At 66.2% G+C, this 55,871-nt stretch carries 56 protein-coding genes and 1 tRNA gene (1 of these 57 cut by a window edge); 17 read left to right on the top strand and 40 right to left on the bottom strand.

The genetic code is table 11. The features are described from left to right. From HHL27_RS03860 to HHL27_RS03845, 4 genes are all read right to left on the bottom strand, one after another. A protein-coding gene (locus HHL27_RS03860; RefSeq protein ID WP_169492010.1) for a YbjN domain-containing protein crosses the window boundary here: on the bottom strand, positions 1-67 show its 5' end (the start). It extends 491 nt beyond the left edge of the window; only the first 67 of its 558 coding nucleotides appear in the window; its start codon is at positions 65-67; the stop codon falls past the left edge of the window. A 115-nt stretch (positions 68-182) separates the two neighbouring features. Next, entirely contained in the window at positions 183-2,030 is a 1,848-nt protein-coding gene (locus HHL27_RS03855; protein ID WP_169492009.1) for a M2 family metallopeptidase, read from the bottom strand. Positions 2,031-2,118: 88 nt separating this feature from the next. Continuing rightward, positions 2,119-2,883 (bottom strand): alpha/beta fold hydrolase, encoded by a 765-nt coding sequence (locus HHL27_RS03850; RefSeq protein ID WP_206069334.1) that lies wholly within the window; start codon positions 2,881-2,883, stop codon positions 2,119-2,121. Continuing rightward, positions 2,883-3,662, bottom strand: a complete 780-nt coding sequence (locus HHL27_RS03845) for a sulfite exporter TauE/SafE family protein (protein ID WP_169492008.1) — start codon at positions 3,660-3,662, stop codon at positions 2,883-2,885. Before HHL27_RS03845 ends, HHL27_RS03850 begins: the two co-directional genes overlap by 1 nt. A 249-nt stretch (positions 3,663-3,911) precedes the next feature. Here HHL27_RS03845 and HHL27_RS03840 point away from each other — a divergent pair, with 249 nt between their 5' ends. Then, complete coding sequence (locus HHL27_RS03840) at positions 3,912-4,577, top strand: hypothetical protein (protein WP_169492007.1); 666 nt, start codon at positions 3,912-3,914, stop codon at positions 4,575-4,577. A gap of 85 nt (positions 4,578-4,662) precedes the next feature. On the opposite strand, the gene HHL27_RS03835 is transcribed toward HHL27_RS03840, so the two are convergent. The 10 genes from HHL27_RS03835 to ffh form a co-directional block, all read right to left on the bottom strand. Then, on the bottom strand, positions 4,663-5,688 hold the full coding sequence (locus HHL27_RS03835) for an aspartate-semialdehyde dehydrogenase (RefSeq protein ID WP_169492006.1): 1,026 nt from the start codon (positions 5,686-5,688) through the stop codon (positions 4,663-4,665). A 250-nt stretch (positions 5,689-5,938) separates the two neighbouring features. After that, on the bottom strand, positions 5,939-6,319 hold the full coding sequence (gene rplS, locus HHL27_RS03830; RefSeq protein ID WP_169492005.1) for a 50S ribosomal protein L19: 381 nt from the start codon (positions 6,317-6,319) through the stop codon (positions 5,939-5,941). 3 nt (positions 6,320-6,322) lie between these two features. After that, positions 6,323-7,183 (bottom strand): tRNA (guanosine(37)-N1)-methyltransferase TrmD, encoded by an 861-nt coding sequence (trmD, locus tag HHL27_RS03825; protein ID WP_169492004.1) that lies wholly within the window; start codon positions 7,181-7,183, stop codon positions 6,323-6,325. Between the two features lie 340 nt (positions 7,184-7,523). Further along, positions 7,524-7,949 carry a type II toxin-antitoxin system VapC family toxin gene (locus HHL27_RS03820; protein ID WP_240959288.1) on the bottom strand — a complete coding sequence of 142 codons (426 nt, stop codon included), beginning with the start codon at positions 7,947-7,949 and terminating at the stop codon, positions 7,524-7,526. Beyond that, entirely contained in the window at positions 7,895-8,212 is a 318-nt protein-coding gene (locus HHL27_RS03815) for an AbrB/MazE/SpoVT family DNA-binding domain-containing protein (protein WP_206069333.1), read from the bottom strand. The genes HHL27_RS03820 and HHL27_RS03815 overlap by 55 nt, the downstream gene beginning before the upstream one ends. Positions 8,213-8,259: 47 nt before the next feature. Then, entirely contained in the window at positions 8,260-9,768 is a 1,509-nt protein-coding gene (locus tag HHL27_RS03810) for a serine hydrolase domain-containing protein (RefSeq protein ID WP_169492003.1), read from the bottom strand. 75 nt (positions 9,769-9,843) lie between these two features. After that, the gene (locus HHL27_RS03805; RefSeq protein ID WP_169492002.1) at positions 9,844-10,134 is read right to left on the bottom strand and encodes a hypothetical protein; all 291 of its coding nucleotides are present in this window, start codon (positions 10,132-10,134) and stop codon (positions 9,844-9,846) included. Between the two features lie 4 nt (positions 10,135-10,138). Next, positions 10,139-10,645, bottom strand: a complete 507-nt coding sequence (gene rimM / locus HHL27_RS03800; RefSeq protein WP_420874026.1) for a ribosome maturation factor RimM — start codon at positions 10,643-10,645, stop codon at positions 10,139-10,141. A 2-nt stretch (positions 10,646-10,647) separates the two neighbouring features. Then, entirely contained in the window at positions 10,648-11,073 is a 426-nt protein-coding gene (rpsP, locus tag HHL27_RS03795; RefSeq protein ID WP_169492001.1) for a 30S ribosomal protein S16, read from the bottom strand. 32 nt (positions 11,074-11,105) lie between these two features. Then, on the bottom strand, positions 11,106-12,608 hold the full coding sequence (gene ffh / locus HHL27_RS03790; protein WP_169492000.1) for a signal recognition particle protein: 1,503 nt from the start codon (positions 12,606-12,608) through the stop codon (positions 11,106-11,108). A gap of 277 nt (positions 12,609-12,885) precedes the next feature. On the opposite strand from ffh, the gene HHL27_RS03785 reads away from it, so the two are divergent. The 7 genes from HHL27_RS03785 (at position 12,886) to HHL27_RS03755 (ending at position 19,576) form a co-directional block, all read left to right on the top strand. Beyond that, on the top strand, positions 12,886-14,553 hold the full coding sequence (locus tag HHL27_RS03785; protein WP_240959287.1) for a putative bifunctional diguanylate cyclase/phosphodiesterase: 1,668 nt from the start codon (positions 12,886-12,888) through the stop codon (positions 14,551-14,553). Between the two features lie 82 nt (positions 14,554-14,635). Next, positions 14,636-15,445 (top strand): diaminopimelate epimerase, encoded by an 810-nt coding sequence (gene dapF, locus HHL27_RS03780; protein WP_169491998.1) that lies wholly within the window; start codon positions 14,636-14,638, stop codon positions 15,443-15,445. Between the two features lie 10 nt (positions 15,446-15,455). Next, the gene (locus HHL27_RS03775; protein WP_169491997.1) at positions 15,456-16,670 is read left to right on the top strand and encodes a MiaB/RimO family radical SAM methylthiotransferase; all 1,215 of its coding nucleotides are present in this window, start codon (positions 15,456-15,458) and stop codon (positions 16,668-16,670) included. Beyond that, complete coding sequence (gene ftsY / locus HHL27_RS03770) at positions 16,667-17,593, top strand: signal recognition particle-docking protein FtsY (protein ID WP_169491996.1); 927 nt, start codon at positions 16,667-16,669, stop codon at positions 17,591-17,593. The genes HHL27_RS03775 and ftsY overlap by 4 nt, the downstream gene beginning before the upstream one ends. A gap of 138 nt (positions 17,594-17,731) precedes the next feature. Next, positions 17,732-18,388 (top strand): inner membrane-spanning protein YciB, encoded by a 657-nt coding sequence (locus tag HHL27_RS03765; RefSeq protein WP_169491995.1) that lies wholly within the window; start codon positions 17,732-17,734, stop codon positions 18,386-18,388. A 119-nt stretch (positions 18,389-18,507) separates the two neighbouring features. Then, positions 18,508-19,080 carry a urate hydroxylase PuuD gene (locus tag HHL27_RS03760; RefSeq protein WP_169491994.1) on the top strand — a complete coding sequence of 191 codons (573 nt, stop codon included), beginning with the start codon at positions 18,508-18,510 and terminating at the stop codon, positions 19,078-19,080. A 163-nt stretch (positions 19,081-19,243) separates the two neighbouring features. Next, the gene (locus HHL27_RS03755; RefSeq protein WP_169491993.1) at positions 19,244-19,576 is read left to right on the top strand and encodes a hypothetical protein; all 333 of its coding nucleotides are present in this window, start codon (positions 19,244-19,246) and stop codon (positions 19,574-19,576) included. Positions 19,577-19,589: 13 nt separating this feature from the next. Here HHL27_RS03755 and HHL27_RS03750 read toward each other — a convergent pair whose 3' ends face one another. The 17 genes from HHL27_RS03750 to wrbA all read right to left on the bottom strand — a co-directional run bounded on the left by HHL27_RS03750 (position 19,590) and on the right by wrbA (position 31,983). Further along, positions 19,590-19,943 carry a response regulator gene (locus HHL27_RS03750; RefSeq protein WP_169491349.1) on the bottom strand — a complete coding sequence of 118 codons (354 nt, stop codon included), beginning with the start codon at positions 19,941-19,943 and terminating at the stop codon, positions 19,590-19,592. Then, a complete protein-coding gene (locus HHL27_RS03745) occupies positions 19,940-20,893 on the bottom strand; it encodes a sensor histidine kinase (protein WP_169491992.1) in 954 nt (317 codons plus the stop codon). The genes HHL27_RS03750 and HHL27_RS03745 overlap by 4 nt, the downstream gene beginning before the upstream one ends. A gap of 91 nt (positions 20,894-20,984) precedes the next feature. Further along, positions 20,985-22,952: a potassium transporter Kup gene (locus tag HHL27_RS03740; protein ID WP_206069332.1), complete on the bottom strand. Its 1,968-nt coding sequence runs from the start codon at positions 22,950-22,952 to the stop codon at positions 20,985-20,987. A 187-nt stretch (positions 22,953-23,139) separates the two neighbouring features. Further along, the gene (locus tag HHL27_RS03735; protein WP_169491991.1) at positions 23,140-23,820 is read right to left on the bottom strand and encodes a tetratricopeptide repeat protein; all 681 of its coding nucleotides are present in this window, start codon (positions 23,818-23,820) and stop codon (positions 23,140-23,142) included. Further along, on the bottom strand, positions 23,817-24,248 hold the full coding sequence (locus HHL27_RS03730; RefSeq protein ID WP_169491990.1) for a cytochrome c-type biogenesis protein: 432 nt from the start codon (positions 24,246-24,248) through the stop codon (positions 23,817-23,819). Before HHL27_RS03730 ends, HHL27_RS03735 begins: the two co-directional genes overlap by 4 nt. After that, the gene (locus tag HHL27_RS03725; RefSeq protein WP_169491989.1) at positions 24,248-24,802 is read right to left on the bottom strand and encodes a DsbE family thiol:disulfide interchange protein; all 555 of its coding nucleotides are present in this window, start codon (positions 24,800-24,802) and stop codon (positions 24,248-24,250) included. The genes HHL27_RS03730 and HHL27_RS03725 overlap by 1 nt, the downstream gene beginning before the upstream one ends. Next, positions 24,799-26,778 (bottom strand): heme lyase CcmF/NrfE family subunit, encoded by a 1,980-nt coding sequence (locus tag HHL27_RS03720; protein ID WP_169491988.1) that lies wholly within the window; start codon positions 26,776-26,778, stop codon positions 24,799-24,801. The genes HHL27_RS03725 and HHL27_RS03720 overlap by 4 nt, the downstream gene beginning before the upstream one ends. After that, positions 26,775-27,227 (bottom strand): cytochrome c maturation protein CcmE, encoded by a 453-nt coding sequence (gene ccmE, locus HHL27_RS03715; RefSeq protein WP_169491987.1) that lies wholly within the window; start codon positions 27,225-27,227, stop codon positions 26,775-26,777. Before ccmE ends, HHL27_RS03720 begins: the two co-directional genes overlap by 4 nt. Beyond that, positions 27,224-27,364 (bottom strand): hypothetical protein, encoded by a 141-nt coding sequence (locus HHL27_RS03710; protein WP_169491986.1) that lies wholly within the window; start codon positions 27,362-27,364, stop codon positions 27,224-27,226. The genes ccmE and HHL27_RS03710 overlap by 4 nt, the downstream gene beginning before the upstream one ends. Before the next feature lie 27 nt (positions 27,365-27,391). Beyond that, positions 27,392-28,120, bottom strand: a complete 729-nt coding sequence (ccmC, locus tag HHL27_RS03705) for a heme ABC transporter permease CcmC (RefSeq protein ID WP_169491985.1) — start codon at positions 28,118-28,120, stop codon at positions 27,392-27,394. A gap of 191 nt (positions 28,121-28,311) precedes the next feature. Further along, positions 28,312-28,388, bottom strand: a tRNA-His gene (locus tag HHL27_RS03700). A gap of 117 nt (positions 28,389-28,505) precedes the next feature. Continuing rightward, a complete protein-coding gene (gene gspK / locus HHL27_RS03695) occupies positions 28,506-29,510 on the bottom strand; it encodes a type II secretion system minor pseudopilin GspK (protein WP_169491984.1) in 1,005 nt (334 codons plus the stop codon). Then, on the bottom strand, positions 29,507-30,100 hold the full coding sequence (gspJ, locus tag HHL27_RS03690) for a type II secretion system minor pseudopilin GspJ (protein WP_169491983.1): 594 nt from the start codon (positions 30,098-30,100) through the stop codon (positions 29,507-29,509). Before gspJ ends, gspK begins: the two co-directional genes overlap by 4 nt. Next, complete coding sequence (gene gspI, locus HHL27_RS03685) at positions 30,097-30,477, bottom strand: type II secretion system minor pseudopilin GspI (protein ID WP_169491982.1); 381 nt, start codon at positions 30,475-30,477, stop codon at positions 30,097-30,099. Before gspI ends, gspJ begins: the two co-directional genes overlap by 4 nt. Next, the gene (locus HHL27_RS03680; protein ID WP_169491981.1) at positions 30,464-30,943 is read right to left on the bottom strand and encodes a GspH/FimT family pseudopilin; all 480 of its coding nucleotides are present in this window, start codon (positions 30,941-30,943) and stop codon (positions 30,464-30,466) included. The genes gspI and HHL27_RS03680 overlap by 14 nt, the downstream gene beginning before the upstream one ends. 92 nt (positions 30,944-31,035) lie before the next feature. Further along, the gene (gene rpmE, locus HHL27_RS03675) at positions 31,036-31,260 is read right to left on the bottom strand and encodes a 50S ribosomal protein L31 (protein WP_169491980.1); all 225 of its coding nucleotides are present in this window, start codon (positions 31,258-31,260) and stop codon (positions 31,036-31,038) included. Between the two features lie 123 nt (positions 31,261-31,383). After that, positions 31,384-31,983 carry an NAD(P)H:quinone oxidoreductase gene (gene wrbA, locus HHL27_RS03670; protein ID WP_169491979.1) on the bottom strand — a complete coding sequence of 200 codons (600 nt, stop codon included), beginning with the start codon at positions 31,981-31,983 and terminating at the stop codon, positions 31,384-31,386. A gap of 304 nt (positions 31,984-32,287) precedes the next feature. Between wrbA and purC the strand changes: the two genes are divergently transcribed. The 4 genes from purC to HHL27_RS03650 all read left to right on the top strand — a co-directional run bounded on the left by purC (position 32,288) and on the right by HHL27_RS03650 (position 40,460). Further along, positions 32,288-33,073: a phosphoribosylaminoimidazolesuccinocarboxamide synthase gene (purC, locus tag HHL27_RS03665; RefSeq protein WP_169491978.1), complete on the top strand. Its 786-nt coding sequence runs from the start codon at positions 32,288-32,290 to the stop codon at positions 33,071-33,073. 176 nt (positions 33,074-33,249) lie between these two features. Continuing rightward, on the top strand, positions 33,250-36,015 hold the full coding sequence (locus HHL27_RS03660; protein ID WP_169491977.1) for a PAS domain S-box protein: 2,766 nt from the start codon (positions 33,250-33,252) through the stop codon (positions 36,013-36,015). After that, a complete protein-coding gene (locus HHL27_RS03655; RefSeq protein WP_169491976.1) occupies positions 36,012-37,544 on the top strand; it encodes a chemotaxis protein CheW in 1,533 nt (510 codons plus the stop codon). Before HHL27_RS03660 ends, HHL27_RS03655 begins: the two co-directional genes overlap by 4 nt. A gap of 57 nt (positions 37,545-37,601) precedes the next feature. Then, positions 37,602-40,460 carry a M16 family metallopeptidase gene (locus HHL27_RS03650; protein WP_169491975.1) on the top strand — a complete coding sequence of 953 codons (2,859 nt, stop codon included), beginning with the start codon at positions 37,602-37,604 and terminating at the stop codon, positions 40,458-40,460. On the opposite strand, the gene HHL27_RS03645 is transcribed toward HHL27_RS03650, so the two are convergent. From HHL27_RS03645 to HHL27_RS03630, 4 genes are read right to left on the bottom strand one after another with little or no spacing between them, the layout of a single operon-like run. Further along, a complete protein-coding gene (locus tag HHL27_RS03645) occupies positions 40,457-41,605 on the bottom strand; it encodes an ABC transporter permease (protein WP_169491974.1) in 1,149 nt (382 codons plus the stop codon). The two genes, HHL27_RS03650 and HHL27_RS03645, sit on opposite strands and share 4 nt — an antisense overlap. 7 nt (positions 41,606-41,612) lie before the next feature. Next, complete coding sequence (locus HHL27_RS03640) at positions 41,613-42,578, bottom strand: ABC transporter ATP-binding protein (RefSeq protein WP_169491973.1); 966 nt, start codon at positions 42,576-42,578, stop codon at positions 41,613-41,615. Further along, positions 42,575-43,546 (bottom strand): HlyD family secretion protein, encoded by a 972-nt coding sequence (locus HHL27_RS03635; protein ID WP_169491972.1) that lies wholly within the window; start codon positions 43,544-43,546, stop codon positions 42,575-42,577. The genes HHL27_RS03640 and HHL27_RS03635 overlap by 4 nt, the downstream gene beginning before the upstream one ends. Next, positions 43,543-44,178, bottom strand: coding sequence for a TetR/AcrR family transcriptional regulator (locus tag HHL27_RS03630; protein ID WP_169491971.1), 636 nt, complete (start codon positions 44,176-44,178; stop codon positions 43,543-43,545). Before HHL27_RS03630 ends, HHL27_RS03635 begins: the two co-directional genes overlap by 4 nt. A 173-nt stretch (positions 44,179-44,351) precedes the next feature. Here HHL27_RS03630 and ettA point away from each other — a divergent pair, with 173 nt between their 5' ends. After that, positions 44,352-46,025, top strand: coding sequence for an energy-dependent translational throttle protein EttA (gene ettA / locus HHL27_RS03625; RefSeq protein ID WP_169491970.1), 1,674 nt, complete (start codon positions 44,352-44,354; stop codon positions 46,023-46,025). Positions 46,026-46,086: 61 nt separating this feature from the next. Here ettA and HHL27_RS03620 read toward each other — a convergent pair whose 3' ends face one another. Continuing rightward, positions 46,087-46,674: a PNPOx family protein gene (locus HHL27_RS03620; protein ID WP_169491969.1), complete on the bottom strand. Its 588-nt coding sequence runs from the start codon at positions 46,672-46,674 to the stop codon at positions 46,087-46,089. A 142-nt stretch (positions 46,675-46,816) separates the two neighbouring features. Between HHL27_RS03620 and HHL27_RS03615 the strand changes: the two genes are divergently transcribed. Continuing rightward, complete coding sequence (locus tag HHL27_RS03615) at positions 46,817-47,752, top strand: RcnB family protein (protein WP_169491968.1); 936 nt, start codon at positions 46,817-46,819, stop codon at positions 47,750-47,752. A 119-nt stretch (positions 47,753-47,871) separates the two neighbouring features. Here the strand turns inward: HHL27_RS03615 and HHL27_RS03610 are convergent, their stop codons facing one another. Further along, positions 47,872-48,234 (bottom strand): winged helix DNA-binding protein, encoded by a 363-nt coding sequence (locus HHL27_RS03610; RefSeq protein WP_169491967.1) that lies wholly within the window; start codon positions 48,232-48,234, stop codon positions 47,872-47,874. Positions 48,235-48,591: 357 nt separating this feature from the next. Between HHL27_RS03610 and HHL27_RS22175 the strand changes: the two genes are divergently transcribed. Both HHL27_RS22175 and HHL27_RS03605 read left to right on the top strand, forming a co-directional pair. Beyond that, positions 48,592-49,269 (top strand): prolyl hydroxylase family protein, encoded by a 678-nt coding sequence (locus HHL27_RS22175; RefSeq protein WP_206069331.1) that lies wholly within the window; start codon positions 48,592-48,594, stop codon positions 49,267-49,269. Further along, positions 49,260-51,131 (top strand): DUF885 domain-containing protein, encoded by a 1,872-nt coding sequence (locus HHL27_RS03605; RefSeq protein WP_338114812.1) that lies wholly within the window; start codon positions 49,260-49,262, stop codon positions 51,129-51,131. Before HHL27_RS22175 ends, HHL27_RS03605 begins: the two co-directional genes overlap by 10 nt. A gap of 7 nt (positions 51,132-51,138) precedes the next feature. On the opposite strand, the gene HHL27_RS03600 is transcribed toward HHL27_RS03605, so the two are convergent. From HHL27_RS03600 to HHL27_RS03590, 3 genes are read right to left on the bottom strand one after another with little or no spacing between them, the layout of a single operon-like run. After that, positions 51,139-51,690: a DUF1003 domain-containing protein gene (locus tag HHL27_RS03600; RefSeq protein ID WP_169491966.1), complete on the bottom strand. Its 552-nt coding sequence runs from the start codon at positions 51,688-51,690 to the stop codon at positions 51,139-51,141. Between the two features lie 33 nt (positions 51,691-51,723). After that, a complete protein-coding gene (locus HHL27_RS03595; protein WP_338114811.1) occupies positions 51,724-52,629 on the bottom strand; it encodes an SGNH/GDSL hydrolase family protein in 906 nt (301 codons plus the stop codon). Continuing rightward, complete coding sequence (locus HHL27_RS03590) at positions 52,626-54,248, bottom strand: lysine--tRNA ligase (protein WP_169491965.1); 1,623 nt, start codon at positions 54,246-54,248, stop codon at positions 52,626-52,628. The genes HHL27_RS03595 and HHL27_RS03590 overlap by 4 nt, the downstream gene beginning before the upstream one ends. Before the next feature lie 302 nt (positions 54,249-54,550). Between HHL27_RS03590 and HHL27_RS03585 the strand changes: the two genes are divergently transcribed. Next, entirely contained in the window at positions 54,551-55,846 is a 1,296-nt protein-coding gene (locus HHL27_RS03585) for an O-acetylhomoserine aminocarboxypropyltransferase/cysteine synthase family protein (protein ID WP_169491964.1), read from the top strand. The last annotated feature ends 25 nt before the right edge of the window (positions 55,847-55,871 follow it).

Below are 55,871 nucleotides of genomic sequence, written 5' to 3'. Positions count from 1 at the left end.
CAGCGAACGGCAGGACAAGCGCGCCGGTCGCAATAAGCCTGCAAAACGAGCCGATCTTCGACTTCATCAGGGGCATCCTCAGGTTTTTTTATTGTGCCATGAGCGTCTCACAAACAAAGGGGCGCGGCAAGCACCTTGATCGGCCTGCCGCGCCCCACCGGAACGTTGAATTTACGCGGGTTTTACCAACCGCAGTCCTTGCCCTTGTTCTGCGCGGCGAGCCACTTCTGCAGCGGGGCGAAATAGCGAATCATCGCCTTGCCGCTCATTTCGCGGCTGCCCGTGAAGACTTCGAGCGCATCGGGCCACGGCTTGGACGCGCCCATCGACAGCATCGCGTCGAGCTTCTTGCCCACCTCCTTGTTGCCATAAAAGCTGCAGCGGTGGAGCGGGCCCTTCCAGCCGGCCTGCTTGCACGCCGCTTCGAAGAACTGGAACTGCAGCACGCGGGCGAGGAAGTAGCGGGTATAGGGCACGTTGGCCGGGATGTGGAACTTGGCGCCCGGATCGAAGGCATCAGCGGGGCGATCGGCCGGTGGCACGATGCCCTGGTACTTGAGCCGCATATCGTTCCACGCGGATTCGTAGTTCGCCGGCTTGATCGAGCCGTCCATCACGCCCCAGCGCCAGCGATCGATCAGCAGGCCGAAGGGCAGGAAGGCCACCTTGTCCATCGCCTGGCGCAGCAGCAGGCCGGTGTCCTTGGCGGCCGGTGGCACCTTGTCGCGATCGAGCAGGCCGATCTGGACGAGGTATTCGGGCGTGATCGACAGCGCGATGAAATCGCCGATCGCTTCGTGGAAGCCATCGTTCGCGCCGTTGAGATAGAGCGTGTCCTGCTTGTTGTAGGCGCGCTGGTAGTAGTTGTGGCCGAGTTCGTGGTGGATCGTGGTGAAATCATCGCCATTCACCTTGATGCACATCTTGATGCGCAGATCGTCCTTGTTGTCGATATCCCAGGCCGAGGCGTGGCAGACGACTTCGCGATCCTGCGGCTTCACGAACTGCGAGCGCTTCCAGAACGTGTCGGGCAGCGGCGCGAAGCCGAGCGAGGAATAGAAGTTTTCGCCCGCCTTGACCATCTTGAGTGGATCGTAGCCCTTGGCCTGAAGCAGCGCGCCGACATCGTAACCGATGTCGCCCGCGCCCGCCGGGGCGACGATGTCATAGATGTTGCCCCATTCCTGCGCCCACATATTGCCGAGCAAGTCGGCGCGGATCGGGCCGGTCTTCGCCTGCACCGCATCGCCATACTTTTCGTTGAGCTTGGTGCGGGTGTAGCAGTGCAGCTGCTGGTAGAGCGGCTTGACCTCGTTCCAGATCTTCTCCGTCAGCGCGGCGAAGGCTTCGGGCGACATGTCGTAATTCGACCGCCACAGCGCGCCGGTATCGGCAAAGCCCAGCTCCGCCGCGCCGGCGTTGGAGATCTCCATCATCTTGACGTAGTCGGCCTTCATCGGCTTGCCGACGTTGTCGTGCCAGCTGAGCCACATCTCCTTGAGCTCGTCCGGGTTGCGGTTTTCGCCCATCGCCGCTTCGATGTCGCTGCCGTTGATCGGCTGCCCCTTCAGCGTGCCCTTGCCCTTGCCGTACATGCCCTGGATGCGGGCCTGGAGCGTGGCGAATTCCTCGGCCGCGCCGGGCGTGGTTGGCGCCGGCGAAGTGATCTGCGTGCGCATGATGGTGAGCTTGCGCGCGAGTTCGGGCGAGATGCCGCCGGCCTTGGCATAATCGGCGGCCTGCTTCGCCTGCAGCACCTGCAGCGAGTTGAACGAAGCATTGGATTCCGCCGCCAGCGCCTCGGTATCGTCGGTGATGTAAGTTTCGTAGATCCATTCGTTGCGGCCCGAACGGACGGTCGCGTCGTAGAGGTCCTTTTCGGCGGACTTCACCCAATCGGCGGCAGAGGCCGGAGCGGACGCAGCCGGTGCGGGCTGGGGCGTGGCGGGTGCGTTCTGGGCAGTCTGGGCTGCGGCCGGAACGGCAAGGCTCGCCGCGGCAAGCGCGAGCACGGAAACGAGCGACTTCATCGATGAACACTCCCCAAGGGCATTGTCTGGACGCCGGGCATTTGCGTGCGGCGCTGCAAGTCCTTGGTTAACCAGTGCCCATGCGAGGTCAAGTGGTGAGGAATGAAACCATTTCGCGGCCCATCTCGGGCATGGTGACGCTGCTCATGTGCGTGCCGGGAATGGTTGCGCGGGTCGCATGCGACAACGTTTCCGCCAGCCGATCCGCCGAGCCGTTGTCGTTGTCCTTGTCTCCGCACAAGACCAGCGTGGGCATCGAGATCGCCGCCAGCTGGTCGGGCGCTGTATCCTCCATCGTCTGCAACAGCAGGCGGGCGGCGACGCGGTCGACGTCCATCGTCTTGAGGAACTGCTGCGAGACATAGGCCGGATCGCCCGGCCGGATCGTGCCGAAGCGGTCGATCACATCGATGAAGAAATCCTGCCGCCTGGCCCAGCCGGCCAGCCCTTCCAGCCCCATGCCGGCCAAGATCAGCTTGCGCGGACGCAGGCCGCCGATCACCGCGCGGGCCGAGGTGCGCGAGCCCAGCGAGAAGCCGCCAAGGTCGAAATCATCGAGCCCAAGGTGCGCGACAAGCGCTTCGAGATCGCGGGCGAGCACATCGGGCGGATAATCGGCCGGATCGTGCGGGGCGGCGCTGTCGCCGTGGACGCGCAGGTCGGGCATCAGGCATTCGAACCCGGCCGCGACCAGCTGCGCGGCGGTGCCGAACTTGACCCAGTTGACGTGGGCCGAGGAAAACAGCCCGTGCAGCAGGATCAGCGGGCGCCCCTCGCCTCCGGTCGGCCCGGCGCGATGCAGCGCCAGGCGCGTGGCGCCGAAGCCTTCGTAATATTCGGTGGTGACGTCCATCAGCTGAGCAACTTGATCCCCGATGCCAGCAGGACAGCCGCCAGCGCAGGGCGCAGGATATGGTCGGGCGAGCGCGTGGACAACAGGCTTCCGGCCGCTACCCCCGGAATCGAGCCGATCAGCAGGTTGAGCAGCAGCGTGGGATCGACTCCGCCGATCAGCCAGTGCCCGAACCCCGCCACGAGCGTGAGCGGAACGGCGTGGGCGATGTCGGTGCCGACGATACGCGAGACGCGCAAGGCGGGATAGAGCATGAGCAGCGCGGTCACGCCGATCGCGCCTGCGCCTACCGAGGAGACCGAGACAGCCGCCCCAAGCACCGCACCAAGGACAATGGTGGGCAGGAGCGTGCGGGAATCGTCCTTGCGGTCATGCGTCTTGGCAAAGGTCGCCAGCTTCTTCTGGAACAAGGTGGCGATCGCGGTGACGATCAGCATGGTGCCGAGCACGGTCAGGATGACGTGGTTGGTATCCTTGCCGAACTTTCCGAACGTCGACACCGCCAGCAGCGTCAGCACCGCGGCGGGAACGCTGCCAATCGCGAGGCGGCGCATGATCTTCCAGTCGACGCTTTCGTGCCGGTTGTGGACGAACGAGCCGAAGATCTTGGTGATCGAGGCGAACAGCAGGTCGGTACCGACCGCCGTCCCCGGATTGATCCCGAAGATCAGCACCAGGATCGGCGTCATCAGCGATCCGCCGCCCACGCCGGTGAGGCCGACCAGCGTGCCGACCAGCAATCCGGCGACGGCATGGAGCACGTCCAGGTGTGCGAGCATCAATCCCCCTTGGTCCCGTGGACGGGTCCCTCAAAGTGAGGGCCGCCATACCGGGCAGGGACCGCAGGCCGCAATGGCCGGAGCGACAATCTCTGGTTTGGCGGTTGGGATGAGAGCTTTAGTCCGCGCCGCTTGGGTCGGACGAGCCGAGCAGTATCGCCGACGAGCCGGTCTTGGCCTCGGAACGGCGCCCGACAGCCTCCGTTGATCGAACCAAGGACGGGGCTAGCCCCTCGAGGAGAATTCGACATGACCCATAACCGTCTCATGACCACGCTGCTTTCGGCCAGCGCGCTGGCGCTGGCGCTGCCGAGCGCGGCCTATGCCGGCAAGGCTGACCGCGCCCGCGAGGCGATCGCTGCGGCACAGGCCAAGATAGACGCCGCCGCCACCGCCGGCGCGGGCGTGGAAACGCCGCACCAGCTGGCCGAGGCAAAGGCCGCACTGGCGCGGGCCCGCGAGAACCTTGCCTCCAGCCACAAGCCCGAGGCGATTGACGCCGCGATCCAGGCGCAGGCGCTGGCCGACGCGTCGCTGGGTGAATCCCAGAAGCGCAAGGAGCGCGCGATGGCTGCCACGCAGGTCGATGCCCAGGCACAGACCGCCGCGGCCCAGCAGGAAGCTGCCGAGGCCAACCTGCGCGCGGCGCAGGCCCAGCAGTCGGCCGCCGTTTCCGCCCAGCAAGCCGCCGATGCGCGCAATGCCGCGCTGACCGCTCAGGCGCAGGCCCAGGCGACCACCCCGCCTGCACAGGTCGAAACCACGGTAACCACGCAGGCCGCAACCCCGCGCAAGACCGCATCGCGTACAGTCGTGCGCAAGCGGGTGGTGAGCCGCGCCCCTGTTCGCACCACCACCACCGCCACGCCGAGCACTGCTGTAACGACGACGACAACGGTCAAGTCGCCGCTCTGACCTGATCGCGCTTTTTGAAAATGCGAAGAACCCGGCGCTCCCATGGAGAACGCCGGGTTCTTCTGCATCAGCGCTGTCGGACGCGTCAGCCCTTCTTGAGGTGACGGCGGCCGAGCAGTTCGGCGATCTGCACCGCGTTCAACGCCGCACCCTTGCGCAGGTTGTCCGACACGCACCAGATGTTGAGGCCGTTGTCGATCGTGCTGTCTTCACGCACGCGGCTGACGAAGGTGGCGAAATCGCCGACGCATTCGATCGGGGTGACGTATCCGCCGTTCTCGCGCTTGTCGATCAGCATGACGCCGGGCGCCTCGCGCAGGATGTTCTGCGCTTCTTCGGCCGAGATCTCGTTCTCGAATTCGATGTTGAGCGATTCCGAGTGGCCGACGAAGACCGGCACGCGCACGCACGTGGCCGTGACCTTGACCTTGGGATCAAGGATCTTCTTGGTTTCGGCGACCATCTTCCATTCTTCCTTGGTCGAACCATCATCCAGGAAGACGTCGATGTGCGGGATCACGTTGAAGGCGATCTGCTTGGTGAACTTCTTGGGCTCGACCGGATCGCCGACGAAGATGGCGCGGCTCTGTTCGAACAGTTCGTCCATGCCTTCCTTGCCCGCGCCCGACACCGACTGGTACGTCGAGACGACGACGCGCTTGATCTTGGCGGCATCGTGCAGCGGCTTCAACGCGACGACCATCTGCGCGGTCGAGCAGTTGGGGTTGGCGATGATGTTGCGCGCGGTGTAGCCGTCGATCGCGTCCGGGTTCACTTCGGGCACGATCAGCGGAACGTCCGGGTCCATGCGATAGAGCGAGGAGTTGTCGATCACCACGCAGCCCTGCGACGCGGCCTTCGGCGCATAGATCTTGGTCGGGGCAGAGCCTGCGGCGAACAGCGCGATGTCCCAGCCGGTGAAGTCGAAGTTTTCGACGTTCTGGACCTTGAGCATCTTGCCGGTGTCACCGAACTCGATCTCGATCCCCTGCGAGCGGGGCGAGGCGACCGCGGCGATCTCGTCGCAGGGAAACTCGCGCTCGGCGAGGATGTTCAGCATTTCGCGGCCCACGTTGCCCGTGGCGCCGACGACGACTACCCGATAACCCATTTCAAGCACTCCTATGGGGTCGTGGCCCCGCCCGTGCGCGTCGCCCGGGCGTCTTTGCGGCCGTCCCTTAGCGGCTGGATCCCCCCAGCCAAGCCAATTGGCCTTTCGGCCACGCAATGTCCCGTTTCATGAGAGCGGCCCCGGCGCTTAGTGCCAAGACGCGAAAAAGGCGCCCCGGCAGTTGTGCCAGGACGCCTTTTCTACGGGGTTCGATCCGTTAGGGCGTGGGTGGTTTTGCCACCCGTCCTGGTCAACCTTCCGCGTTGGTCTTGGTGACCTTGCGTTCGGCGATACGCGCCGATTTGCCGGTCCGACCGCGCAGATAGTAGAGCTTCGCACGGCGCACGACGCCCCGGCGAACGACGGTAATCGAATCGATGTTGGGCGAGTAGAGCGGGAACACGCGCTCCACGCCTTCGCCGAAGGATATCTTGCGAACGGTGAAGTTCGAGCCGAGACCACGGTTCGAACGCGCGATGCACACGCCTTCGTAGGCCTGGACGCGGGTACGCTCGCCTTCGACGACGCGCACGCCGACGCGCACGGTGTCGCCCGCGCGGAAGTCCGGGATTTCCTTCTTCGCCTTGAATTCGGCGATGGCTTCAGCTTCAAGCTGCTGAATCAGGTTCATTTTTCAATCGTCCTGCACTTCGTGCCGCGCACCAGAGGCAGACTGGACCCGAACGCCGGTGTGGCGCTCCCAAAGATCCGGCCTGCGTAGCCGTGTATCGATCTCGGACTGTGACTTGCGCCAAGCCGCGATCTTCGCATGATCCCCCGATCGCAGCACTTCAGGGATCGTGCGCCCTTCCCACTCAGCAGGTCGGGTGTAGTGCGGGTATTCAAGGAGGCCGTTCTCGAACGACTCCTCATGCCCGCTTGAAGGCGCGCCCATTACGCCGGGAAGCAGCCGAATGCAAGCATCGAGCAGCATCAGCGCAGCACATTCCCCGCCCGACAGGACGATGTCGCCAACCGACACTTCCTCGACATTGCGGCCCTCGAAGATGCGCTCGTCGAAACCCTCGAAGCGCCCGCAGACGAGGATGACGCCGGGCCCTTGGGCCAGTTCGCGCACACGGGCCTGGGTAAGCGGCTTGCCGCGGGGGGTGAGCGCGATGACCGGGCGGTCATTCCTCCCCGAGCTTGTCTCGGGGAGGGGGACCGCTGCCGAAGGCAGTGGTGGAGGGGAATGCGGTGCAAGCGCCCCTCCATTACCCTGCGGGTGGTCCCCCTCCCCGAGCAAGCTCGGGGAGGATCGGGCGCGCGCGTGGTCGATGGCCCTGGCGAGCACATCGACGCGCAGCACCATCCCTGCGCCGCCGCCGGCGGGCGTGTCGTCGACGGTCTTGTGCTTGTCGATGGAGAAGTCGCGGATCTGGACCGCGTGCATCGCCCACGTCCCTTCACGCAGCGCACGGCCCGCAAGGCTGACGCCGAGGGGGCCGGGGAACATCTCGGGATAGAGCGTGAGGACGGTGGCGGTGAAGGTCATGCTTTGTTGTCCGAGTTGGCCCGAGCTTTACCGCGATTGGCAACAATGATGGTTAAGGCCCCGCTTGCGACGGCAACTATGTAAGGGACTAGAGCAAGCACGAAGAACATAGCAGCGGTGGCAATCGGCATGAGGCACCGGTCAACACCGCATTCGATCGACGGACCTGCAATTGCTCTCGCCATCATGAATGCTGCTCCGCACCAACAAAATAGCAAGACTGGCAATCCAGAAACCAGCGCCGAGCGACTGTACCGCCAGTTTGGACGATGCCGAGCGATGAACAGGGCGGTTAAAATTGACGGACCAATCACCGCCACGAGGACTACGACCGTCGGCATCAATGCGACCAGTTCTCGACCTTGAGCCCCGGTACGTCGGCAAAGTCCTTGGCATTCGCCGTAACCAGAGTCAGCCCAAGCGAAATGGCATGAGCCGCAATCAGCCGGTCATAGCTGGCCCGCTTGAACGGAATCTTCGCGTAAGCCCTGGCCGCGTTCTCGTCAAAAGGCAGGACCGGCACTTCCTCGAGAAAGATATCCAAGATCCTGGCCGGAGGCGGCTTACCCTGCTCGGTGCCGAGGGCGACTTCCCCGAGCACGATCGACGAGATGACCATATCGCCCTCGTCGGCCTCAGCCATGCGCGCACGAAACGCGGGATCGTCGCCCTCTATGGCAATGATCACCGCATTGGTATCTAGCATGTATTTCAAGCGGAATCGCCATCGTCGGCGGGCTCGGGCCAGCCATGCTTCGCGCGCCATTCGGGATCGTCCCAAAGACGCGGACTAGGCTCGAACAAGCGATCTTCAGGCTCGATCCGCTTCAGGCCAGATCCCCGCCCGATGCCCCACACCTTGTCGATGTTGAACTTGCGCTTGGGCCTGTCCTTCGGGCGCAGGATCAGTTCGCCATCCTTTTCCTCGACGCTCCATTCGCGATCAGGCTCGACTCCCAAGGCCGCCGGGATGCGGATTGCGACCGAGTTTCCAGACTTGAAGCTCTTGGCAGTGTGCTCGATGCCCATCGCGGCCTCCGTATATACGCCCTGTATATACGGCAATGGCGGACGTTTCAATCCTTCGGCTCGAACGCGTATTTCAGCGATTGCAGGGTGATTGGCCTGGTCGGGGCGAGGATCAGGGTGCCGGTGATCTTTCCGTTGGCGCAGGGCCAGGTGAAGGTGCCGCTCATCGCGCCGTCGGGCTGGACGGGGGCAGCGATTTCGCAGGGGCCGGATCTGGCTTTGGTTTCGGCAAGCACCTTCGCCCAGTTGGCGGCGGTGCGGTCCATCGGGAAGTTCATCGACACACGGCCTTGCAGCGGATCGACGGTGCCGGCGGCCCAGACGGCCTGCGCGGAGGTGTAAAAGCTGGCGAGCTCGGGCGAGACGGGTTCTGTGCGCTTTGCGATCACGCCCTTTTCGCGCAGCAGGGCGGCGATGTCCCACACCGGCTGGCTGGGGCCGGAATAGGTCCTGTTGGTCAGCGCGAAGAAGGCGACGCCGTATTCGGGCAGGACCATGACGTGGCTGCCATAGCCGGGGAAGCCGCCTCCGTGGGCGAGCACCGTACCGTAGTCGCAATCGCCGATCACGCGCCAGCCCATGCCGTAGGACACCGTGCCGGGGCACTGCTTGTCGCCCCCCGTGGCGTAGCGGTGAAACACGGCCGCAAAGTTCAGCCCCTGCGCCATGCGCCGCACGGTCGCGCGACGCGCCGGACCGGTTTCGGGATCGTTGCGGGCCGGCCAGGCGGAGAGGAGGAAGCCGAGCCACTTGGCATAGTCGGTGGCGCTGACCTCCAGCCCGCCCATGGAATTGAAGGCGCCGTCCTTCATGGTCGGCTCCTGCACCCAGGCCTCGTTTTCCCAGCGATAGCCGATCGCGCGCTTGTCCCTGGGGTGGGCTAGGACGTCGAAGCCGCTCGCCGTCATGCCCAGAGGCGTGAGGAGGCGCTGTTCGACGTAATTGCGATAAGGTGCCTTGGTCACGTTGGCGATGACGCGGCCGAGGATGGCGTAGCCGAGGTTCGAATATTCGTGGCGCTGCTCTGGCGCGCGGGTGAAAGGCACGCCAGCGCGCAACAATGCGGTGAAGGCGGTTTGCGAGAGGGGCGTCTGTCGATCGCCCCACGGATCGTCCGTCACGAAGCCGGCGGTGTGGGTGAGGAGATCGCGGATCGTGATGCGCGGAGAATCGCTGGTGGGATAGGTCCAGCCGCGCAGTTCCGGAACGTAGCGATCGACCGGGTCATCGAGCCCGAGCCGGCCTTCGTCGCGCAGCTTGAGGATGGAGAGCGCGGTGAATGCCTTGGTCATCGATGCGATGCGGAACAGCGTATCGGGCGTGACCGGGCGCTTCTGGACGATGTCCTGCACGCCTTCGCTCTTCACGTAGGCGAGGCGGCCGTCCTTCACGATACCGAAGACGAGGCCGGGAACGTGGTTGCTCGCCATCCACTTCGTCAGGATGCCGTCGATCTGCGGATCGAGCGCGGCAATGTCGGGCTGGACCTGTTGCGCCTGAGCGCTGAACGGCTGCAACGCGAGCATTGCCGCGAAAAGTCCGGTTGCCGTTCTCATATTGCCCCCTCCCAACACCATCGCAGGAGAGTGCAGCGCGCTAGCGGGGATGCCAACGCCTTTTCGAATCTAAGATCAGGCCTTGGTCCGCGTCGCGTGCCAGGCGGCGGGCACGCCGACGACGAGCGCGACGATCAGGCCGAGCGTGAACACCGCACCGAGCGGCACCAGCGTCGTCAGGCGATAGGCGCGCCAGACGGAAATGAGGCCGGGGGTGACCGGGGCGAGCCCGGCGGGAACGGCGGCGAGCGCGATGCGCTGCCAGCGTGGCCTGGCCGGGAAGCGTGCGGCGATGCCCCACGAGAATACGGTCGCCAGAACGGCGGGCAGGCCGATCAGCACCAGTGCGGCGATGACGAAAGCCATGCCTTCAGTCTTCGGCGAAGGCGGCTTCGATCAGCAGCCGCTCGTCGTTCCAGTCGGGCACGGCTTCTGGCCGCATCGGCACCATGAAGCGCCGGGGCTTCTTGCCGTCCTCGGCCGGCGGACGCTCGATCTCGAGCACGTCGCCCGCGCCGTAGTTGTCGACCGCGATGCAGGTGCCGAGCGGTTCGCCGGCGGTGGAAACCGCAGGTAGGCCGATCAGGTCGGCGTGGTAGTATTCGCCATCGGCCAGCGGCGGCAATGCCGTGCGCGGAACGGTCAGCGCCGTGCCGCGCAAGCGTTCGGCCGCCGTGCGATCGGCGACTTCGGCGAAGCGGGCGATTGCCCCGCCCTTGCCATCGTCGCGCATCGCGCTGACCGTCAGCGTGGAATCGTTGAAGGCGCGGTAGCGCTTGAGCGCCGCCACGCCTTCACCGAACAGCTTCAAGCGGACCTCGCCCGTCACGCCGTGCGCACCGGTGATGGCGGCGAGCGTGACGGACCGGTCGCGCAAGATCAGGCCTCGGCCTGCTCTTCGGCAGCGGCTTCAGCCGGAGCTTCTTCGGCCGGAGCGGCAGCAGCAGCGGCGGCAGCTTCTTCGGCTTCACGCAGCTTCTCGGCCTTTTCCTCGGCGCGCTCCTTGGCCTTCTTGCCGGGCTCGGCCTTCTGCGGGTTGTTGGTGGCGGCGCGTTCCTTGATCCCGGCCTTGTCGAGCATGCGGGCGACGCGGTCGGTCGGCTGCGCGCCGACGCCCAGCCAGTAGCGGACGCGGTCTTCGACGATGCGAACGCGGTTCTCGTCATCCTTGGCGAGCAGCGGGTTGTAGGTGCCGACCTGCTCGAGATACTTGCCATCGCGCGGGGCGCGGCTGTTCGAGACGACGATCTTGTAGTAAGGGCGCTTCTTCGAACCGCCGCGCGAAAGACGCATGGAAACAGACATTTACTTCACCTTTCCGAGTAACTGGATCAAATTCACTTCTTCTTGAGCAGGTCGCCCAGATTGCCCGGCATACCGCCGCCCAATCCCGGAAGACCGCCAATTCCGTTGCCGCCGCCGAGGCCTCCCAGACCGCCGCCAAGGCCGCCCATTCCGCCGCCCATCTGCTGGTCGAGGCCGGGCATGGCAGCGCCCAGGCCGCCCTTGCCGAACAGCGCGCCGAGGCCCTTCAGACCGCCCATCTTCTTGATCTGCTTCATGGCCTTGGCCATTTCCATGTGCATCTTGATCAGCTTGTTGACGTCCTGCACCTGCGTGCCGGAGCCCTTGGCGATGCGGATCTTGCGCTTGGCGTTGAGCAGTTCGGGCTTTTCGCGCTCCTTGGGCGTCATCGAGCCGATGATCGCGTCCATGTGGAGCAGGACCTTGTCGTCCATGCCCGACTGGGCCATCGCCTGCTTGGCCTTCTTCATGCCGGGCAGCATGCCCGCCAGCATGCCGAGGCCGCCCATGTTCTGCATCTGGCGCAGCTGGGTGCGCAGGTCGTTCATGTCGAACTGACCCTTGGCCATGCGCGCGGCAAGCTTTTCGGCGTCTTCCTGCTGGATCGTCGCGGCCGCCTTTTCGACGATCGAGACGATGTCGCCCATGCCAAGGATGCGGCCGGCGACGCGTTCGGGATGGAAGGCCTCGATCGCGTCGAGCTTTTCGCCGGTGGCGGCGAACTTGATCGGCTTGCCGGTGACCGCGCGCATCGACAGCGCGGCGCCGCCACGGGCATCGCCGTCCATGCGGGTCAGCACCACGCCGGTGAGATCGACTTCGCCGGCGAAGTTCTGCGCGACGTTGACCGCGTCCTGGCCGGTCAGCGAATCGACGACGAGCAGCGTTTCCTTCGGAGCCGAGACGGCGGCGACCGCCTTCATCTCGTCCATCAGCGCCTGATCGACGTGGAGACGGCCGGCGGTGTCGAGCAGCAGGACGTCGACCGCCTGCAGCTTGGCCGCGTTGATCGCGCGGGTGGCGATTTCCACCGGCTGCTGGCCCACGATGATCGGCAGCGTGGCGACGCCCGCCTGTTCGCCGAGAACCTTGAGCTGCTCCTGCGCCGCCGGACGATTGACGTCGAGCGAGGCCATCAGGACCTTCTTGCCCTGCTTTTCCTTGAGCAGCTTGCCGATCTTGGCAGTGCTGGTGGTCTTGCCCGAGCCCTGCAGGCCGACCATCATGATCACGACCGGCGGCGCGGCGTTGAGATCGAGGTCGGCAGTGCCACCGCCGAGCATTTCGACCAGCGCATCGTTGACGATCTTGACGACCTGCTGGCCCGGCGTGACCGAGCGGAGCACCTGCTGGCCGACGGCCTGTTCGGTAACCTGATCGACGAAACGGCGGACGACGGGCAGCGCCACGTCGGCCTCGAGCAGCGCGATGCGCACTTCGCGCATGGCGGCGCGAACGTCTTCTTCCTGCAGCGCGCCGCGACCACGCAGGCGATCGAAAACGCCGCTGAGCCGGTCTGACAGACTATCGAACACGCGCCACACTCCTATCGGCCGCCAAACGCCAAAAACGCCGGTGTGCGAAACCTCGCAGACCAGCGTGTGGCATCATCGGCCATCGTCGAATCTGTCGCAGACACACCACGGGTGCAGCTGCGGACCCGCGCCCCCTATCCAACTGGCCCCGCCAACGCAAGCTTTTCCGCGCGCCACCCTGCCCCGTCAGGCCCACAGGAAAGGAGATTAACCGAAAATTGAGGACGTCATGCGTAGAGCTTCGGGGGGACTTGCGACGGGAACAAGGCAGTCGGGCATGGCGGGGAACGATGCAAACATGGCGGATGGGCAAGCACGCCCCGCGCCGCTCAAGCGTGCCGAACGCGATGTCGTGGCCTTGGGCATCCTCGTCGCGGCGATCCTGCTGTTTGTCGGCACCGGGTCGAGCGTGCTCGCCCCGATCGTGCGCAATATCGCCTATGGCGACGGGCACGCCGATGCCGCGCTGGGCAATGCGCTGATCCTCAACATCGCGCTGATCATCTTCGGCTGGCGCCGCTATGCCGAGCTGACGCGCGAAGTGCACGAACGCCGCAATGCCGAGGAAACCGCCCGGCAGCTGGCCGAGACAGACGCGTTGACCGGTTGCCTGAACCGCCGCAGCGTCGACCCTGCGATCGAGGCGTTGATTACCCGGGCCGCGCGCAGCGGCGACGACATCGTGCTGGCGGTGATCGACCTGGACCGGTTCAAGCGATCGAACGATCTCCACGGCCATCAGGCCGGCGATGCCGTGCTGGTCGAAACCGCCAAGCGCCTGCGCGCGCTGCTGCCCGATGCTTCGGTGCTGGCGCGGCTGGGCGGCGATGAATTCGTCTGTGCCGCCGCCTTCCCGCCCGGCCATGTAGCCGCGATCGAGGGCCTTGCCGCGCGGCTCAACCAGGCGATCGCGCTGCCGATCGCATGGAATGGCGCGACACTGGAAATCACCGGCTCGATCGGAATCGCCCGCAGCGACGTGCTGCCCGATGCAAGACCGAACGAGCTGTCACACCGACTGCAGCACCGCGCGGACCTTGCCATGTATCAGGCCAAGAAAGCCGGGCGCGACCGCTATTGCTGGTTCGATCCTTCGATGGAACGCGAGATCCAGTTCCGCTCCGAGCTGGAACGCGGCATCCGCGACGGCATCGAAGCGGGCGAATTCGTGCCATTCTACGAAAAGCAGGTCGATCTCGAGAGCGGCGAGTTGACCGGGTTCGAGATGCTGGCCCGCTGGAAAAGCCCGCGCTTCGGCCTGGTCAGCCCGGAAGTGTTCATTCCCATCGCCGAGGAAATGGGCGTGATCGCGCCGCTGTCCGAAGGGCTGATCCGGCAGGCGCTGGTCGATGCCCGCGACTGGGATCCGCGGCTGACGCTGTCGGTGAACATCTCGCCGATCCAGCTGCGCGATCCCTGGTTTGCGCAGAAGATCCTGAAGCTGCTGGTCGAGGCGAACTTTCCGCCCAGCCGGCTCGACATCGAGATCACCGAAACCTGCCTGCACGAAAACGTGGGCGTGGTGCGCTCGCTGATCACCAGCTTGCGCAACCAAGGCATCACGATCAGCCTGGACGATTTCGGCACCGGTTATTCAAGCCTGTCCCAGCTGCGCACCCTGCCGTTCGACAGGATCAAGATCGACCGCAGTTTCGTTTCGACGCTGGGCCGCAGCAAGGACAGCTCGACGATCGTCGAGGCGATCTCCTCTCTCGGGCGCGGCATGGACCTTCCGATCACCGCAGAGGGAATCGAGAGCGACGTCGTGCTGGAAGAACTGCGCAAGTACGGCCGGTTCAAGGGCCAGGGCTTCCTTTATGGCGAACCCGTGTGCGCCGAGGACGTCAGCGCCGCGCTGGCAGCGCAGGGGCTGATGGCGCCGAAGCCCGAGGCCCAACCCCGCGACAGCGAAAGCACGCCGCCTTCGCGTTTCGCGCAGGGCTGAGCCACCCCCGCCCGATCTTTCGCCCGGTCCTTTCCGGTCTGGCGCATTGCACCGCGCGGCAGACGCGCCTAGATCGCGCGCCATGCGCACGCCCTTTCGCAAGATGCACGGCCTTGGCAACGATTTCATCGTGATCGACGCGCGTGCGCGCGCCGTCGCCATGTCCAACGCCCGTGCCGCCGCGCTGGCAGACCGTCGGACCGGGATCGGCTGCGACCAGCTGATCGTGCTCGAACCGAGCGAGATCGCCGATGTGCGCATGCGCATCTTCAACGCCGACGGCGGCGAAGTGGAAGCCTGCGGCAATGCCAGCCGCGCAGTCGGCCTGCTGCTGGGCGGCGAGCAGCGGATCGAGACGCTTGGCGGAACGATCGCTTCGAGCACGGGAGCAGACGGCGTCAGCGTCGACATGGGCATGCCCCGGTTCGATTGGGACGCCATCCCGCTTGCCTACGCGATGGACACGCTGACTATGCCGGTCGGATGGGAAGACCTGAGCGACCCGACCGCCGTCAACGTCGGCAATCCACACGTGATCTTCTTCGTGCCCGACTGCGATGCGGTCGACCTTGCCCGGCTGGGGCCGGCGATCGAGACCGACCCGCTGTTTCCGGCGCGCGTCAACGTCAACGTAGCGAGTGTGGTCGGCTCCGACCACCTGCGCCTGCGCGTATGGGAGCGCGGGGTCGGCCTGACGCGAGCGTGCGGCACCGGCGCCTGCGCCACCGCGATCGGCGCGATGCGGCGCAAGCTGGTCGGCCGCACCACGCGGGTAGATCTGCCCGGCGGCACGCTGACCATCGCCTGGCGCGAGGATGGCTCGATCCTGATGACCGGGCCCGCGGCGACGAGCTTCGAAGGCACCTTCGAGGATTCGGACTTCCCGGCATGATCGGCCCGGCGTGACGGTAGAGGTCGTGACTCTCGGCTGCCGCCTGAACCTTGCCGAGAGCGAGGCGATCCGTGCCGTGCTGGCCGATGGCCCGCCGACGGTGGTGGTCAATTCATGCGCGGTGACCGCCGAAGCCGTGCGCCAGTCGCGCCGCACGGTGCGCCGCCTGCGCCGCGAACATCCCGACGCCCGCCTGCTGGTGACCGGCTGCGCCGCGACGATCGAGCCGGGCGCTTTCGCCGCGATGAGCGAAGTCGATGGCGTGGTGCCGAACGATGCCAAGAGCGATCCCGCCGCGTGGCGGGGCGAGCCGACCGCCCTTCCCGCCGCGCTTGATCCGGCCACGCCCGTTTCCGCCCCACTGCGGCCAAGCACGCATCACACCCGGGCCTTCGTGCCGGTGCAAAACGGCTGCGACCATGCCTGCACCTTCTGCATCATCCCGCAGGGCCGCGGGGCGAGCCGCTCCCTGCCGGTTGCCGACGTCTTGCGGCAGGTGGAGCGCCACCTTGCGCTGGGCGTCAACGAAGTGGTGCTGACCGGCGTGGATGTGACCAGCTGGGGTGCCGATCTTCTCGGCGCGCCCAGGCTCGGCGATCTGGTGGCCGGGATTCTGGCCGCCTGCCCCACCCTTCCCCGGCTGCGGCTGTCCTCGCTCGACGGCATCGAGATCGACGACCTGCTGTTCGAGCTGATCAGCGGCGAGGCGCGCGTGATGCCGCACGTCCACCTTTCGCTGCAATCGGGCAGCGACATGATCCTCAAGCGGATGAAGCGGCGCCATAGCCGCGCGCAGGCGATCGCGCTGGTCGAACGGCTGCAGTCCGCCCGGCCCGGAATCGCGATAGGGGCAGACCTGATCGCGGGCTTCCCCACCGAGGACGCCGGCATGCATGCCGACAACGTCTCGATCGTGGCCGCCTGCAATATCGTGCACGGCCACGTCTTCCCCTATTCGCCCCGTCCAGGCACGCCCGCCGCGCGGATGCCGCAGGTCGCCCCACCTCTGGTGCGCGAACGCGCGGCGCAAGTACGCGCCGCCGTGGCCGCGAACCGGGAACGCTGGCTGGCTTCGCGCGTCGGCGTTGCAGCGCAAGTGCTTGCCGAACGCGACGGCACCGGCCATGCCCCGGACTTCGCCCCCTATCGTCTGCCCGAAGGCACCCTGCCGGGCAGTCTCGTCACGTTGAAGCCTACAAGGATCGCCGAAGGAATGCTGGCATGAGTAGCGAAAGCTGGTCCGACCGTCTGCTCGGGGGCTTCCGCAAGACCTCGGAACGCCTGGTCGGCAACCTTGCCGGCTTTTCCGGCACGACCCGCCTGTCGGACGAGCAGCTCGACGATATCGAGGATGCGCTGATCCTGTCGGACCTTGGCCCGCGTGCCGCCTCGCGCATCCGCGAACGGCTCGCCGCCGCGCGGTTCGAGGCAGGGATCGACGATCGCGCCATTCGCGAGGCGGTGGCCGAGGAAATCGCCGCGATCCTGCGCCCGGTGGCCAAGCCGCTCGACATCGTCGCCTTTCCGCGACCGCAGGTGATCCTGGTCATCGGCGTCAACGGGTCGGGCAAGACCACGACCATCGCCAAGCTTGCGCACCTGTTCCAGGAACAGGACTATGGCGTGATGCTGGCCGCGGGCGATACGTTCCGCGCGGCGGCGATCGGCCAGCTCAAGGTGTGGGCGGACCGGCTGGGCGTGCCGATCACCACCGGCCCCGAAGGCGGCGATCCCGCCTCGATCGTGTTCGACGCGGTGAAGTCAGCCACCGAGACCGGGATCGACGCGCTCATCGTGGATACCGCCGGGCGCCTGCACAACAAGCGCGAGCTGATGGACGAACTCGCCAAGATCCGTCGCGTGCTCGGCCGGCTGAACCCCGAAGCGCCGCACGACGTGGTGCTGGTGCTCGATGCCACCAACGGCCAGAACGCGCTGCAGCAGATCGAGATCTTCAAGGAAGTGGCGGGCGTTTCGGGCCTGATCATGACCAAGCTCGACGGCACGGCGCGGGGCGGCGTGCTGGTCGCGGCGGCGGAGCAGTATGGCCTCCCCATCCATGCCATCGGCGTGGGCGAGAAGATCGACGACCTGCGCCCCTTCGATCCCGATCTCGTCGCCAAGGTCATCGCGGGGGTGTTCCAGTGAGCTTGCCCCCAAACCTCCGCCGCCCCGCCCCGCTCGCCCTGAGCTTGTCGAAGGGCTGCCTTTTCCCTTCAGCGACGATGCCGTCACAAGAAGGACGGTCCTTCGACAAGCTCAGGACGGACGGTTTTGAGATGAGCCATGGCTGAAGCACCCAGTCCAAAGCCCAAGTCCTCTTGGATCAACCTCGCGGTCGATTACGGGCCGCTGCTGGTGTTCTTCCTTGCCTATCGCATGTTCAGTCCCAAGGGCGATGCGCATGGCGGCGCGGACCTCGGCTCTGCGGTGGCGGTGACCAAGTCTACGCTGGCGTTCATGGGTGCGACGGTGGTGGCGCTGATCGTGTCGAAGTGGCGGCTGGGCAAGATCTCGCCGATGCTGTGGCTGTCGACGGCGCTGATCATGGGCTTCGGCACGCTGACAGTGCTGCTGGGCGATCCGTTCTGGATCCAGGTCAAACCGACCGCGATCTACCTGCTGTTCGCCGCCGTGTTGTTCGGTGGTCTGTGGCGCGGCAAGGCCGTGCTGCGCACGCTGCTGCAAAGTGCGTTCGACGGGCTTTCCGACGAAGGCTGGATGAAGCTGTCGCGCAACTGGGCATTCTTCTTCCTGTTCCTCGCCGCGCTGAACGAAGTGCTGCGGCATACACTCAGCTTCGATGGCTGGCTGCAGGCGAAACTGTGGGGGGTGACCGGTCTTTCGTTCCTGTTCACCTTCGCGCAGATACCGATGCTGATGCGCCATGGCCTTGGCGAAGAGCAGGCGGACACGGTCGAGCAGAACCCGCCGCACGATTGAAACGGCTTGTCGCACGGCCAAAAAGGTGTGACATTTTCCCCACGACGGCTAGTTTCGCCGCGAGCAGTGGCGCCGCCAGTCGCCCATCTGCTTCAAGATACTGGAATTAGGGGGAAATAATGGCCAAGCTCTTCGGAAATCTGCACCTTATTCTCGGCATCGGCCTTGTCGCGGCCATCGCCGTGATGCTCGGCTTTGCCGACAGCGCGCCGGTCGACGGGAATTCGATCTTCCGCTGGCTGCACGTCTTCTTCGGGATCGTCTGGATCGGCCTGCTCTACTACCTGAACTTCGTCCAGGTGCCGACGATGCCCAAGATCCCGGCCGAGCAGAAGGGCGCAATCACCGGCCACATCGCGCCGAAGGTGTTCTTCTTCTTCCGCTATGGCGCGCTGCTGACGCTGATCACCGGGCTCGGCATCTCGATCATCGACGGCTATGGCCACGCCGCGCTGACGTTCAGCGGCGAAGGCAACGTGAAGCTGATCGGCGTCGGCATGTGGCTCGCCATCATCATGGCGTTCAACGTGTGGTTCATCATCTGGCCGGCGCAGAAGAAGATCCTCGGCATCGTCGAAGCGACCGCCGAAGAGAAGGCCGCCGCCGCCCCGCGTGCCCTGATCGCCAGCCGCACCAACCTGCTGCTGTCGCTGCCGATGCTGTACTGCATGGTCAGCGCCAACCTCGGCTGATCGCAGCCACCGAGCGCTTCGAGCGGCGCGTCGTCCCGGGCGGACGGCGCGCCGTTCGCGTTTTGGCGGAACCGTTTGGCGCGAGCGGGCGTTGGCGGGCCATGTCCGGCGTCACAGCGACGTCGGACGGGACCCATGTTCAGGGATTGGAGCAAGACCCCTTATGCGCAAGCTTTCCATCGCAGCCATGTCGCTCGCCGCCGCCGGTGCCCTTTCGCTCGCCGCCTGCTCTGAAAAGACGCAGGACAATGCCGCCGCCACCGCCAGCTCGGCCGCCAACGACGTCGGCAACGCAGCGGACAAGGTGGGTGATGTTGCCAAGGACAGCGCAGACGCCGTGGGTGCCGCGGCCAGCGACGCCGTCGACAAGGCCGATGCGGCCGCCGACAAAGCCGCAGTGGCCGCCGACAAGATGGGCAATCACGTGAAGGAAGGCGCGGCCGAAGCCGAAGCCACCATGCAGAACGAGCCCGTGTCGAAGTCCAAGAAGGACTGAGACCCCCAGGGTTTCAAGCGGCCGTGAGCCGGGCGAGTTCCTCGACGAGCGCGCCCGGCCGGTACGGCTTGGACAGGACTGTCACTTCGGCGAATTCGTCCTGCACCATCCCGTAACCGGTGGCGATCACATAGGGGACGCCCTTGTCCCGCAGGGCACGCGCCACGGGCGCGCCAGGCTCCCCGCCCAGGTTCCAGTCGAGCACCGCGGCATCCAACCGCTCCCCCCCGGCGAGTTCGAGTCCCTCTGCCAGCGTTCCGGCGGGTCCGATCACCTGTGCGCCTTCATCCTCTAGGATGTCGGCAATCATCGCCGCGACGATGAATTCGTCCTCGACGACGAGAATGCGTTTTCCGGTCAGGTTCACTTCGATCCTCCCAGGGGAAAGGCAAACCGGCAGACGAGCCCGTGTGGCGCGTAGTCGACGCTTGATTCCCCACTCAACTGGCGCTGTACCGCGCCTTCTATCATCCGCGAGCCGAAGCCCTTGCGCGACGGTGGCGCGACGGATGGGCCACCCAGTTCGCGCCATACCATGGCAAGACGGCCAGCGGCGGCATCGAGCCCCCAATCGACTTCGACCCACCCGCCATCAACCGACAGCGCACCGTACTTCATCGCATTGGTCGACAGTTCGTGCAGCACCATGATCAGCGGGACCGTCGGCTCTGCGGGAATGATTACCTGTGGCCCGGCGGCGCGGACCGTGCCGCGGCGGCATATCGCGGTACCCTGGCGCACGATCTCGTCAAAGGTGTTGCCGCCCCAGTTGGCGCGGCTGAGCATGGTGTGCGCGCCAGCGAGAGCGGAGAGCCGTTCGTTGAAAGTCTCGATCGGCCCGGTTGGCAGTCGCACGTCGCGAAAGGTCTGCTGCGCCATGGCCTGGACCACCATCAAGGTGTTCTTCACGCGGTGGTTGAGTTCGCCGATCAGCAAATCGTTGCGCTCTTCGAGCACCCGACGCTCGGTGATGTCGATCCCGGTCGACTGGGCAACGAGCAGGCGGCCCGCATCGTCGAATTCCAGCGCATGGTTGCGCCACAGCGTCCAGCGCGGACCGGAACTGGTCTCGAAGCGGTTTTCTATGGTTGTCTCGACATTGTCGGGCGCAAGCTGACCAAGCTGCTCCTGCACTGCGTCGCGATCCTCGTCCGAGACGAAATCCCATAGCGAGCGGCCAAAAAGCGCCTTCGGCTGTTCGCCAAGGCTTTGCGCATAGGCGCGGTTCACGAACAGGATCGTTCCGTCCGCCTTGTACCGGCACACCATCTCGAGCTGCGCGTCGAGGATTTCCAGCAGCATTGCGGAATCCGACATGATTGCGAAGCTTTGTCCCCTGCGAAGAGGGTATAACTATCAGCTGTGCCCCCAAATCCAATGGGGTAGTGCATCGGAAATCGAATGGCTCTCAGATCTTGAGCTGGCTACCCAGTTCGACGACGCGGTTCGTCGGCAGGCGGAAGAATTCCATCGCGCTAGCTGCGTTGCGCAGCATCCAGGCAAACAGCTTTTCGCGCCACAGGGCCATGCCCGGCTTGTCCGACGGGATCAGCGTCTGGCGCGACAGGAAGAAGCTGGTCTTCATCATGTCGAACGCTTCGCCGCACATCGTCACGGTGCGAAGCGCCGCCGGCACGTCCGTTTCTTCCAGGAAGCCGAAGCGCAGGGTCAGGCGATAGAAGCCGTTGCCGAAGTCCTTGACCGTCGAACGCTCAGCCGGCTCGACATAGGGCACGTCCTCGATGTGGACGGTCAGGATCACCACGCGCTGGTGCAGCACCTTGTTGTGCTTGATGTTGTGCAGCAGCGCCGACGGCACGCCTGCCACGGTCGAGGCCATGAACACGGCCGTGCCGGGCACGCGCGTGGCGCTCGAATGCGCGGACTTGGTGAAGACTTCGAGCGGGATCGAGCCTTCCGCCATGCCTTGGCGCATCAGCGCACGGCCGCGCGACCATGTGGTCAGCAGGGTGAAGATCGCGATGCCCATCAGCAGCGGCACCCAGCCCCCGTCGGGGATCTTGGTCAGGTTGGCACCAAGGTAACCGCCGTCGATCAGGAAGAACATCGTCAGCAGGCCGATGGCCAGCGGCTTCTTCCAGTGCCACAGCTTGAACAGCACCACCGCGAGCAGGAAGTTGTCGATCAGCATCGCGCCGGTGACGGCGATGCCATAAGCCGCCGTCAGGTTCGACGAACGCTGGAAGACCAGCACCAGCAGGATCACCGCGATCATCAGCGCGAAATTGATCACCGGGATGTAGATCTGCCCGGCTGCGGTGGAGGTGTGCTTGATCGTCATGCGCGGGATGAAACCGAGCTGGATCGCCTGCTGCGTGACCGAGAACGCGCCCGAGATGACGGCCTGCGAGGCGATCACCGCAGCAAGGCTGGCGATGATCAGCAGCGGCCACTGGAACCAGTCGGGCGCGAGGAAATAGAACGGGCTTTCGAGCGCGGCCGGATTGCGCATCAGCAGCGAGGCCTGGCCCAGGTAATTGAGCACCAGCGCAGGCAGCACGAAGGCCAGCCACGACATGCGGATCGGGCTGCGACCAAAATGGCCCATGTCGGCATAAAGCGCCTCTGCCCCGGTCACCGCCAGCACGGCGGCGCCCATCGCCAGGAATCCGCGGAACGGATCGGCGAGGAACATTTCCACCGCGTGGTGCGGCGAAAGTGCGGAAATCACCTGCGGCATCTGCGCGATGCTGACGAGGCCGAGCACTGCGATCGTGGCGAAGTAGAACAGCATGATCGGACCGAAGAAGGTCGCAACCTTTTCGGTGCCGCGCGACTGGATCAGGAACAGGCCGATCAGGATCGTCACCACCATCGGCACGATCAACGGATGCATTTCGGGCTGGTAGACGGCCACGCCTTCGATCGCGCCCATCACCGAGACGGCCGGCGTGATCATCGAATCGCCATAGAAAAGCGCGGTTGCGAACACCCCCAGCAGGATGATGCCCTTGCCCCAGCGATTGCCGGTGGTGTGCTGGTTGATCAGTGCAAGCAGGGCAAGGCTGCCGCCTTCGCCCTTGTTGTCGGCGCGCATGATCACCGAGACGTACTTCAGCGTCACGATGATCATCATCGACCAGAACATGAGGCTGATGATGCCATAGACGTGGAGCTGATCGAGCGGGAGCGGATGGTGGCCGGCGAAGGTATCGCGCAGCGCGTAGAGCGGGCTGGTACCGATATCGCCGAACACGACGCCGATCGCCCCGACCGCCATCTTGAGCAGGCTGCCCTGATGATGACCGGCCTGATGACCCGCGTGCCCATCAGCATGCGCATGGCCGTGTCCGCCCGCCCCTTCTGCGGATAGAGGCGCGTCCGTGTTTTCGGACCCAACAACGGCGTCGTTCATGCCAAGCGATCCCCGGCCATTGCCCAGTCCATTACGGCCCAGTCCTGATTGACCATGTCCGCCCGAACCCACAACGGGCCCGGACCGGCGCGGCGCTTAGCACTGCCCCCAAGCCCCCGCAATGGGAGTGAAGACGAGCCGTCGCGAAGGTGCAACGCCCTTGATTCATCGGGGTTCCGTCCGGGTTTCAGCGAGCGGACGTGCTGGCTTCGGGCGCCGGGGCCGCAGGCGGCGGCATTGCCTGCCCGCTCGCCGCCAGCATCTGGTCGAGTCGCGCAAGGCGGCTTTCGAGATCGGCACGATAAGGCGCATCGGCGGGCGAGCGGCGCAGCAGCTCGGCCCAGATGGCGCGCGCATCGGCCAGCTTGCCCGACTGCGCGAGGGCGAGGCCCATGAAGAACGGCGGCCCGGGGTGATCGGGCGCGATCTGCGCCGCCTTCTGGAAGGCGAACTGCGCGGCCGGCGTGATCAGCCCGTCGCTATGGCCGACAAGCGCATTGCCATAGGCAACCCACAGGTCGGCATCCTCGGGGTTCTTCTCCACCGCGGTCTTGAGCACATCGGCCGCGGCACGGAACTGGCCCTGGCGCGAAAGCGCATCGGCCAGCGTCAGCCACGTCGCGCCCTTGCCGAAGGCATCGCCCATTTCCTGCCGCTGCTTGAGCAGTGCGGCATCGGCGGTCTTGTCGGTTTCAACGGCTTGCTTGGGCGAGCCGGCATAGCCCGGGTGCCCCTGAAGCGCGTAACCTGCAACGCCGAACAACAGCGCAGCACCGGCGATCTCCCATCCCGCACGCGGGATCCTGAGCACGAAGGCGAGGATCGCGAAGACCGCAGCGGCGATGAGCAGGATCAGCACCCAGGTCATGGCTTGTCGCCTTCGTTGTCGGCCTTGCGGCGGAAGCGTCCACGCAGGAGCAGCGCGGCGAGCGCCAGGATCACCAGCGGCGCGGCGAACAGCGGCCAGGTGATCGGCTTCACCTGCGGGGTGTAGCTGACGTAGTCGCCATAGCGTTCGATCAGCCACTGGCGGATTTCTTCAGGATCCTCGCCCGCAGCGATGCGGGTGCGGACCTGGTGGCGCATGTCGCCCGCCATCGGCGCATCGCTGTCGGCAATCGACTGGCTCTGGCACTTGAGGCAGCGCAGCGTTTCCATCAGCGCCTGCGCCTTGGCCTCCTTCGCCGGATCGTCGAGCTGGCGGTAGGCGTAGGGCGCGGGCGGCATCGAATCCTGCGCAGGCGCGAGCGTGGGGGCGAGGAACAACGCGCACAGCACAATGAGCAGGCGCCGCATCACTTGCCCGCCTCTTCGAGCTTGGACAGGATCATCGGCACGTCTTCGGGCCGGATGTCGCCGATGTGCTGGTAGCGGATCACGCCTTTGCCATCAACGACGAAAGTCTCGGGCACGCCCGACGAGCCGATCGCGAGCTGGACCTGGCTCAGATCGTCCTTGCCGATGCGGGCGAAGGGGTTGCCGTTCTGGGCCAGGAAGCGGGCGACGTCTTCCTTGCGGTCACGGATGGCGACGCCGTCGATTTCCACGCCCTGCCCGGCAAGCTGGGCGAGCTGCGGCGATTCGACCGCGCAAGGCACGCACCAGCTGGCAAAGACATTGAGCAGGCGGGGCTTGCCCGCCTTGAACACCGACGTAGCCAGGCCGGGCCGCTCGTCGATCGCGGGCGGCAGGTCGAACTGCGGCAGCGGCTTGCCGATGAAGGCGCTGGCCACTTCGCGGTCGGCCGGGCGGACGAGGCCCCAGATCACCAGCGCGAAGAAGCCGGCGAACAGGATCAGCGGCAGCCACAGTGCAAGGCCGGGCTTTTTCGCAGGCGTCCGGTCGTTCACTGGCCCACTCCCAGCTGCGCCTTGCGGCTACGGCGATAGGCGATCTTGCCGGTCGCGACCAAGCGGCGGACATCGGCGGCAACGCGGCCCAGCAGCGCGAGCAGGCCGCCGAACGCGATCAGCGCGCCGCCATACCAGATCATCGGCACGAAGGGCTTCCACCAGAAACGCATCTGCCAGCGGCTATCCTCGCCCTCTTCGCCGAGCACGGCGTAAAGCTGCCCGTTCCAGCGTGTTTTCAACGCGCTTTCGGTGCGGTTGCCCGGCGGGTTGGAGAACGTGCGCGCCTGCGGGTGCAGGATCGCCGGCGCGGCACCGGCATAGCTTGCCGAAACCGTCGCTTCGAGCGCGGTCCAGTTCGGCCCGGCAACGGGGCCGATGCCTTCGAGCTTGACCGTGTAGGGCCCGACCTGCTGCGTATCGCCCGGGCGCATCGCGGCAAGACGCTCGGTCGAGAAAGCGCTTTCGCTTGCCATGCCGAACAGCGCCACGGCAATGCCGAAGTGGCCGAAAACCATGCCCCATGTGGCCAGCGGCGTGCGGCGCAGGTTGCGGCCGCGCAAGGGCAGGAAGCTCGCCGGAGCAAGCCCAGCGGCGATGGCAAGGCCCAATGCCGGCAGCAGCTTGATCTGCGGGGCCATGAGCTCGACGCCGAGCAGCACCGCCGCCGACAGCAGCGCACAAACGCCCACCGGCAACGTGACGCGCCCGGCGCGCTTGCCGTCAAGGCTGTCCTGCCGCCAGCGCAGCAGCGGCCCCACGCCCATCACCAGCATCATCGGGATCGCGAACACGGCCGACACGGGGTTGAAGTAGGGCGGCCCCACCGACACCTTCACCCCCATCGCTTCGGTCAGCAGCGGATAGAGCGTACCGACCAGCACGATGCCGAGGATGCCGCACAGCATCACGTTGTTGAACACGAGGCTCGCCTCGCGGCTGACGAAGCTGAACCGTGCGCCTTCGGTCACCGTCGAGGCGCGCAAGCCGAACAGCGTCAGCGCCCCGCCGATGTAGATCGCCAGCAGCGCGAGGATGAACGAGCCGCGTTCCGGGTCCACCGCGAAGGCGTGGACCGAGGTGAGAATGCCCGAGCGCACGAGGAACGTGCCGACCATCGACATCGAGAACGCGATCACCCCCAGCATGACCGTCCACGCTTTCAGCGCATTACGGCTGGCGAGCACCGAGCACGAATGCAGCAGCGCCGTCGCGGCGAGCCAGGGCATCAGCGAGGCGTTCTCGACCGGGTCCCAGAACCACCAGCCGCCCCAGCCGAGCGTGTAGTAGGCCCAGTACGATCCGGCGGTGATGCCCAGCGTCAGGAAGATCCACGCCCCCAGCACCCAGGGGCGCATGGCGCGGGCAAAGGCCGGGCCAACATCGCGCGTGACCAGCGCACCCACGGCGAAGCTGAACGCGATCGAAAGGCCGACGTAGCCGACGTAGAGAGTGGGCGGATGGAACGCGAGGCCGATGTCCTGCAGCAGCGGGTTCAAACCGGCGCCTTCGGGCGCGGGCTCGGGCAGACGCTGGAACGGGTTCGACGACAGCAGTAGGAAGGCGTAGAAGCCCAGACTGACGAAAGACTGCCCGGCCAGCGTCGCAATCAGGGTGTTTTCCGGCAGGCGCTTTTCGATCAGCGCGACGAAGCCACCGGCGACCGCCATGATCGTGACCCACAGCAGCATCGAGCCTTCGTGGTTGCCCCAGGTCCCCGCCAGCTTGAAGATGAAGGGCTTCATCGAATGGCTGTTTTCCGCGACCAGCTTGACCGAGAGGTCCGTGGTCAGGAACAGCGTGATCAGCGCGGCGAGCGCGGCCGCGACAAGCACGCCCTGCATGACCGCAACGGGGCGGACAAGCCCAGCGATCTGCCGTCCTTCGGGACGCAGCGCGAGAACGCCCGCGACAAGCTGCAGCACCGCCAGCGCGGCGGCCATCCACAGGACGGCGAGGCCCAATTCAGCGATCATTTGGTTTCTGCCACCACCTGCTTGGCCTGCTGCGCGGTCATGTCCTTCATTTCGCGCGGCACATACTTTTCATCGTGCTTGGCGAGCAGGTTGTCGGCCACGAACGTCTGGCCTTCCATGCGCCCTTCGGCAACCACGCCCGAGCCTTCGACGAACAGGTCCGGCGTGATGCCGGTAAAACGCACCGGCACGCGCGCCTTGCCGTCGCCGACGACGAAGTTGACCGTCACGCCATCGGCGGCGTGGCTGATCGAACCCTTTTCGACCATGCCGCCCAGCCGGACCGCCCGGCCCGCTTCGGGCGGATGGGCGACGAGATCGCTGGGCACATAGAAATAGGCAGCCTGGTTCTTGAGCGCCCAGGCGGCGAGCAGTCCCGCGCCAATCAAAGCGATCAGCGCGATGACGAGCAGTACAAGCCGCTGATGCTTGGCCTTGATCGCACTCATCTACCCTTCACCTTGTCCCGGCGCTTTTCCGCACGCAGCATGGCGGCAAGGCTCCAGCCGACGAGCAGCAGCGTGCCGACAACGCCGATCGCCAGCGCGGCGTAGACATATTGCCACTGGTTGAGCCCTTCATGCATCGGTGCTTCCCCGCTTGCGCCCCGCCTTCATGCCATCGCCTTGCGGCGCAAGCGCGCCTCGGCCTGAATGTCGGCAAGCAAGGTGCGCATCCTCATCAGCACCACGCCGCCGAACACGAGCGAGAAGCCCACGGCGCCGATCAGCAGCGGCCACAGGAACGTGCCGTCGATGGCAGACTTGCCCATCGTGATCGAAGGCGGCTGGTGCAGGCTGTTCCACCACACCACCGAGCGGTTGATGATCGGAATGTTGATCGCGCCAACCAGGCCGAAGATCGCGGTCACGCGGCTGGCACCGCCGCCCGCGGCGGCATCGCGCTGCGCAGCGCCGGCGAGCGCGATATAGCCGAAATAGAGGAACAGCAGCACCAGGAAGCTGGTCAGCCGGCCGTCCCACACCCACCAGGTGCCCCACGTCGGACGCGCCCAGATCGATCCGGTGGCAAGGCAGATCGCAGTGAACACCGCCCCCGGCACGGCGGCCGCCCGCGCGGCAATGCCGGACAGCGGATGGCGCCAGACGAGTTCGACGATGCTGGAGATGGCGATGGTCGACCATCCGGCCATGCCAAGCCAGGCGGAGGGTACGTGGATGAACAGGATGCGCACGGTATCGCCCATCAGCCGATCGGGCGGCACGACGAAGAAGCCCCAGGCAAGCGCACCCAGCGCAAGGATCAGACCCGGCACCAGCAGAAGCGGCGTCAGCCAGCGCGCAAGGCGAAGGAAGCGGGCAGGATTGGCAAAACCGTGCATGGACCGGCGATACTGGCCTTGGGGGACTGGTCGAATCCGACGAAGCCGATGCGACCCCCGACGCCGGCTCGGGTCCGCCATTGCCACCAACCCCGCCCGGCGGCAAGGGTCTTGGAAGGGCAAGACCGCGCAAGAACATGCTGCCGGAGCGTGTCAGCTCCGCCGCGCAAAACCTTGATCAAGGGGAAGAATGGGGCGATCGAAGGGGTTCGAACCCTCGACCTCCGGTACCACAAACCGGCGCTCTAACCAACTGAGCTACGATCGCCACAAGCCACGTGGAGCGTTATCAACAACGCTCCGTGCGGGCGAGCCCCTTTGCAGAACGCAGGTGAAATGAAAAGCGAAAACTTGCAGGCCGCCAACGATTGGCAGACCGCGCCGGTCAACGCCCGGTTTCGTCGCCCCAGCTGCGGAAGGCGATCCGTGCCGGAGTGACGCCGGTATCGACCAGCGCCTGCTCTTCCAGCGTGGTTGACGCCACGCGCACAGTCTGGGTCAGCAGGAACCAGCGGCTGCGCACGGTCAGCTGTCCAACCGGCACAGCGCTAACGCCAGCGCCGCCCACGCCCAGCATGCGCATCGCATCCGCGCTCGATCCCCAGCCAAGCCTTGGCCTTGCGCCGATAACCGCCCGCGCGCGGTCCGGCCTGATCGCCTGGGGCGCAAGCATCACCAGCAAGGGCGCCTGATCGAGCCGCAGCGTATTGAGCTGGATGGGCGAGAGATCGGGCGCCGGCAAGGCGCACAGCCACGGCCGCAGGCGCTGGTACAGCTGGCCGGTCATGCCACGCACCGCGCGCAGTTCGGTGACATCGACGATCAACCGGTTGGCGGTGCGGTGAGGCACCGGCAGGGCGCGATAGGTTTCGTCCTCCGCCCCATTGGTCAGCGGCACCGAATCGCTGTCGATCCAGTCGGCCATGGCGTCGGACAGCCGCGCGCCCTCGTTGGCCTCTATGCCCACCTGCGCCATCAGGGCACGCAGTTGCGTCAGCGCGGCGACACGCAGCGTGAGCCGGCCATCGATGCCCTGTTCGACCAGCGAATTGACGTTGAAGCAGTTGCCGGCATCGTCGATCCGCACCGTCACCGTCGCCCCGGCGAGCGGAACAGGCAGATCGCGCGACAGCAGTCCAGCCGGGTCGACCGTTCGGTCTCCGTTTGCCGAAACAAGCGCCTGCAACCGCGCCAGCGCCGCGCTTTCGGCGCTCATTGCAATCAGGCGAGCCCGCGTCATGCCCTGTGCATTGCCGGCCAGCCGCGTCGCGAGGTTGAGCCGGTCCAGCATCACGGCTGCCAGCACCGCCATCACTGCAACCAGCAGCAGCACAGAAAGCAGCGCCGCCCCGCGTTCGTTGTCGCGCTCCGCCGGCAGGGGGGCCGTCACTGGTAATTCACCCCGACGAGCGAGACCACGCGGAGCGGTTCGCCGCCCGGCTGCGGCAGCAGCAGTTCGACCGCCACCGGCAGTTCGGCCACGCGCTGCGGCTCCCAGGAATCGCGCCACACGCCATCGGCCGTGCGAAAGCGCAGGGTTGGCGGAGCAGCCAGAGGCAGCATGGCGCTTTCGGGATCGGGCGCGGCGCCATCGGGGAACGGGTAGCCGCTGCGCACCAGCGCCTTGCCGTTCCAGCGCCATTCGACTTTCTGCAGGCTGGGCCGCGCGGCGCCATCGACATTGCTCCAGCCGCTGCGGACAAATCGCAGTAGCACCGCACCGCCCACCTCGAAGGCGGGATGATCGTTGCCCGCCTCGTCTCGCGCCGGACGTGGCGCGGCCTGGGCGAGATCGGCGTTCCAGACCGACAGGAAGCGGCGCTCTGCGGCCATCGCCTCGGTCTTGCGCCGTGCGCCGAGTTCGGCTTCGACGCTGAAGCGCAACAGCACCAGCGCGCCCCCCGCGATCAACGCGAAGACGGCAAGCGCAACCAGCATCTCGATCAGGGTGAAGCCCGCGTCGGATTTGCGCGCCGTCACGCGGCCGGCACCCTAGCAAACCGCAGCGTGGTCGCCTGGCTCTGCCGGCCCGGAGTCACTTCGCGGACCGACAGTGAGATCGCCAGCACGCCGAGCGCGGAATCGCGCGCCACGCTCCGCTGCCACTGGAACTGGCGCCCGGCATTGCGGATCGTGCCGCTGGCCGCGCCTTCGCCTGGCGGCAACGGATCGGTCAGGATCTCGTTGGCCATGTTCTGCGCCACCACTTCGCGCAGCAGCCGCTGGTCGAGATCGGCGGTCTGGCGCAGGCTTGCCCCTTCAAGCCGGATCAGCGCCAGCGCGGCCACGGCGAACACCGCGAGCGCGACGAGCAGCTCGAGCAGGGTGAAACCGCGGTCGGCCTCAGGACGCGGCATCGGCCCTCACCGCGCCGTCGCGCGCGATGGTGACGCTGCGCGCCGCCTTCCCCCGGGCGATGTGCAGGCGAAGCTCGCTGCTGGCAAGGCCGACCGTGTCGAACACGATGCGCGCGCGGCCTCCGGTCTGCCCGCCCGCCACCGCAACGGCGACGGTCGTGCCGTCGCTCCAGTTCGAAAGCGACAGCCCCTGCCCCTCGGCCGGGGACCAGGCGCCCGCACGTCGCACTTCAAAGTAATAGCCTGCCTCGCTCACCACCACGGCAACCGGCGCACCGCCGGCAATGGCTTCGTCCCGCGCGGCCGAAACGCGCGCGGCGAAGCGTTCGCTCTCGCGCCGCAGCCGGTCGGCATCGCCCGGCAGCATCAGCACCACCACGCTGGCGAGCAGGGCCATCACGAACAGCACGACCATCATCTCGACAAGCGAGAAGCCGTTCGGTCTCGTTGGGCGGGTGTCAGCCATGGCAAGGGTGCTTACGCGTCCGCCGCGCAAACGAAAAGGGCGGCCCCGCAAGGCCGCCCTTCTGCTTTGTCTCGAAGCCTTGAAAGCGCCGATCAGCGCTTGAGGCTGAGGCCACCGAAGCGCTTGTTGAACTGGGCAACGCGGCCGCCCTGGTCCAGCTGACGCGTGCCGCCAGTCCACGCCGGGTGCGAGGTGGGATCGATTTCGAGCGCCAGCGTGTCGCCTTCCTTGCCCCAGGTGGAGCGGGTTTCGAACACGGTGCCGTCGGTCATCTGCACCTTGATGGTGTGGTAGTCGGGGTGAATGTTGGCCTTCATGATGCGCGCTCCGGTCGAGGACCGGTTCCGACCGGCCCCAATAATGGAAAGGCGCGCCCCTAACGGCAAAGGGGCGGTTTGTCGAGTCCCGCCCCTCCCCGTTTTGTCGGCGCTTTGCGATATTTAGCCGAACAGCTTCGCGGCTGTCTTCGCCACACGCTCGCCAAGGTAGCGGGCGCCGGCCAGCTCCACATCGCTCGGCTGGCGGCTGCCGTCGCCGTTGGCGATGGTGGTCGCGCCGTAGGGCGCGCTGCCATGAACGGCCGAATTGTCGAGCTGGCCCTGGAAGCCGTAGTCGAGCCCGACAATCGTCATGCCGAAGTGCAGCAGGTTGGTCAGGATCGAGAACAGCGTCGTCTCCTGCCCGCCGTGCTGGCTGGCAGTGCTGGTGAACGCCGCGCCGACCTTGCCGTTCAGCGCGCCGCGCGCCCACAGGCCGCCCGCCTGGTCAAGGAACGCAGCCATCTGGCTGCTGATGCGGCCAAAGCGCGTACCGGTGCCGACGATGATCGCGTCGTAGTTCTCGAGCTCGGCCACCGTGGCGACCGGCGCTGCCTGGTCGAGCTTGAAGTGCGCCGCCTGCGCGACTTCCAGCGGCGCGGTTTCGGGAACGCGCTTCACGTCGACTTCGGCGCCGCCGGCGCGCGCGCCTTCGGCAATTGCGTTGGCCATCGTCTCGATGTGGCCATAGCTCGAATAGTACAGGACGAGGACCTTGGTCATGGCGGTGATTCCTTACGTTGGCGCCGGTGGGGAGAGGGGTCCGGCGGAAAACCGATGCCGATATGGCCCGTTCCCGCATTTCCGATAAGCCGGATAAACTGGCACGTTTCATTCGATCTTGTCGAACGTTCGCCCACGCCGCGCCCGCAATTGCGCTTTTGCCGCTTTTCCCCTAAGGGCCTCGCTTCCACGCCCCGGCTCCCCCCGATGCGGTCGCCTGTCGCGACGGCTCGCCTTGCCGGGGCTTTTGATTTCCCGCGCGCGGTCTACGATGCGCGCAGGTCCTTGAGGGAAAGAATCGCCCATGTCGCGTCGCCGCCAGATCTACGAAGGCAAGGCCAAGATCCTTTACGAAGGTCCCGAGCCCGGCACCCTGATCCAGTACTTCAAGGACGATGCGACCGCCTTCAACGCGCAGAAGCGCGGCACGATCAACGGCAAGGGCGTGATCAACAACCGCATCAGCGAGTACGTGTTCACGCGCCTCGCCCACATCGGCATCCCCACGCACTTCATCCGCCGCCTCAACATGCGCGAACAGCTCGTCCGCCAGGTCGAGATCATCCCGCTCGAAGTGGTGGTGCGCAACGTCGCCGCGGGCTCGATCTCCAAGCGCCTCGGCATCGAGGAAGGCGAACCGCTGCCGCACACCCTGATCGAATACTACTACAAGGACGATGCGCTGGGCGATCCGATGGTCGCCGAAGAGCACATCGCCTGCTTCGGCTGGGCCAACAACGAAGAGATGCAGGACATGTCTTCGATGGCGATCCGCGTGAACGACTTCCTGTCGGGCATGTTCGCCGCGATCGGCATCCGCCTCGTCGACTTCAAGCTGGAATTCGGCCGCATCTGGGACGGCGACTACGCCCGCGTTATCCTGGCGGACGAGATCAGCCCTGATGGCTGCCGCCTGTGGGACATGGTCACCGGCGAAAAGCTCGACAAGGACCGCTTCCGCCGCGACCTCGGCGGTGAAGAAGAGGCCTACCAGGAAGTCGCCCGCCGCCTCGGCCTGCTCGAGAACGACGGCGGTCCTTCCGAAGTGCTCGACCTTGGCGCGCACCGCAAGCTGCGCACCAAGAAGTAAACGAACCGCATCGCAGCCGATCCGAAGGGGGCCCGCAAGGCCCCCTTCCTGTTTTGGAGAGCCAGACCAACCCGAACGCTGGTTACGCGATCCGTAACTTACCGGAGGGCTCTCCTACCGAAGTCGTATCCCTCGGCCAACTAGGCAACGTTTGCCATATTGCTCCGGGGAACACCGTGACTGCCAACCAGAACCCGCCGCTCGACCTGACCGCGCAAGGCGCGGCGCTGCTTGCCGACAACCTGCTCGTGCTCGCCTTCGACGCCGCCAGCGGCGAGCTGGTCGATGCCAACGATAGGGCGCGCAGCCTGCTGGCAGACGGCGCCGACGTCACCTTCGCGCAGGTCTTCCCCGAACACGATCTCGCCCAGGTCCTCGACGAAGCAATCGACATTGCCGGCCAGTTGCCGCTTGCGGCCGGCGGGCACGCGGCGATCAGCGGCGCCTGCACGCGCACGTCGGGCCGGAAGGCGCAAGTGCTGTTCCTTGGCGCGCGCGGGTTCGAGGCGCCCATCGCACCATCGCTGATGGTCCACCGCTTCGAGGCGATCAACCACGCGCTGGCGATCTGCCAGTATGCGCCGGACGGGTCCATCGTCGGCGGGAACGAACTGTTCTTCCACCTTGTCGGGCGCAGCGCCGACGATCTCGTCGGCCTGCCGCTCGGCGCGCTTGAGGCGGAGCTTGCAGCCGGCGATGCACCGGAAACCTTCTGGGACAAGCTAAGCGACGGCCAGTCGCACCGCTGCATTCGCCGCCACAAGACCAGCGACGGGCACGATGTCTGGCTGCGTGAAGTGTTCGTGCCGACGCGTGACCGGTCTGGCCACGTCGTTTCGGTGCTGAGCTACGCCTTCGATGTCACCGGCGAACAGACCGTCCGGATCGAGAACAAGAGCAAGCTCGATGCGATCGACCGCGCCTTTGCACTGATCGAGTTCGACCTGTCGGGCCGGGTGCTCGATGCCAATGCCAACTTCCTGTCCCTGATGGGCTATACGCTCGACGAGATCGTCGGCCAGCACCACCGCATCTTCTGCGACAAGGAATATGCCGGCAGCGCCGCACACCGCCAGTTTTGGCAGAAGCTCGGCAAGGGCGATTTCGACCAGGGCGAATACAAGCGGCTGCGCAAGGACGGCAAGGACGTCTGGATCCAGGCGAGCTACAATCCGGTGTTCGGGCTCGATGGCGAACCCGTGAAGATCGTGAAGGTGGCGATGGACGTCACCGAACAGCGCGTCGCCGCCGCCGAAGCGGCCGGCAAGGTTGCCGCGATCGATCGCGCGCAGGCGGTGATCGAATTCGCACTCGATGGCACCGTGCTCACCGCCAATGCCAATTTCCTGTCGGTGATGGGCTACGACCTCGATCAGGTCGTCGGGCGCAATCACAAGATCTTCTGCGAGGACGCCTACATCGCCTCGCCCGATTATGCCGAGCTGTGGTCCCGCCTGCGGGCTGGCGAATACGTTGCCGGCGTATTCAAGCGCAAGGCGGCGAACGGCCGCGAAGTGTGGATCCGCGCCACCTACAACCCGATCTTCGATCTGGAAGGGCGCCCCGCCAAGATCGTGAAGTTCGCGCTCGATATCAGCGACACGCAGCGCCGCAACCTGGAATTCGAAGGCAAGGTCAAGGCGATCGGCCGCGCACAGGGCGTGGTGGAATTCGCGCTCGACGGCACCGTACTCGATGCGAACGAAAACTTCCTCGCGCTCACCGGCTACAAGCTAGACGAAGTGGTCGGACGGCATCACCGCATGTTCTGCGCGCCAGAGCTCGCAGCTTCGGCCGAATATGCCGCATTCTGGGAAAAGCTTGCCCGCGGCGATTATGATGCCGGCGAATACCGCCGTCGCACCAAGGAAGGGCGCGATATCTGGATCCAGGCGACCTACAACCCGATCTTCGATCTCGATGGGAAACCGGTCAAGGTGGTCAAGTTCGCCACCGACGTGACCGAGCAAAAGACCAAGTCGGTCGAATTCCAGGCGCGGGTCGATGCGGTCAGCCGCGCGCAGGCGGTGATCGAATTCGATCTCGATGGCAATGTGCTTTCCGCCAACGACAACTTCCTGCGCCTGATGGGCTATTCGCTGCGCGAGGTGACGGGCCAGAATCACGCGATGTTCTGCTCGCCCGACTACATCCGCAGCCTGGAATACCGCGATTTCTGGCTGCGGCTGAACAAGGGCGAATTCCATTCGGGCCGCTTCCACCGCGTCGGCAAGTACGATCGTGACGTCTATATCCAGGCGACCTACAACCCGTTGTTCGACGTTGCCGGAAATCCCGTGCGCATCGTCAAGTATGCTACCGACATCACCGATCAGGTGCTGCTGGAAAAGGACATCGGCCACCGCGCCTGCGAGATGACCGGGCTGATCGACCGGCTCGCCACCTCGATCCAGGCGATCAATGGCGCCACCGAACAGGCCGAAACGCTGGCATTGCAGACCCGGGCCAACGCCGAAACCGGGCGCCAAGCGCTCAACGGTGCGATCGAATCGATCGAACTGATCCAGAAGTCGGCCTCGGGCATTGCCGAGATCGTCTCGATCATCGGCGAAATTGCGGGTCAGACCAACCTTCTGGCCTTCAATGCCGAAATCGAGGCCGCGCGCGCCGGCGAACATGGCGTGGGCTTCTCGGTGGTCGCAGGCGAAGTGCGCAAGCTGGCCGAGCGCAGTTCGACCGCGGCGCGCGACATCAGCCGGCTCATCGACGAATCGATCGCCCGGATCAGCGAAGGCACTGGCCGCTCGCTCGATGCCAGCCGCGCCTTCGTCGGCATCTTCGAATCCGCCGAAAAGACCGGTGCGGCGATCGAGGCAATCAGCGAATCCGCACAGGCGCAGGATGTCGTCACCAGCGATGCCGTCCAGTTGATCCGCCAGCTGGGCGACGTTGCCCGGCAGGAGGGAGCCACCAGGCAGTGATCGGGCGGGACACCCCGGGGCGCAGCGTCGCCTACGCGCTCGGTCAGCGCGCGGCTGCTTCCGTACCCGCGCCCCCGCCACCACCCATGCAGGCAGATGCGCCTGCCGAGCCATTGCCCGCCGGCGGCCCGACGCTTCCCGAGCTTGGCGGGCTGCACGGCATCTTCCGGGTCGGCAGTTCGCTGCTGGCGCTGCACATTGAAGCGATCCGCGAAGTCACGCCGCGCCCGGCCACGCTTGCCAGCTTCCCCTCGCGCCGGGACGACGTGATCGGCGCGCTGCACCTGCGCGGCTCGGTGATTCCGATCATGGACCTTGCCCGCCCCCTGGGCCTCGGCGCCAGCGACGGTACCATCATCCTCGTGCTGCGCACCGGCGGCGGCGTGATCGGGGTCCTCATCGATGAAATCTGCGGCGTCATCGCGCTCGAAGCGCGGGCGCTTTCGCCCTTGCGCGATGCCGGCGCGGCAGAATCCGGTCTCGTCAGCGCGGGCTTTGTCAACAACGGCACACCAGGCGCCGTGCTCGATCCACAAGCCGTCGCCCGCCTGCCCGGGCTGACCGTCACCACCGACATCCCCGTCGATCGTTCGCACAATGCCGAGGCGGGCGAGCCGATGCTGCTGTTCGATTGCGGCGATGTTCCGCTGGGACTTCCGGCAAGCGCCGTCGATGCGACGGTTCCCCGTTGCCGCCTCGGTGCTCCGGCAGCGGACAGCCCGCTGTGGATCGGCGTGCTCGACCACAACGGACGGCGCATTCCGGTGGTCGATACGCTGCGCCTGCTCGGGCTCGGGAGCTCTGGCCGCCTGACCGAAAGCGCCAGCGTGGTGCTGCGCATGCCGGACAACCGCCTGATCGCGCTCGCGATCGACGAAGTGCGCGACATGCGCCGGGTGCGTGCGCAGGAAGTGCTGGAACTGCAACGGTTCCGCCTTGGGGAACCGGGCATGCTGTGCGGGCTCTACCGTGCCGAGCGCGATCACCTGCTGCTCGATCCCCAGGCGTGCTGCAACGACGAACGGCTGGTCGCCCTGTCGCGGATCGAGGAGGAGGCCGCGCTGGCCAGCGCCGGCGGCGAGGGCGGCAGCCTCGGCCGGACCGAGCCATTCCTCATCGCCCAGCTTGGCGGCGCGATCTGCGCCATCCCGCTGTCGCAAGTAGAGGAGATCATCCCTACGCCCGCCGCGCGGATCAATCTCGATGGCATGCAGTTCGCCCGTGCCCTGATCGCGCACCGCGGGCGCGGCGTGCCGCTGGTCGATCTGCCCGCCCGGCTCGGCATGGCCGTGGCTGGCGAGGTACGGCCCTTCGCCATCCTGGCCGAAGACGGTGGCGATCATGTCGGTTTTCTGATCGACGGGCTCGTCGCGGTCGAACGCGTCGCGCTCCAGCGGCTCGCCGCGCGGGGTGACAACGCCCGCGTGCCCGCCGCGACCGTGCGCCTGCCCGATGGCAGGACGTGCGAAGTCATCGACCTCGCCGCAATCATCGCCGCCGAACGCGACGCGAGCATCCAGGCCGCCTGAAGGCGCGCGCGGAACGATTTGCACCGAAGCGGCCGCCGGGGCACAACGCTTGGCGACATGCCTTTCGTTGCCCCGCTCCGCCTGCGCCGCGCGCTGTTTCTCGCTCCCCTCCTCCTTGCCGGCTGCGCTCCGCACCCCGCCACACTGCCGCCCGCGCCCCGGCCCGACTGGGCCTTCCAGCAGAGCGATCTCGCGCCTGATCCGGCCTTCCGCTTCGGCAAGCTCGACGACGGCATGCGCTTCGTCATCCGCCGCAACGCCACCCCGCCGGGCACCGCCGTGGTGCGGATGAACGTCGATACCGGCTCGCTGGACGAGCGCGACAGCGAGCGCGGCTTTGCCCATTTCGTCGAGCATATGGCCTTCAACGGCAGCACCCACGTGCCCGAGGGCGAGATGGTCAGGCTGCTCGAACGCAATGGCCTTGCCTTCGGGGCGGACACCAACGCGCAGACCTCGTTCGAACAGACGCTCTACATGCTCGATCTGCCGCGCAACGATCCCAGTCTGCTCGATACCGCGCTGATGCTCATGCGCGAAACCGCCAGCGAGCTGCGCTTCGATCCCGCCGCCGTTGCGCGCGAACGCGGCGTGGTGTTGTCGGAACTGCGCGATGGGCAGGGCTATCCGCTCAATAACCTGAAGGACCAGCTGGCGTTTCTCTATCCCGCGGCCACCTATCCCCACCGCCTGCCGATCGGCACGGTGGAGACGCTGAACGCGGCGACGGCCGATAGCCTCAAGGCCTTCTGGGCGCGCGAATACGTACCCGCCAACGTCACGCTGGTAGTTGTCGGAGACTTCGACCCTGCCGCCGTCGAAGCCGCGATCCGCGCCCGTTTCGCCGACTGGCAGGCCAACGCCGCCCCGCCCCGCCCCGATCAAGGCAAGGTCCTGCCCAAACAGAAGGGCGTTACCGACATCTGGATCGATCCGCCGCTGTCGGAGCGCGTCACCGCAGCGCGCCACGGCCCGTGGCTCGATGAAAAGGACACGGCGGCCAACCGCCGGCTCAATCTGCTGCGCCAGATCGGCTACGGCGTGATCAACCGCCGCCTGCTGCGTCTCTCGCGCCAGGTCGCGCCCCCGTTCCGAGGCGCCGGATTCGGCACCAGCGATGTGTTCAAGATCGGCCGCACCACCAACCTGATCGTCGATACCGAGGACGGCGGCTGGGCCAAGGGCCTCACCACGGCCGCGCAAGTGCTCGATGAAGCACTGCGCCACGGCTTCACCGATGCCGAGATTGCCGAACAGGTCGCCGGCATACGCACGGGAATCGAAAATGCCGCCGCCTCGGCCGATACGCGCAGCAACGGCGCGCTGGTCGCCGCCGCGCTTGCGCTGGTGCGCGATGATCAGGTGCCGACCACGCCGCAAAGCGGGCTCGAACGCTTCAACGCCTTCGCGCCCTCGATTACCCCCTCCGCCGTGCTCGCCGCACTCAAGACCGAAGCGGTGCCCCTACGCGATCCGCTGCTGCGCTTTCAAGGCCGCAAGAGCCCGCAAGGCGGAGCCAAGGCCCTGCGCGAGGCATGGAACCACGCCTTTCGCGGCGGCGAACAGGACAGCGCCACGCTCGCCGCCACCAGCTTCGGCTATGGCGATGTCGGCCCGGCAGGCGCGGTCGTAGCCGATAGCGTCGATCCCGCCTTCGGCATCCGCCGCATCCGCTTTGCCAACGGCGTGCGCCTCAACCTCAAGCGCACCACGCTGGAAACCGACCGCATCCAGCTGCGCCTTTCGCTCGATGGCGGCGAACTGCTCGAAACGCGGCAGGACCCGACCGCGGTCGAACTGACGTCGGTGCTGGCGAACGGCGGCCTTGGCAAGCACAGCCAGGACGATCTGCAGACCCTGCTCGCCGGGCGCTCGGTGTTCAACGGCATTGCCGCCAGCGGCGACAGCTTCGTGGCCGGCGGCACCACCACGCGGCGCGATCTGGCGCTCGAACTGCAGCTGCTCGCCGCCACGATCACCGATCCCGGCTACCGCCCCGAAGCTGAAGTGCTGTTCCGGCAGAACATGACCAACTTCTTCGCCCGCCGCGACGCCACCCCCGGCATGGCGCTGTCGAGCGAACTGGGCGCGATCCTGGGCGACAACGACCCGCGCTTCACCGTCCAGCCGCAGGAGGCCTACCAGGCGCTGACCTTCGCCGGGCTGAAGCAGCGCATCGGGGACCGGCTGGCCAAGGGCGCCATCGAGATCGCGCTCGTGGGCGATTTCGACGAAGCGCAGGCGATCGACCTCGTCGCGCGCACGTTCGGCGCGCTGCCCCCGCGCGAAGCCGATTTCCTGCCCCACGCAGAGGCGCGCGAGCGCAGCTTCACGGCGAAGCGCGATCTCGCCGTGATCAGGCACAAGGGCGCGGCGAACCAGGCCGTCGTCCGCCTCGTCTGGCCCACCACCGACGACAGCGACCCTGGCGAAACGCTGCGGCTTTCCCTGCTGCAGGAAGTCGCCGGGATCGAAGTGATCGACACGGTGCGCGAACGGCTGGGCAAGGCCTACTCGCCCGGCGCCAGCTCGGCGATGTCACGCGTCTACAAGGGCTGGGGCACTTTCACCCTCACCGCCTCGGTCGATGTGGCCGAAGTCGCCGCCACCCGCGCCGCCTTTGCGGAAACGGTGCAAGGGCTGCTCTCCGCGCCGATCGATGCCGACATCCTGCAACGCGCCCGCGCGCCGATGCTCGAAAGGATCGACAACGCGCTGAAAAGCAACGGCGGCTGGATGACGCTGGCCGAGCGCGCGCAGTCCCAGCCCGACCGGCTAGAACGGTTCGCCAAGGCGCGAGAGCGGCTGTCCGCGATCACGGCTGCCGAACTGCAGGCCACCGCGCGCAAGTGGCTGGCGGCAAGACCGGTCACCGTGCTCGTCCTGCCCGAAGGCGTGGCCGCCCCTACCAGCTAGGCGACGGTGTCCTGGTATCGGCGCACTGCGATCGTGCCGAGCACCAGCAACATCGCCGCCAGCACGCCCAGTTCCAGCGCGGCATCGGCCAGCGTCCAGCCTTTCAGCATGATCCCGCGCACCAGCCGGATGAAGTGCGTTGTCGGCAGCACTTCTGCCACCCACTGCGCCCACAGCGGCATGCCGCGAAACGGGAAAGCGAAACCCGACAGCAGGATCGAGGGCAGCATGTAGAAGAAGCTCATCTGCATCGCCTGCAGCTGGCTCCTCGCCAGCGTCGAAAGCGTGAAGCCCAGCGCAAGGCTGGTTACCATGAACAGCAGCGTCGCAAACAGGGTCAGCGCGATCGAGCCCATGAACGGCACGCGAAACACGAACTGCGCCGCCAGCAGGATCACGCCCATCTGCACCACGCCGATGAACAGGTAGGGCACGATCTTGCCCACCATCACTTCGAACGGGCGCAACGGCGTTGCCAGCAGGTTCTCCATGGTCCCCTGCTCCACCTCGCGCGTCACCGACAAGGCGGTCAGCATGACCATCGTCATCGACAGCACCACCGCCAGCAGCCCCGGCACGGTGTTGTGGCTGGTGATCCCTTCCGGGTTATAGCTGCGGTGGACCACCACTTCGACCGGCGAAGCCCCTTGCGCGCGCAACGCCAGTGGTCCGATCAGGTCATGGCTCAGCGCGCCGGCCACGGCCTGTTCGACCGAGGAGAGCGCATTGCCCGTGGCCGCCGGGTCGGTCGCGTCGGCCGTCACCAGCAGTTGCGGGCGCGCGCCACGCACCAGGTCGCGTCCGAAATCGACCGGCACGGTCACCACGAACTGCACCTCGCCCCGCGCCAGCAGCCGCTCCCCCTCGCCCGGCGCGTCGATCACCCGCGTCACGCGGAAGTAGCTGGTGTTGCGCAAGGCGGCGACGACCGAGCGCGCGAAGGGCGAAACGTCGTTCACTTCCACCGCCATCGGCAGCGCGCGCGGATCGTTGTTGATGGCAAAGCCGAAGATCATCAGCTGGATCAACGGCATCGCCAGCATCATGCCAACGGTACCGCGATCGCGCGTCATCTGGCGGATCTCCTTGAAGATCATCGCCAGGATGCGCTGGCTGGTGGCCTGCCAGCTGCTGCCGGCGATCATGCTGCGCTCATGGTGAAACCACCACCGAATTGTCCTGCGCCCCGCGCATCAGGTGGATGAACACGTCCTCCAGGCTTGGCTGCACTTCGCGCCAGTCGATGCGGTCCGCCCACGGCGCCACTGCCGCGCGCAGGTCCGCCGCGTCGGGGCCGCAGACGTGGATCGCGGTGCCAAACGGGGCCGCCATCGCCACGCCCGGCCTGCCCTCGATCTCCGCCGCGAGCCGGTCCGCCCCGCGACCGTCGTCCAGTCGCCCCTCGCCCTGCAGCGCATGGAGGCGCGAGCCCGCGATCACCTCGTCGATCGTGCCGCGCGCCAGCATCCTGCCATAGGCGATGTAGGCGATTTCGTGGCAGCGCTCGGCCTCGTCCATGTAGTGGGTCGAAACCAGCACGGTCATGCCCTGCGCTGCCAGAGCATGGATCTGGTCCCAGAACTCGCGCCGCGCCTGCGGATCGACCCCGGCGGTCGGCTCGTCGAGCAGCAGGATTTCGGGTTCGTGCAGCACGCAGGCGGCCAGCGCCAACCGCTGTTTCCAGCCGCCCGAAAGGCTGCCGGCCAGCTGCTGCCCGCGCGTTGCCAGCCCAAGCCGCTCCAGCGCTTCGGCCACGCGTTCGCGCCGCCGGTCCAGCCCGTGAACGCGCGCGAAGAATTCCAGGTTCTCGGCAATGGTCAGGTCGGCGAACAGGCCGAACTTCTGCGTCATGTAGCCGACGCGCGCCTTGATCGCCGCGCGTTCGCGCAGCATGTCGAAGCCCAGCACACGGCCTTCGCCGCCATCGGGGATCAGCAGCCCGCAGATCATCCGCAGCGTGGTCGTCTTGCCCGAACCGTTGGGGCCCAGGAAGCCGCAGATCCTGCCCCGACCGACCGAAAGGTCGACCGCATCGACCACCGTTCGCCCACCGAACCGCTTGGTCAGGCCGTGGACCGCGATGACCGGCGCGCCATCGTCCACGCCGCCTGCACTCATTGCGGGGAAACTGCCACCGGCAGCCCCGGCGGCAGCGGCTGGTTGGTGGGCAGTGCCGCCTCGACCATGAACACCAGCTTCGAACGCGCCCGTTCGCTGTAGATCACCGGCGGCGTGAATTCCGCGCGCGGCGCGATGTAGCGGATCGTTGCCGTGCGCGCGGGGCCGCAGCCGTCGCACGTGAAGTGCACCTGCGCGCCGGGGCGCAACGCGGCGATGCGCTCCTGCGGCACGAAAAAGCGCAGCTTGCGCCGGTCCGCGGGCAACAGCGCCACCACCGGCTGGTTCGCCGGCACCCATTCGCCCGGATTGAAGAAGGTCTGCTCGATCGTGCCGCTCGCTTGCGCGGTGGGCGCGATCTCGTCGCGCCGCCGCTGCTGGGCGGACAGCGCCGCTTCGGCCCCGGCCACGCCCGCGGCGGCGGCGGCCTGCTGCTGCGCGCGGCCGGCGGTCAGCTTGCCGCTGCGCTCTTCGGCCTCTGCCTGGCGCAGACTCGCCGCCGCCACATCGCGCGCCGCCCGCGCGGCATCGAGCTGCGTGCGGCTGGCAAAGCCCTTGGCGGCCAGCGCATCGAACCGGCGATAGTCCGCCTCGGCCCGCGCCAGCTGCGCCTGCGCCGAAGCCTGCGCCGCGCGCGACACGTCGAGTTCGGGCGCGCGCTGCCGTGCTTGCGCCAGATCGGCCCGCTGCGCCTGCGCATTGGCCAGCTCGGCGCGCGCCTGCGCCGTGGCGGCATCGGTCGTGCGCGGATCGAGCGCGAACAGCGGCTGCCCCGCCCGCACCGTGCCCCCGCGCTGCACCGGCAGCGTCGCCAGCGTGCCTGAAACCGGCGCGGCGACATACAGCGCCTCGCCTTCGACATAGCCGAGCCACGCGTCCGGCTCGTCGCGCGGGGCCAGCGCAAGGGCCGCCGCGCCTGCCAGCGCCAGCACGCCCAACACGATGACCGGGCGCGGCGGCGCTTTCACTTGGCCTTGCCTGGCGCGGGCTTGCCGGGGCGGGCAACGAGCCCGTCGATCACCATGTCGGCATGAAGCGCGGCCATCGCGTCCACGTCGATCGGCGGCGCACCCGCCGGCTCGAACACGTTCTTCCACAGCGCGGTCATGATCACCCCGCCCGCCACGCTGCGCGCGGCCAGCGCCGGATCGCTGCAGGCGAATTCGCCGCGCGTTACGCCGTGGCGGATGATCCGCTCCACCACGTCGAGCACGCGGCTCATCCCCTCGTCGTGGTACGTCTTCACCAGGTCGGGAAACTGCCGCCCCTCGCCCACGATCAGGCGGGGCAGAAAGGAAAGGTCCGGCCGTGTCAGCCGCACGAACGCCGCGCGCAGGAACCCGCGCAGGGCATAGGGCGCGGGCACGTTGCCCAGGTTCTCGGGTAGCCCCACCGGCAGCACTTCGCTCACCAGCGCGTGGACCAGCCCACGGAACACCGCCTCCTTGCTGTCGAACATCAGGTATAGCGCCGGCCGGCTGATGCCGACCTTGGCGGCCACGTCCTCCAGCCGGGTGCCGGCAAACCCTCGCTCGGCAAAGGCTTCGCGTGCGGCTTCGAGGATGCGGGAACGGCGATCGGCGGGTGTTACGCGGGGCATGAGCCGCTTATTACTGACAGGCGCGTCAGATAAAAGGGGGCTCTCATACCTGCCACGCCCCGCCTCGTAGCCCAGCCTTGTGGCCCCACCTCATCGCCGGCCCGCTTGCAGCGTCGCCCCCCGCCCTGTAGAGCGCGCGTCAAACCACCAAGCCATCCCCCGAAGGACCAAACATGGCCGCGCAATACGCCTACGTCATGAAGAGCATGACGAAGACCTTCCCCGGCGCGCAGAAGCCGGTGCTCAAGGACATCAACCTCCAGTTCTACCAGGGTGCCAAGATCGGCATCGTGGGCCCCAACGGCGCGGGCAAGTCCACGCTGATCAAGATCATGGCCGGGGTCGACAAGGACTTCACCGGCGAAGCCTGGCCGGGCGAGAACATCACCGTCGGCTATCTGGAGCAGGAGCCCCAGCTCGATCCGACCAAGACCGTGCTCGAAAACGTCAAGGACGGCGCGCGCGAAGTGGCCGACATGGTCGAACGCTTCAACGCGATCGGCATGGAAATGGCCGAGGAAGACGCCGACTTCGACGCGCTGGGCGCCGAGATGGCCGAACTGCAGGACAAGATCGACGCGGTCGATGGCTGGACGCTCGACAACCAGCTCGAAATCGCGATGGAAGCGCTGCGCTGCCCGCCGGGCGACTGGAGCGTGGAAAGCCTGTCCGGCGGTGAAAAGCGCCGCATCGCGCTGACCCGCCTGCTGATCCAGAAGCCTTCGATCCTGCTGCTGGACGAACCGACCAACCACCTCGACGCCGAAAGCGTGCAGTGGCTGGAAAACCACCTCAAGGAATACGCGGGCGCGGTGCTGATGATCACCCACGACCGCTACTTCCTCGACAACGTGGTCGGCTGGATCCTCGAACTCGATCGCGGCTCGTACTACCCCTACGAAGGCAACTACTCGACCTATCTCGAGAAGAAGGCCAAGCGTCTGGAACAGGAAAGCCGCGAGGAAAGCGGCAAGCAAAAGGCGCTGCAGCGCGAACTCGAATGGATCCGCCAGACCCCGGCGGCGCGCCAGACCAAGAGCAAGGCCCGCGTGCGCAAGTTCGAGGAACTGCAGAACGCGCAGGACAACCGCCCCGTCACCAAGGCGCAGATCGTCATCCAGGTGCCCGAACGCCTCGGCGGCAAGGTCATCGAGGTGAAGAACATCACCAAGGCCTATGGCGACAAGCTGCTGTTCGAGAACCTCTCGTTCACCCTTCCGCCCGGCGGCATCGTCGGCGTGATCGGGCCGAACGGCGCGGGCAAGTCCACGCTGTTCAAGATCCTCACCGGCAAGGAAACGCCCGACAGCGGCACGGTGGAGATCGGCTCGACCGTTCACCTCGGCTATGTCGACCAGAGCCGCGACCACCTCGATCCCAAGAAGAACGTGTGGGAGGAAATCTCCGACGGGCTCGACTACATGGTCGTCAACAAGCAGGACATGAGCACGCGCGCCTATGTCGGCGCGTTCAACTTCAAGGGCGCCGACCAGCAGAAGAACGTCGGCAAGCTTTCGGGCGGTGAACGCAACCGCGTCCACATGGCCAAGATGCTCAAGCAGGGCGGCAACGTGCTCCTGCTCGACGAACCGACCAACGACCTCGACGTCGAAACGCTCTCCGCGCTCGAAGACGCGATCGAGAACTTCGCCGGTTGCGCCGTGGTCATCAGCCACGACCGCTTCTTCCTCGATCGTCTCGCCACCCACATCCTCGCGTTCGAAGGCAACAGCCACGTCGAATGGTTCGAAGGCAACTTCGAAGCATACGAGGAAGACAAGCGCCGCCGCCTGGGCGATGCCGCCGACCGCCCGACCGCGCTGGCCTATAAGAAGCTGACTCGCTGAGCGACGCGCTCAAGCCTGTCTGAAGAACCCCGTCGGACACCCTCCGGCGGGGTTCTTCGCATCAGGGGGATACCCAGCCACCCTGCCATGGCGCGTCGAGCCCCGCCCGCCGCAGCACCGCGCGGGTGCCACCGCGCGAATCGAGCTGCAGCCAGTCAATCTCCAGCACGCTCACCAGCAGCACGGCGAAGTTGGTCCGCCCCGCCTCGCTCTCCTCCAGCGTCGGCCTGCGCTGCCCCAGCGCCTGCGGCAACGTGGCACCCGGCGCCGCCACCGGCACGCCCGGCGCGTGCTCTGCAAGGTAGCAGCGCCGCCCCATCGTCGAAGTCGCGGCCCAGGCGGCATCGGCCATCGGCCCCGCCCTTTCGATCCGCGCCACGCCCTTCATCCGCAACTGCACCCGCTCGTCGGGATCATAGGCAAGGACCGTCGCCGCTGCGCCGCGCGCGAAAAGCGCCGCCTTGGGCGAACGCGCATCGGTGTGGAAACGCAAGGTGGCCAATCCGTCGTCCACCCCGCGCAGCACCATGATCCGCGCATCTCCTGTTGGATCTACCACCACCGGCGCGTGCATCGCATGGCGACGCGTGGCGACGGCGGCCTGCAGCCTCCGCTTTACGTCGCCCAGGATTTCTTCGGTCACCAGCATGGATCTATTCACTTTGACATAGAGAAACCTGAACGGGAAGCATCAACGAGGTTCAGGACCGTGACAGCGCCTCAAGCGTAGTACCACCGTACACAACGCCGCGAATGGATCGCGGCGCCGCGAAAGAACCGGAGAGATGGCCATGCGTGCCAAGTCCTTCCTCAAGACCGGTATCGGCGTCTCCATCGCCGTTGCCACCCTCGCCTCGGCACTGCCGGCGCAGGCCCAGGAGCGCGAGCGCGGCGACCGTCGCGAGCGTGCCGAAATGCAGGGCCGCGGGCCGGAGCGCGCTGCGCCCCAGCAGCAGCAGCAACCCCAGTTCCGTCCGCAGCCGCAGCCGCAGCCGCAACCGCAGCCGCGCAACTTCTCGGGCGGCGAACCCAACCGGCCCCAGCCCGCATGGCGCGGCCAGCCGGGGGGCGATCGCCCGCAGCAGCAGGCGCAGGGCAACCTGCCCCAGCGTGGCTGGGACGGTCAGCGCTGGAACGGCGATGGTTCGCGCCAGGGCACCCCGCGTGAAAACTGGAACAATGGCGGCAATCGCCCGGGCTATGTCGACAACCGCAACGCCGATTGGCGCCGCGACAATGATCGCCGCGACAACGACCGTCGCGATGGCGACTGGCGGCGCGACAACGATCGCCGCGATGGCGACCGCTGGCGGAACAACGAAAGCTGGCGCCGTGATGCGGACCGTCGTTGGGACAACGACAACCGCTGGGGTCGGGACCGCGATCGCGATCAGCGCTGGAGCGGGGGCGATTACCGTCGCTGGAACAACGATTGGCGTCGTGACAACCGCTACAACTGGTCGGCCTGGCGCAACCAGAACCGCAACGTCTTCCGCGGCGGTTCCTATTACGCGCCCTATCGCGGCTACAGCTACAGCCGTCTGAGCATCGGCATCACGCTGGGATCGCCGTTCTACTCGGACCGCTACTGGATCAGCGATCCGTGGGCTTATCGCCTGCCGCCGGCCTATGGCCCGTATCGCTGGGTGCGCTACTATGACGACGTTCTGCTCGTAGACACCTATACTGGTCGTGTTGTTGACGTGATCTACGACTTCTTCTGGTAATATTGCCAGACCAGGCAAAGGAAAGGCCCCGCCGAACGCTCGGCGGGGCCTTTTTGCATCTCAGCCGCGATTGATGAACCGGCACCGCAAATCTGCCCGCCGCTCGTGCTGCGGAACGATCAGCGCAGCGAACCGACGCTCTTGAGCACACGCTGCATCAATTCGAATCCTTCGTGGGTAAGCCTGACGTAGCGTCGCCGCGCGTCGCCACGATCGGTCGCGCGATAGACCAGGCCTTCGCGTTCCAGCCGCGCGATCCAGCGCAGGATGGTGGTGGAAGGAACCCCCGCCTCGATGCAGACGCTGGAAACCTGCAGTTCCTCGTTGCGATGGCGGGCAAGATACAAATCGAGCAGTATGTCCCAGCCGGGTTCACCGAACAGGCCCTTAATCGGATTGGCTGCATCACGACGGCGGCGAAGCTCGTAGAGTGCCTTGGCCAGTCGATAGCTTTCGGCATCGATTTCGACTTTGGCGTCCAAAAAATCCGACCTTCCCAGCGGGCGCATAAATTGCGCGATGTTGGACTTCCGTCGCTTCGCAATGACCTTTCCGGCTTAGACCGAAACCTTTTTTCTTGTGCGACCCGACCGTTACGTAATTACCGAAGGAACACTCTCCCAAGTGGAATACATGCGCTTCGATTAACGAGAGCGTAATCATATTATTCGAATGAAGTTTCAATCATTCCTATCCGGATCGGACTAAAAGCTCCGGGAACCGGATTCTCTCGCGACGTGTTGTTACCTGTTCGCGAGCAAGTCGCATTTGCAACAACGATTGAATTGGGGCGAAGGCTTGCTCCCGCAACGTGCCTGCGCCATGGTGCGGGAACCACCATGTCAGCACCCCGCCGCGCGCCCGATCGCGATCCCGACACGCCCGTTCTCAAGCGCATCGGCGAACGCGTGCGCGCGCGCCTCGAAGCCGATCCTGCGGCGCATCGGCTCCCGGTTAACGGATTGGAAATATTTGGACTTTCCGAGTTTTTCAGCGCTGCCGAATGCACGCGCCTGATGGGCATCGTCGATGATGTGGCGCAGCCTTCTGCAACTTACGGCAACGACGAATTCGCCGGTCGCACCAGCTATTCGGGCGATGTCGATCCGAACGATCCGTTCATCCTCATGCTCCAGCGGCGGATCGACGATCTCATCGGTCTGGAACCGTCATACGGCGAAACCATTCAGGGCCAACGCTACAGCGTCGGTCAGGAGTTCCGCGCTCATTTCGACTACTTTTCGCCCGAACAGGCCTTCTGGGAATCGGAACAGCAGCATGGCGGCCAGCGCAGCTGGACGGCAATGGCCTATCTCAACGCCGTCGAGGAAGGTGGATCGACCGACTTTCCCCGCCTGTCGCTGTCGATCCCGCCGCAGCCGGGCGCGCTGATCGTGTGGAACAACATGAAGCCCGATGGCACGCCCAATCCCCTCACGCTGCACGCCGGCACCCCCGTGCTCAAGGGTACCAAATACGTCCTGACCAAGTGGTATCGGGCCCGCCCGTGGTGGTGATCGCACGGGCTGCGGCCCCGCGCCGGCGACGGCTCGTCATCGCCAGCCTGCCGCTGCTCGCGCTTGCGGGGTGCGCCACCGTGCCATCGCAAGCCGCCGCCCCGCAGACGCCGCGCGCGGTGGTCGATGCGCCCGTCGACGAAGGAGCCGCGCTCGACCGGCTGTTTGCCGATGATGCGCGCAACGAACAGGCGCTCGATCCGCTGGCCGGGCTGGAGCGCGGTGAACGCGTTTCGGCGGACCGCTTCCGCCTCCTGTTCACGCCAGCGCTCATCGACCAGCAGCGCGCGTCCAACGCTTCGGCGCTCGAACGTCTCGGCCGGATCGATCGCAAGGCGCTCGACGAAGCGCACCGGATCTCGTTCGACGTGTTCCGCGACAGCAAGCTTGAAGAAAAGATTGGGCTCTCGCCCCAGATCGTCGCGCTGACCGCGCCGCGGCCCTTCAATCACTTCGGCGGCTTCCACGTCGAATTTCCCGGGCTGGTCGCGGGCGAAAGCGCCATGCCGCTCGAAACCGTGGCGGATTTCGAAGCGCGCCTCGCGCTCGACCGCGCGCTACCCGCCGTATTCGACACCGCGATCGCCCGCTTCCGCGAAGGCGAGGCAAGCGGCGTCACCGAACCGCGGCTTACCGTGCGCAACATGATCGCACAGATCGACAGCATCCTGGCAACGCCGCCCGCGCAATCCACTTTTACCTCGCCAATCAGGCAGTTCCCGCGCAGCATCAGCACGCGCGAGCGCCGGCGGCTCGCGCGCGAATTCCTCGATGTGACGACCAACTCGGTCTATCCCGCTTACCGTTCGCTGCGCAGCTTCCTCGCCGACGAATATCTTGCCAAGGCGCGCGAGGACGTCGGGCTTTCCGCCATGCCGGGGGGCGACAGGCTCTACCGCCTGCTGGTCCGCCTGCACACCACGCTCGATCTCGATCCGGCCACCGTGCACCAGCTCGGCCTTGGCGAAGTGGCGCGCATCCAGACCGAGATGGAGCAGGTGAAGCGCGAGCTCGGCTTTGCAGGACCATTGCGCGATTTCTTCGACAGCATCCGCGTCGATCCGCGCTTCCATCCGCGCAGCGCCGAAGAACTGGCGCGCGGGTTTGAAGCCGTGGGGCGCAAGGTCGATGCGCTTGCCCCGCGCTACTTCGTCCACCTGCCGCGCACGCCGCTGCTGATCCAGGCCTACCCCGCCTACCGCGCGCAGTACGAAGCCGGCGGCAGCTACAGCCAGGGGGCGGCCGATGGCAGCCGCCCGGGGGTGTTCTATTTCAACACCTACGATCTCAAGAGCCGGTTCCTGTCGGGCATCACCACGCTCTACCTTCACGAAGGGGCACCGGGGCACCACTTCCAAATCAGCCTGGCGCAGGAAAACACCGCCCTTCCCGACTTCCAGCGGTTCGGCGGGAATACCGCCTATGTCGAAGGCTGGGCGCTCTATGCCGAGACGCTGGGCTACGAGATGGGGTTCTACAAGGACCCGATGCAGCACTGGGGCACGCTCGACGACGAGATGCTGCGCGCGATGCGGCTGGTGGTCGATACCGGGCTGCACACGCAGGGGTGGAGCCGCGAGCAGGCGATCGACTACATGCTCGCCAATTCGGGCATGGGCCGGTCAGACGCCACCGCCGAAGTCGAACGCTACGTCGCCAATCCGGGGCAGGCGCTGGCCTACAAGATCGGCGCGCTGACCATCCAGCGGCTGCGGCGCAAGGCGGAAGGCGAACTTGGCCAACGCTTCGACATCCGCCGCTTCCACGACCAGGTGCTGATGAGCGGGGCGCTGCCGCTGCCGGTGCTCGAGGCCAAGATCGACCGCTGGATCGCGCAGGAAAAGGCTGCGCCGTCAGACTGATCGAGCGTCAGGCGGCAACCTGTTCGCGGACGGCCTCGGTCGTTTCGCCGACTTTGCCTTCCAGCTGGCCCAGCTTGTTGAACAGCTTGTCCATCTTGCGGTGCAGCCGCACGATTTCGAGCTGGGTGCGCAAGTTCACCTCGTAATCGTGGTGGGCGGTCAGGCGGTCTTTCTGCGACTGGCGGTTCTGGCTCATCATGATCACCGGTGCCTGCAGCGCGGCCAAGGTGGAGAGCATCAGGTTGAGGAAGACGTAAGGGTATTCATCCCATTCGGGCACGAGGCCGTGGGCCAGCGGGCTGTTGACGAACATCCACGCGAACAGCACCAGCGAGAACAGGATGATGAAGCCCCACGATCCGCCGACGGCGGCGACGCGGTCGGCGAGGCGCTGGCCGAAGGTCATGTGGACGGCGGCGACTTCGTCGGCGTCGCAGTCCTCGATCTCTCCCGAGGCGACGCGTTCGAGGACGCGCTGTTCTTCGGCGCCCAGGTCCTCGAACTTGCGACCGAGGAGTTCCTCGGCAAGGCTCTCGGCGGAAGGCGACGCGGTCTGCATGATTGCCCCAACGGGCAATGGAACGATTGTTTCCTAACGTTTCCGCAAAGGAACCGCGACGGTGGCCGGATGACCGAGCGTTTCGGCCGCGATCTGCTGCAGCCGCACGACCGTGGCGGGGTTCAGGCCGAGATCGTCGGCAGCGCGCTCGCGCGGGCCCAGCGTGCGCGGATCGATTCCAGTGATCGCGCCGAATTCCACCAGCGCTTCAAGGTAATAGCCTTCGGTGCTGGCGTGATAGTGGTCCCAGGTCCACAGGTCGATCTGGCCATAGGCGATGCCGTCATAGGGGTTGGGATCGGCAACACCGGTTTCGAAGGCACGCAGCCAGGCGGCGCCGACCGGGATCGAGGGACCGAACCGGACCGGACCTTCGGCGGCGAGGCGGTTGGCCGAGGCGACGGTTTCGGCGAGCGCGGCGATGGGCTTGCCCGACCACGGACTGCCCGGCCGCCACGCGAGATCGGCGCGCGGCCAGGTCGAGACCAGCCGCACGGTGACTGCCGGATTGCGCTGCTGCATCATCTTGGCGAGCGCCTGCGCCGCCGAAACGTGGCGCGCGGGATCGCCGGGAAGCGCGGCGTTGAGCGTCGAAAATCCCTGCAGCACGACCACGTCCCACGGCCGGTCGATGCGGGTTGCGCGCTTTTCGAGGTGGAAGGCGAGGTCCTGCCCGCCCGCGGTTTCAAGGCTGACGTGCCATTCCTGCCCCGCCTGTTCGGCAAAGGTCTTGAACAGCGCGGGCACGCCGCCGACGCCTTCGCCGTTGAGATCGGTCACGCGTTCGGGGTGATAGCGGCGCACCGGCGAGCCGTGGCCGAAGGTGAACGAGTTGCCGACGAACAGGATGGTCTTGGCAAAGGCCGCGCTGGCCCCAGCGCCTGCGCCGGTCAGCGCAAGCGTGGCGGCGATGAAGGTGGCGGCAAGGCGGCGCTTCACCCTTCGAGCGCCTCAGCGATCAGGGCGCGGGTATTGGCGATGCCGTAGAGCGCGATGAAGCTGCCCATGCGCGGCCCCGCCGAGGAGCCGAGCAGCGTTTCGTAAAGCGCCTTGAACCAATCGCGCAGGGATTCGAAGCCGTAGTGCGGGTCCTTGCCGATTTCGTAGACGATGTTCTGGATGAGCTCGGCCGTCGCATCGTCGCTCGTTGCCGCGAGTTCCTCGTCCAGCGCCGCGAGCGCGCGGGCCTCGTTCTCTTCGGGCTTGCGGCGCTGGAGCGTGGGGGCGACGAAATCGCGGTTGTAGGCGAGCGCGTTGGTGACGAGCCCGTCGAGCGCGGGATGCGCGGCGGGATCGGCGTTTTCGACATAGTTGGCGAGATAGGACCAGACCTGTTCGCGCGTCGCATTGGCGCCGAGCACGCCGACGAGGTTGAGCAGCAGGCCGTAGGTAACGGGCAGCGCTTCCCCTTCCCCACCAGCTTCGCCATTGGCGCGCAGCAGGTGCCAGACCGGGTTGCCCAGCTGCTGTTCGACCGGCTGGGCGGGAATCTTTTCGCGGAACTGCCAGTATTCGTCCACCGCGCGGGCGATCACGCCGGGGTGCAGGCTCTTGGCGCTCTTGGGTTCGCGGAACAGGTAGAAGCCGAGGCTTTCCTCGCTGCCATAGGTCAGCCACTGTTCGATGGTCAGGCCATTACCCTTGGACTTCGAGATCTTCTCGCCGTTTTCGTCGAGGAACAGCTCGTAGATCAGGCCTTCGGGCGGACGACCACCCAATGCGCGGGCAATCTTGCCGCTTTCGCGCACGCTGTCGGTCAGATCCTTGCCGCACATTTCGTAATCGACGCCCAGCGCCACCCAGCGCATGGCCCAGTCGACCTTCCACTGCAGCTTGGAATTGCCGCCAAGGATCGACTGTTCGACGATGGTGCCGTCCGCATCAGTGAAGCGGACGAGGCCGGCTTCGGCGTCGATCACCTCGATCGGCACCTGCAGCACTTCGCCGGTGCTGGGCGAAACCGGCAGGACGGGCGAATAGGTCCTGCGCCGTTCTTCGCGCAGGGTGGGCAGCATGATGCCCATGATGTCATCGAAATGGCGCAGGACATTGCGCAGCGCATCGTCGAATGCGCCCGAATTGTAGCGGTCCGACGCCGAGACGAATTCGTAATCGAAGCCGAAGCGGTCGAGGAAGTCGCGCAGCATCGCGTTGTTGTGGTGCGCGAAGCTTTCGTGCGTGCCGAACGGATCGGGGATGCGGCTCAATGGCTTGCCCAGATTGGCCGAGAGCACGTCCTTGTTGGGCACGTTGTCGGGCACCTTGCGCAAGCCGTCCATGTCGTCGGAGAAGGCGACGAGCCGGGTGGGATGGCCCTGCCCGGTTTCATCGGCGGTCAGCGCTTCGTAGGCGCGGCGCACCAGCGTGGTGCGCAACACTTCCTGGAAAGTGCCGATGTGCGGCAGGCCCGACGGGCCATAGCCGGTTTCGAACAACACGGGCACGAGATTGCCTTCGGCGTCTTTCTTGCCGCCCGGGAAGCGCTTGACGAGCTTGCGGGCTTCTTCGAACGGCCATGCCTTCGAAGTCTGGGCGGCGGTGGAAACGGCGTTGGTCATAGTGCCCGCCCTTTCCCCTTTTGCGGCTGCGAAGGCAAGTCCGAAGGCATGGTGCGCGAGTGCCGCGCCAACACCCTGCCAGCCCCCAAGTTGACAAAGTTGACAGACCTAAAAGAGAAAGTGTCAACTTTGCCGCTCATGCGCCATCCAGCGGCCACAAGTCCGCGGGAATCAAGGGGAAACGAAGCTGACATGTGCGTCAGATATCACCGGCGCGCGCAGTAGGAAAATAGCCCCTTCCCGATAATCAACCAAATCGGTAGACAAATACCGATACCGCTTCACGAAGAGGAATGCCTGCGATGACCGATCTTTCCAAGGCCCGCGCCGAAACGCTGGCGCTGCATGCCGGGTGGCGCGCCGATCCGACAACGGGATCTGTAGCAGTGCCGATCCACCAGACGACGAGCTACCAGTTCCAGTCGACCGAGCATGCCGCCAACCTGTTTTCGCTGTCGGAGCTGGGCAACATCTACACCCGGCTGATGAACCCGACCACGGACGTGCTGGAACAGCGGCTGGCCGCACTGGAAGGCGGCGCGGCGGCGGTGGCGACGGCATCGGGCCAGGCGGCATCGACCTTTGCCGTGCTGAACCTTGCCCGCGCCGGCGACAACATCGTCAGCTCCACCAACCTGTATGGCGGCACGTGGAACCTGTTCGCCAACACGCTGAAGGATCTGGGCATCGAAGTGCGCTTCGTCGATCCGGCCGATCCCGAAGGCTTTGCCCACGCCACCGACGATCGCACCCGCGCCTATTACGCCGAAAGCCTGCCCAATCCCAAGCTGGAGGTGTTCCCGATTGCCGAAGTGGCCGCGATCGGCCGCGAATACGGCATTCCGCTGATCGTCGACAACACGGCGGCGCCGCTGCTGATCCGTCCGTTCGACCATGGCGCGGCCGTGGTCGTCTATTCCACGACCAAGTACATCGGCGGGCACGGCACCTCGATCGGCGGGGCGATCATCGATGGCGGCAATTTCGAATGGGATGCCATTCCCGAACGCCAGCCGCTGCTGAACACGCCCGACCCCAGCTATCACGGGGCGGTGTGGGCGCGCGACATCAAGCCGCTGGGTCCCATCGCCTATGCCATCCGCGCCCGCGTGATCCTGCTGCGCGACATCGGCGCGGCGCTTTCGCCGTTCAACGCCTTCCAGCTGATCCAGGGACTGGAGACGCTGCCCCTGCGCATCGAGCGTCACAGCGAGAACGCGGCGAAGGTCGCAAGCTTCCTCGCCGCCCACCCCAAGGTGACCAAGGTGATCCATCCGTCCCAGTCCGAAGGCCGCGCGAAGGAGCTGGCGGACAAGTACCTGACGCGCGGAGCAGGCGGCCTGGTCGGGTTCGAGCTGGCGGGCGGGGCCGAAGCGGGCAAGCGGTTCATCAACGCGCTGGCGCTGTTCTACCACGTGGCCAACATCGGCGATGCGCGCAGCCTGGCAATCCATCCCGCATCGACCACGCATTCACAGCTTTCCGAACAGGAACAGGCGGCGACCGGGGTGAGCCCGGGCTATGTGCGCCTGTCGATCGGGATCGAGCACATCGACGATATCCTGGCCGACCTGGGCCAAGCGCTCGACGCGGCCTGAGCGCGCGGACGGACGCGCCCGCGGG

Origin of the sequence: Novosphingobium olei (genome assembly GCF_012927405.1) — a bacterium.
GTDB classification, from domain to species: Bacteria; Pseudomonadota; Alphaproteobacteria; order Sphingomonadales; family Sphingomonadaceae; genus Novosphingobium; species Novosphingobium olei.
This window is presented reverse-complemented; position numbering and strand designations above follow the sequence as displayed.

Excerpts from the sequence above, each read along its gene's own strand:
- gspI (WP_169491982.1), bottom strand. The coding sequence starts at position 30,477 with ATGCCGCGTCCTGAGGCCGACCGCGGTTTCACCCTGCTCGAGCTGCTC.
- ccmE (WP_169491987.1), bottom strand. The coding sequence starts at position 27,227 with ATGAGTGCGATCAAGGCCAAGCATCAGCGGCTTGTACTGCTCGTCATC.
- HHL27_RS03710 (WP_169491986.1), bottom strand. The coding sequence starts at position 27,364 with ATGCATGAAGGGCTCAACCAGTGGCAATATGTCTACGCCGCGCTGGCG.
- HHL27_RS03755 (WP_169491993.1), top strand. The coding sequence starts at position 19,244 with ATGCGCAAGCTTTCCATCGCAGCCATGTCGCTCGCCGCCGCCGGTGCC.
- HHL27_RS03740 (WP_206069332.1), bottom strand. The coding sequence starts at position 22,952 with ATGAACGACGCCGTTGTTGGGTCCGAAAACACGGACGCGCCTCTATCC.
- HHL27_RS03840 (WP_169492007.1), top strand. The coding sequence starts at position 3,912 with ATGACCCATAACCGTCTCATGACCACGCTGCTTTCGGCCAGCGCGCTG.
- HHL27_RS03730 (WP_169491990.1), bottom strand. The coding sequence starts at position 24,248 with ATGCGGCGCCTGCTCATTGTGCTGTGCGCGTTGTTCCTCGCCCCCACG.
- HHL27_RS03640 (WP_169491973.1), bottom strand. The coding sequence starts at position 42,578 with ATGAGTGCAGGCGGCGTGGACGATGGCGCGCCGGTCATCGCGGTCCAC.
- HHL27_RS03590 (WP_169491965.1), bottom strand. The coding sequence starts at position 54,248 with ATGACCAACGCCGTTTCCACCGCCGCCCAGACTTCGAAGGCATGGCCG.
- ettA (WP_169491970.1), top strand. The coding sequence starts at position 44,352 with ATGGCCGCGCAATACGCCTACGTCATGAAGAGCATGACGAAGACCTTC.
- HHL27_RS03615 (WP_169491968.1), top strand. The coding sequence starts at position 46,817 with ATGCGTGCCAAGTCCTTCCTCAAGACCGGTATCGGCGTCTCCATCGCC.
- HHL27_RS03820 (WP_240959288.1), bottom strand. The coding sequence starts at position 7,949 with ATGGCGCGCGAAGCATGGCTGGCCCGAGCCCGCCGACGATGGCGATTC.
- HHL27_RS03735 (WP_169491991.1), bottom strand. The coding sequence starts at position 23,820 with ATGACCTGGGTGCTGATCCTGCTCATCGCCGCTGCGGTCTTCGCGATC.
- HHL27_RS03745 (WP_169491992.1), bottom strand. The coding sequence starts at position 20,893 with ATGTCGGATTCCGCAATGCTGCTGGAAATCCTCGACGCGCAGCTCGAG.
- HHL27_RS03850 (WP_206069334.1), bottom strand. The coding sequence starts at position 2,883 with ATGGACGTCACCACCGAATATTACGAAGGCTTCGGCGCCACGCGCCTG.
- purC (WP_169491978.1), top strand. The coding sequence starts at position 32,288 with ATGTCGCGTCGCCGCCAGATCTACGAAGGCAAGGCCAAGATCCTTTAC.
- rpsP (WP_169492001.1), bottom strand. The coding sequence starts at position 11,073 with ATGTCTGTTTCCATGCGTCTTTCGCGCGGCGGTTCGAAGAAGCGCCCT.
- HHL27_RS03630 (WP_169491971.1), bottom strand. The coding sequence starts at position 44,178 with ATGCCCCGCGTAACACCCGCCGATCGCCGTTCCCGCATCCTCGAAGCC.
- HHL27_RS03855 (WP_169492009.1), bottom strand. The coding sequence starts at position 2,030 with ATGAAGTCGCTCGTTTCCGTGCTCGCGCTTGCCGCGGCGAGCCTTGCC.
- HHL27_RS03720 (WP_169491988.1), bottom strand. The coding sequence starts at position 26,778 with ATGATCGCTGAATTGGGCCTCGCCGTCCTGTGGATGGCCGCCGCGCTG.
- HHL27_RS03760 (WP_169491994.1), top strand. The coding sequence starts at position 18,508 with ATGGCCAAGCTCTTCGGAAATCTGCACCTTATTCTCGGCATCGGCCTT.
- HHL27_RS03765 (WP_169491995.1), top strand. The coding sequence starts at position 17,732 with ATGGCTGAAGCACCCAGTCCAAAGCCCAAGTCCTCTTGGATCAACCTC.
- HHL27_RS03600 (WP_169491966.1), bottom strand. The coding sequence starts at position 51,690 with ATGCAGACCGCGTCGCCTTCCGCCGAGAGCCTTGCCGAGGAACTCCTC.
- HHL27_RS03805 (WP_169492002.1), bottom strand. The coding sequence starts at position 10,134 with ATGGCTTTCGTCATCGCCGCACTGGTGCTGATCGGCCTGCCCGCCGTT.
- HHL27_RS03810 (WP_169492003.1), bottom strand. The coding sequence starts at position 9,768 with ATGAGAACGGCAACCGGACTTTTCGCGGCAATGCTCGCGTTGCAGCCG.
- wrbA (WP_169491979.1), bottom strand. The coding sequence starts at position 31,983 with ATGACCAAGGTCCTCGTCCTGTACTATTCGAGCTATGGCCACATCGAG.
- HHL27_RS03845 (WP_169492008.1), bottom strand. The coding sequence starts at position 3,662 with ATGCTCGCACACCTGGACGTGCTCCATGCCGTCGCCGGATTGCTGGTC.
- HHL27_RS03815 (WP_206069333.1), bottom strand. The coding sequence starts at position 8,212 with ATGGGCATCGAGCACACTGCCAAGAGCTTCAAGTCTGGAAACTCGGTC.
- HHL27_RS03585 (WP_169491964.1), top strand. The coding sequence starts at position 54,551 with ATGACCGATCTTTCCAAGGCCCGCGCCGAAACGCTGGCGCTGCATGCC.
- HHL27_RS03620 (WP_169491969.1), bottom strand. The coding sequence starts at position 46,674 with ATGCTGGTGACCGAAGAAATCCTGGGCGACGTAAAGCGGAGGCTGCAG.
- HHL27_RS03835 (WP_169492006.1), bottom strand. The coding sequence starts at position 5,688 with ATGGGTTATCGGGTAGTCGTCGTCGGCGCCACGGGCAACGTGGGCCGC.
- ccmC (WP_169491985.1), bottom strand. The coding sequence starts at position 28,120 with ATGCACGGTTTTGCCAATCCTGCCCGCTTCCTTCGCCTTGCGCGCTGG.
- rplS (WP_169492005.1), bottom strand. The coding sequence starts at position 6,319 with ATGAACCTGATTCAGCAGCTTGAAGCTGAAGCCATCGCCGAATTCAAG.
- HHL27_RS03650 (WP_169491975.1), top strand. The coding sequence starts at position 37,602 with ATGCCTTTCGTTGCCCCGCTCCGCCTGCGCCGCGCGCTGTTTCTCGCT.
- HHL27_RS03785 (WP_240959287.1), top strand. The coding sequence starts at position 12,886 with ATGGCGGGGAACGATGCAAACATGGCGGATGGGCAAGCACGCCCCGCG.
- ftsY (WP_169491996.1), top strand. The coding sequence starts at position 16,667 with ATGAGTAGCGAAAGCTGGTCCGACCGTCTGCTCGGGGGCTTCCGCAAG.
- dapF (WP_169491998.1), top strand. The coding sequence starts at position 14,636 with ATGCGCACGCCCTTTCGCAAGATGCACGGCCTTGGCAACGATTTCATC.
- HHL27_RS22175 (WP_206069331.1), top strand. The coding sequence starts at position 48,592 with ATGTCAGCACCCCGCCGCGCGCCCGATCGCGATCCCGACACGCCCGTT.
- trmD (WP_169492004.1), bottom strand. The coding sequence starts at position 7,183 with ATGACCTTCACCGCCACCGTCCTCACGCTCTATCCCGAGATGTTCCCC.
- rpmE (WP_169491980.1), bottom strand. The coding sequence starts at position 31,260 with ATGAAGGCCAACATTCACCCCGACTACCACACCATCAAGGTGCAGATG.
- HHL27_RS03645 (WP_169491974.1), bottom strand. The coding sequence starts at position 41,605 with ATGATCGCCGGCAGCAGCTGGCAGGCCACCAGCCAGCGCATCCTGGCG.
- HHL27_RS03680 (WP_169491981.1), bottom strand. The coding sequence starts at position 30,943 with ATGGCTGACACCCGCCCAACGAGACCGAACGGCTTCTCGCTTGTCGAG.